The 56,461-nt window shown below is 70.2% G+C and carries 49 protein-coding genes and 3 pseudogenes (1 of these 52 cut by a window edge); 28 read left to right on the top strand and 24 right to left on the bottom strand.

The features are described from left to right. From ACIP79_RS12785 to ACIP79_RS12745, 9 genes and pseudogenes are all read left to right on the top strand, one after another. Positions 1–157, top strand: the final stretch of a protein-coding gene (locus tag ACIP79_RS12785) for an SDR family NAD(P)-dependent oxidoreductase (protein WP_401222536.1). Its footprint begins 608 nt before the window's first position; only the last 157 of its 765 coding nucleotides appear in the window; the start codon falls outside the window, past its left edge; it ends in the stop codon at positions 155–157. A gap of 39 nt (positions 158–196) precedes the next feature. Then, on the top strand, positions 197–1,675 hold the full coding sequence (locus ACIP79_RS12780) for an aldehyde dehydrogenase (protein ID WP_401222534.1): 1,479 nt from the start codon (positions 197–199) through the stop codon (positions 1,673–1,675). Continuing rightward, positions 1,672–2,106, top strand: coding sequence for a Zn-ribbon domain-containing OB-fold protein (locus tag ACIP79_RS12775; protein WP_401222532.1), 435 nt, complete (start codon positions 1,672–1,674; stop codon positions 2,104–2,106). Before ACIP79_RS12780 ends, ACIP79_RS12775 begins: the two co-directional genes overlap by 4 nt. Positions 2,107–2,351: 245 nt before the next feature. Then, on the top strand, positions 2,352–3,812 hold the full coding sequence (locus ACIP79_RS12770; RefSeq protein ID WP_401222530.1) for an aldehyde dehydrogenase family protein: 1,461 nt from the start codon (positions 2,352–2,354) through the stop codon (positions 3,810–3,812). 64 nt (positions 3,813–3,876) lie between these two features. Continuing rightward, positions 3,877–4,392, top strand: a complete 516-nt coding sequence (locus ACIP79_RS12765) for a cupin domain-containing protein (RefSeq protein WP_401222528.1) — start codon at positions 3,877–3,879, stop codon at positions 4,390–4,392. Beyond that, entirely contained in the window at positions 4,389–5,381 is a 993-nt protein-coding gene (locus ACIP79_RS12760; protein ID WP_401222526.1) for a dihydrodipicolinate synthase family protein, read from the top strand. The genes ACIP79_RS12765 and ACIP79_RS12760 overlap by 4 nt, the downstream gene beginning before the upstream one ends. Next, positions 5,378–6,019 carry a nuclear transport factor 2 family protein gene (locus ACIP79_RS12755; protein ID WP_401222525.1) on the top strand — a complete coding sequence of 214 codons (642 nt, stop codon included), beginning with the start codon at positions 5,378–5,380 and terminating at the stop codon, positions 6,017–6,019. The genes ACIP79_RS12760 and ACIP79_RS12755 overlap by 4 nt, the downstream gene beginning before the upstream one ends. Positions 6,020–6,045: 26 nt before the next feature. Beyond that, a pseudogene (locus ACIP79_RS12750) lies at positions 6,046–6,312 on the top strand (ferredoxin); the annotation flags it as partial. A 35-nt stretch (positions 6,313–6,347) separates the two neighbouring features. After that, positions 6,348–7,628, top strand: coding sequence for a cytochrome P450 (locus tag ACIP79_RS12745; protein ID WP_401222524.1), 1,281 nt, complete (start codon positions 6,348–6,350; stop codon positions 7,626–7,628). A 63-nt stretch (positions 7,629–7,691) separates the two neighbouring features. On the opposite strand, the gene ACIP79_RS12740 is transcribed toward ACIP79_RS12745, so the two are convergent. From ACIP79_RS12740 to ACIP79_RS12720, 5 genes are all read right to left on the bottom strand, one after another. Next, a complete protein-coding gene (locus ACIP79_RS12740) occupies positions 7,692–8,510 on the bottom strand; it encodes an IclR family transcriptional regulator C-terminal domain-containing protein (RefSeq protein ID WP_401222522.1) in 819 nt (272 codons plus the stop codon). A gap of 240 nt (positions 8,511–8,750) precedes the next feature. After that, complete coding sequence (locus ACIP79_RS12735; RefSeq protein WP_401222520.1) at positions 8,751–10,016, bottom strand: ABC transporter substrate-binding protein; 1,266 nt, start codon at positions 10,014–10,016, stop codon at positions 8,751–8,753. A 41-nt stretch (positions 10,017–10,057) separates the two neighbouring features. Next, positions 10,058–11,200 (bottom strand): branched-chain amino acid ABC transporter permease, encoded by a 1,143-nt coding sequence (locus tag ACIP79_RS12730; protein ID WP_401222518.1) that lies wholly within the window; start codon positions 11,198–11,200, stop codon positions 10,058–10,060. Further along, positions 11,200–12,114 (bottom strand): branched-chain amino acid ABC transporter permease, encoded by a 915-nt coding sequence (locus ACIP79_RS12725; protein WP_401222517.1) that lies wholly within the window; start codon positions 12,112–12,114, stop codon positions 11,200–11,202. Before ACIP79_RS12725 ends, ACIP79_RS12730 begins: the two co-directional genes overlap by 1 nt. Further along, complete coding sequence (locus ACIP79_RS12720) at positions 12,111–13,841, bottom strand: ATP-binding cassette domain-containing protein (protein ID WP_401222515.1); 1,731 nt, start codon at positions 13,839–13,841, stop codon at positions 12,111–12,113. Before ACIP79_RS12720 ends, ACIP79_RS12725 begins: the two co-directional genes overlap by 4 nt. 406 nt (positions 13,842–14,247) lie before the next feature. On the opposite strand from ACIP79_RS12720, the gene ACIP79_RS12715 reads away from it, so the two are divergent. Then, complete coding sequence (locus ACIP79_RS12715; protein ID WP_401222514.1) at positions 14,248–15,429, top strand: FAD-dependent monooxygenase; 1,182 nt, start codon at positions 14,248–14,250, stop codon at positions 15,427–15,429. 43 nt (positions 15,430–15,472) lie between these two features. Beyond that, a complete protein-coding gene (locus ACIP79_RS12710) occupies positions 15,473–16,357 on the top strand; it encodes a hypothetical protein (protein WP_401222512.1) in 885 nt (294 codons plus the stop codon). Between the two features lie 239 nt (positions 16,358–16,596). Here the strand turns inward: ACIP79_RS12710 and ACIP79_RS12705 are convergent, their stop codons facing one another. The 3 genes from ACIP79_RS12705 to ACIP79_RS12695 all read right to left on the bottom strand — a co-directional run bounded on the left by ACIP79_RS12705 (position 16,597) and on the right by ACIP79_RS12695 (position 19,163). Further along, positions 16,597–17,049 (bottom strand): pyridoxamine 5'-phosphate oxidase family protein, encoded by a 453-nt coding sequence (locus tag ACIP79_RS12705; protein WP_401222510.1) that lies wholly within the window; start codon positions 17,047–17,049, stop codon positions 16,597–16,599. Beyond that, the gene (locus tag ACIP79_RS12700; protein WP_401222508.1) at positions 17,049–18,188 is read right to left on the bottom strand and encodes a CaiB/BaiF CoA transferase family protein; all 1,140 of its coding nucleotides are present in this window, start codon (positions 18,186–18,188) and stop codon (positions 17,049–17,051) included. The genes ACIP79_RS12705 and ACIP79_RS12700 overlap by 1 nt, the downstream gene beginning before the upstream one ends. Before the next feature lie 321 nt (positions 18,189–18,509). Further along, on the bottom strand, positions 18,510–19,163 hold the full coding sequence (locus tag ACIP79_RS12695; protein ID WP_401222506.1) for a CatB-related O-acetyltransferase: 654 nt from the start codon (positions 19,161–19,163) through the stop codon (positions 18,510–18,512). Between the two features lie 99 nt (positions 19,164–19,262). Here ACIP79_RS12695 and ACIP79_RS12690 point away from each other — a divergent pair, with 99 nt between their 5' ends. Next, on the top strand, positions 19,263–19,895 hold the full coding sequence (locus tag ACIP79_RS12690) for a TetR/AcrR family transcriptional regulator (RefSeq protein WP_401222504.1): 633 nt from the start codon (positions 19,263–19,265) through the stop codon (positions 19,893–19,895). A gap of 100 nt (positions 19,896–19,995) precedes the next feature. Further along, entirely contained in the window at positions 19,996–20,253 is a 258-nt protein-coding gene (locus ACIP79_RS12685) for a hypothetical protein (RefSeq protein WP_401222503.1), read from the top strand. A 186-nt stretch (positions 20,254–20,439) separates the two neighbouring features. On the opposite strand, the gene ACIP79_RS12680 is transcribed toward ACIP79_RS12685, so the two are convergent. Next, a complete protein-coding gene (locus tag ACIP79_RS12680) occupies positions 20,440–21,696 on the bottom strand; it encodes a cytochrome P450 (protein ID WP_401222502.1) in 1,257 nt (418 codons plus the stop codon). Between the two features lie 453 nt (positions 21,697–22,149). Between ACIP79_RS12680 and ACIP79_RS12675 the strand changes: the two genes are divergently transcribed. Together ACIP79_RS12675 and ACIP79_RS12670 are read left to right on the top strand one after the other, a co-directional pair. Next, positions 22,150–22,356, top strand: a complete 207-nt coding sequence (locus ACIP79_RS12675) for a hypothetical protein (RefSeq protein WP_401222500.1) — start codon at positions 22,150–22,152, stop codon at positions 22,354–22,356. Continuing rightward, positions 22,353–22,736 carry a hypothetical protein gene (locus tag ACIP79_RS12670; protein ID WP_401222498.1) on the top strand — a complete coding sequence of 128 codons (384 nt, stop codon included), beginning with the start codon at positions 22,353–22,355 and terminating at the stop codon, positions 22,734–22,736. The genes ACIP79_RS12675 and ACIP79_RS12670 overlap by 4 nt, the downstream gene beginning before the upstream one ends. Positions 22,737–22,845: 109 nt before the next feature. On the opposite strand, the gene ACIP79_RS12665 is transcribed toward ACIP79_RS12670, so the two are convergent. The 7 genes from ACIP79_RS12665 to ACIP79_RS12635 all read right to left on the bottom strand — a co-directional run bounded on the left by ACIP79_RS12665 (position 22,846) and on the right by ACIP79_RS12635 (position 28,333). Continuing rightward, positions 22,846–23,529 (bottom strand): S1 family peptidase, encoded by a 684-nt coding sequence (locus ACIP79_RS12665; protein WP_401222497.1) that lies wholly within the window; start codon positions 23,527–23,529, stop codon positions 22,846–22,848. Positions 23,530–23,811: 282 nt separating this feature from the next. Continuing rightward, positions 23,812–24,717, bottom strand: a complete 906-nt coding sequence (locus tag ACIP79_RS12660) for a pyridoxamine 5'-phosphate oxidase family protein (protein ID WP_401222495.1) — start codon at positions 24,715–24,717, stop codon at positions 23,812–23,814. A 15-nt stretch (positions 24,718–24,732) separates the two neighbouring features. After that, the gene (locus ACIP79_RS12655) at positions 24,733–25,290 is read right to left on the bottom strand and encodes a TetR/AcrR family transcriptional regulator (protein WP_401222493.1); all 558 of its coding nucleotides are present in this window, start codon (positions 25,288–25,290) and stop codon (positions 24,733–24,735) included. Positions 25,291–26,058: 768 nt separating this feature from the next. After that, positions 26,059–26,670: a class I SAM-dependent methyltransferase gene (locus tag ACIP79_RS12650; RefSeq protein ID WP_401222492.1), complete on the bottom strand. Its 612-nt coding sequence runs from the start codon at positions 26,668–26,670 to the stop codon at positions 26,059–26,061. Between the two features lie 491 nt (positions 26,671–27,161). After that, complete coding sequence (locus tag ACIP79_RS12645; RefSeq protein ID WP_401222490.1) at positions 27,162–27,686, bottom strand: hypothetical protein; 525 nt, start codon at positions 27,684–27,686, stop codon at positions 27,162–27,164. Beyond that, positions 27,679–27,969 carry a hypothetical protein gene (locus ACIP79_RS12640; protein WP_401222488.1) on the bottom strand — a complete coding sequence of 97 codons (291 nt, stop codon included), beginning with the start codon at positions 27,967–27,969 and terminating at the stop codon, positions 27,679–27,681. The genes ACIP79_RS12645 and ACIP79_RS12640 overlap by 8 nt, the downstream gene beginning before the upstream one ends. Next, positions 27,890–28,333: a hypothetical protein gene (locus tag ACIP79_RS12635; RefSeq protein ID WP_401222738.1), complete on the bottom strand. Its 444-nt coding sequence runs from the start codon at positions 28,331–28,333 to the stop codon at positions 27,890–27,892. Before ACIP79_RS12635 ends, ACIP79_RS12640 begins: the two co-directional genes overlap by 80 nt. 1,245 nt (positions 28,334–29,578) lie before the next feature. Between ACIP79_RS12635 and ACIP79_RS12630 the strand changes: the two genes are divergently transcribed. Both ACIP79_RS12630 and ACIP79_RS12625 read left to right on the top strand, forming a co-directional pair. Continuing rightward, positions 29,579–33,709, top strand: coding sequence for a GH92 family glycosyl hydrolase (locus ACIP79_RS12630; RefSeq protein ID WP_401222487.1), 4,131 nt, complete (start codon positions 29,579–29,581; stop codon positions 33,707–33,709). Between the two features lie 150 nt (positions 33,710–33,859). Beyond that, positions 33,860–37,558 (top strand): discoidin domain-containing protein, encoded by a 3,699-nt coding sequence (locus ACIP79_RS12625; RefSeq protein WP_401222485.1) that lies wholly within the window; start codon positions 33,860–33,862, stop codon positions 37,556–37,558. A gap of 988 nt (positions 37,559–38,546) precedes the next feature. Here the strand turns inward: ACIP79_RS12625 and ACIP79_RS12620 are convergent. Continuing rightward, the gene (locus ACIP79_RS12620) at positions 38,547–39,512 is read right to left on the bottom strand and encodes a pirin family protein (protein ID WP_401222484.1); all 966 of its coding nucleotides are present in this window, start codon (positions 39,510–39,512) and stop codon (positions 38,547–38,549) included. 135 nt (positions 39,513–39,647) lie between these two features. Between ACIP79_RS12620 and ACIP79_RS12615 the strand changes: the two are divergent. Beyond that, a pseudogene (locus tag ACIP79_RS12615) lies at positions 39,648–39,808 on the top strand (transposase); the annotation flags it as partial. 193 nt (positions 39,809–40,001) lie between these two features. On the opposite strand, the gene ACIP79_RS12610 reads toward ACIP79_RS12615, so the two are convergent. Further along, positions 40,002–40,835, bottom strand: a complete 834-nt coding sequence (locus tag ACIP79_RS12610) for an alpha/beta fold hydrolase (protein WP_401222483.1) — start codon at positions 40,833–40,835, stop codon at positions 40,002–40,004. 335 nt (positions 40,836–41,170) lie between these two features. On the opposite strand from ACIP79_RS12610, the gene ACIP79_RS12605 reads away from it, so the two are divergent. The 3 genes from ACIP79_RS12605 to ACIP79_RS12595 all read left to right on the top strand — a co-directional run bounded on the left by ACIP79_RS12605 (position 41,171) and on the right by ACIP79_RS12595 (position 42,565). After that, on the top strand, positions 41,171–41,692 hold the full coding sequence (locus ACIP79_RS12605) for a MarR family winged helix-turn-helix transcriptional regulator (protein WP_401222482.1): 522 nt from the start codon (positions 41,171–41,173) through the stop codon (positions 41,690–41,692). Beyond that, on the top strand, positions 41,689–42,126 hold the full coding sequence (locus tag ACIP79_RS12600; RefSeq protein ID WP_401222480.1) for a MarR family winged helix-turn-helix transcriptional regulator: 438 nt from the start codon (positions 41,689–41,691) through the stop codon (positions 42,124–42,126). The genes ACIP79_RS12605 and ACIP79_RS12600 overlap by 4 nt, the downstream gene beginning before the upstream one ends. A gap of 82 nt (positions 42,127–42,208) precedes the next feature. Then, positions 42,209–42,565, top strand: coding sequence for a tetratricopeptide repeat protein (locus ACIP79_RS12595; protein ID WP_383688675.1), 357 nt, complete (start codon positions 42,209–42,211; stop codon positions 42,563–42,565). A gap of 297 nt (positions 42,566–42,862) precedes the next feature. Here ACIP79_RS12595 and ACIP79_RS12590 read toward each other — a convergent pair whose 3' ends face one another. Beyond that, complete coding sequence (locus tag ACIP79_RS12590; protein WP_401222478.1) at positions 42,863–43,699, bottom strand: SDR family oxidoreductase; 837 nt, start codon at positions 43,697–43,699, stop codon at positions 42,863–42,865. A gap of 218 nt (positions 43,700–43,917) precedes the next feature. Here ACIP79_RS12590 and ACIP79_RS12585 point away from each other — a divergent pair, with 218 nt between their 5' ends. Continuing rightward, the gene (locus ACIP79_RS12585) at positions 43,918–44,817 is read left to right on the top strand and encodes a helix-turn-helix transcriptional regulator (RefSeq protein WP_401222476.1); all 900 of its coding nucleotides are present in this window, start codon (positions 43,918–43,920) and stop codon (positions 44,815–44,817) included. A 39-nt stretch (positions 44,818–44,856) separates the two neighbouring features. Here ACIP79_RS12585 and ACIP79_RS12580 read toward each other — a convergent pair whose 3' ends face one another. Further along, positions 44,857–46,257 (bottom strand): PepSY-associated TM helix domain-containing protein, encoded by a 1,401-nt coding sequence (locus ACIP79_RS12580; protein WP_401222474.1) that lies wholly within the window; start codon positions 46,255–46,257, stop codon positions 44,857–44,859. A 203-nt stretch (positions 46,258–46,460) separates the two neighbouring features. On the opposite strand from ACIP79_RS12580, the gene ACIP79_RS12575 reads away from it, so the two are divergent. Beyond that, positions 46,461–47,117 carry a peptide deformylase gene (locus ACIP79_RS12575; RefSeq protein ID WP_401222472.1) on the top strand — a complete coding sequence of 219 codons (657 nt, stop codon included), beginning with the start codon at positions 46,461–46,463 and terminating at the stop codon, positions 47,115–47,117. Between the two features lie 195 nt (positions 47,118–47,312). Here the strand turns inward: ACIP79_RS12575 and ACIP79_RS12570 are convergent, their stop codons facing one another. Next, positions 47,313–48,746 carry a dihydrolipoyl dehydrogenase family protein gene (locus ACIP79_RS12570; protein ID WP_401222470.1) on the bottom strand — a complete coding sequence of 478 codons (1,434 nt, stop codon included), beginning with the start codon at positions 48,744–48,746 and terminating at the stop codon, positions 47,313–47,315. 149 nt (positions 48,747–48,895) lie between these two features. Between ACIP79_RS12570 and trxA the strand changes: the two are divergent. Continuing rightward, positions 48,896–49,282: pseudogene (trxA, locus tag ACIP79_RS12565) on the top strand (thioredoxin); the annotation flags it as partial. A 107-nt stretch (positions 49,283–49,389) separates the two neighbouring features. Here the strand turns inward: trxA and ACIP79_RS12560 are convergent. Continuing rightward, entirely contained in the window at positions 49,390–50,568 is a 1,179-nt protein-coding gene (locus ACIP79_RS12560) for a 4-hydroxybenzoate 3-monooxygenase (protein ID WP_401222468.1), read from the bottom strand. 48 nt (positions 50,569–50,616) lie between these two features. Beyond that, positions 50,617–51,651 carry a LacI family DNA-binding transcriptional regulator gene (locus ACIP79_RS12555; RefSeq protein ID WP_401222466.1) on the bottom strand — a complete coding sequence of 345 codons (1,035 nt, stop codon included), beginning with the start codon at positions 51,649–51,651 and terminating at the stop codon, positions 50,617–50,619. A gap of 183 nt (positions 51,652–51,834) precedes the next feature. Between ACIP79_RS12555 and ACIP79_RS12550 the strand changes: the two genes are divergently transcribed. The 4 genes from ACIP79_RS12550 to ACIP79_RS12535 all read left to right on the top strand — a co-directional run bounded on the left by ACIP79_RS12550 (position 51,835) and on the right by ACIP79_RS12535 (position 55,677). Beyond that, a complete protein-coding gene (locus ACIP79_RS12550; RefSeq protein WP_401222736.1) occupies positions 51,835–53,259 on the top strand; it encodes an amidase in 1,425 nt (474 codons plus the stop codon). Between the two features lie 53 nt (positions 53,260–53,312). Then, a complete protein-coding gene (locus ACIP79_RS12545; RefSeq protein WP_383688863.1) occupies positions 53,313–53,531 on the top strand; it encodes a hypothetical protein in 219 nt (72 codons plus the stop codon). A 154-nt stretch (positions 53,532–53,685) separates the two neighbouring features. Next, positions 53,686–55,170, top strand: a complete 1,485-nt coding sequence (locus tag ACIP79_RS12540) for a flotillin family protein (RefSeq protein WP_401222463.1) — start codon at positions 53,686–53,688, stop codon at positions 55,168–55,170. Between the two features lie 60 nt (positions 55,171–55,230). Beyond that, positions 55,231–55,677, top strand: a complete 447-nt coding sequence (locus ACIP79_RS12535; RefSeq protein WP_401222461.1) for a type II toxin-antitoxin system PemK/MazF family toxin — start codon at positions 55,231–55,233, stop codon at positions 55,675–55,677. Between the two features lie 185 nt (positions 55,678–55,862). Here the strand turns inward: ACIP79_RS12535 and ACIP79_RS12530 are convergent, their stop codons facing one another. Beyond that, entirely contained in the window at positions 55,863–56,360 is a 498-nt protein-coding gene (locus ACIP79_RS12530; protein WP_401222459.1) for a beta-class carbonic anhydrase, read from the bottom strand. Between the last annotated feature and the right edge of the window lie 101 nt (positions 56,361–56,461).

Below are 56,461 nucleotides of genomic sequence, written 5' to 3'. Positions count from 1 at the left end.
CCTGTTCACCGAGTCCAGCATCGCCCAGCAGTGCGTCAAGCGGGCCGGGCAGCCGTCCGACCTCATAGGTCCGCTCATGTTTCTGGCCAGCGGGGCCTCGGGATACATGTCCGGTCAGGTGCTGGTCGTCGACGGCGGCAAGACCATGCCCGCCTGACGGGCACCCCGAAAACCACCAGGCCAGGAAAGGATCGACGTGGACATAACGAGCGGTGACGAGGCCGCCGTGGACGACACGGACCGAAGCGATCAGCTCTACCTGGGCGGCCGTTGGGTGAAGGCCGAGTCCGCCGAGCGGATCTCCGTCGTCTCCCCGTTCACCGAGGAGGTCATCGGCTCCGTCCCCGCCCCCACCGGGCGGGAGGCAGACGCGGCCGTGGCGGCGGCGCGGGCCGCATTCGACTCGGGCGAATGGCGGCGCACCCCCGTCGAGCGGCGGATCGAGGTGCTGCTGCGCCTCGCCGACCGTTACGAGGCGGTGGTGGAGACCATGGGCCGCACGCTCACCGCGGAGATGGGCGCGCCCATCGGCTGGACCGTCCGCGCCCAGGCCGGCGGCTCGGTGGCGATCATCCGTGCCATGGCGGAGGAGGCCCGGCGCTATCCCTGGGAGGAGGACCGTCTCGACGGCCGGGCGGCGGTGCTACGGGAGCCGGTGGGTGTGGTCGTCGCCATCCCGCCGTGGAACGTCCCGCAGACGACCGCCCTCTCGAAGGTGGTCCCGGCGCTGCTGGCGGGCTGCTCGGTGGTGGTGAAACCGTCGCCGGAGACACCGCTGGACGCGCTGCTCCTGGCGAAGCTGTTCGACGACGTGGGACTGCCGGACGGCACTCTCAGCATCCTTCCGGGCGGCCGGGAGATCGGCGAGCGGCTCGTCGCGCATCCCGGCGTGGACCATGTGGCCTTCACCGGGTCCACCGCCGCGGGACGTTCCATCGCCTCGGTCTGCGGCCGTGACCTCAAGCGCTGCACGCTCGAACTCGGCGGCAAGTCGGCCGCGATCGTCTGTGACGACGCCGACCTGGACCAGGTGACGGCCGGACTGCGTACCGCGTCCTTCAACATCAGCGGCCAGGCGTGCATCGCGCAGACCCGCGTCCTGGCGCCACGCGGCCGCTACTCGGAGGTGGTGGACGCGCTGGCCGGCCTCGCCCGCGGGCTCACCCTGGGCGACCCGGCGGACCCGGCCACCGATCTGGGGCCCCTCGTGACCAGTGCGCACCGCGACCGGGTGCTGTCCTACATCGACCTCGGGGAACGCGAGGGGGCCCGGGTGGTCGCCGGGGGCAGCAAGCCTCCGGCGGGGCTCACCCGCGGATGGTTCGTGGCTCCGACCGTCTTCGCCGACGTCGGCAACGACATGCGGATCGCCCGCGAGGAGATCTTCGGACCGGTGCTCTGCGTGATCCCGTACGAGGACACCGACGAGGCCGTCGCCCTCGCCAACGACTCGGACTTCGGCCTCGCGGGGTCGGTCTGGACGCAGGACCCCGAGCGCGCGGACGCCCTGGCGCGGGAGGTACGCACCGGGATGATCGGCGTCAACGGGTTCCGTCCCGACTTCTCTCTGCCGTTCGGTGGCGTCAAGGCGTCCGGTATCGGGCGCGAGTTCGGCCGCGAGGGTCTGGACGCCTATGTGGAGAGCAAGGCGTACTACCGGACGGCGCCGCGGTGACGGGCACGCTGCGGGCACGACCGGTGCCCGCGACGCACGACCGGCCCTTCTGGGACGGGTTGCGCGAGCACCGGCTGATGCTGCCCCGGTGCGACCGGTGCGAGTTGTTCGCGTACCCGCCGGCGCCGCGCTGCCGGCGTTGTCTGCGGCCCACGCGGACCTGGAGGCAGTGTGCCGGTACCGGCACACTGCACGCCTGGGCCACCGCCCGCCGCCCGTTCGCCCCGGGGTTCACCGCCCCGTACACGGTCGCGCAGGTTGCGCTGGACGTCCAGGACGGCCTGCTGATCGACGCCCTCCTGCTGCCGGCCGACAAGGACACACCCCGCATCGGGTCCCCGGTGACCGCGGTCCACCTCGACGACCGGCGCGGTTTCAGCGTGCTCGCCTTCCGGTGCGTGCGCCGGACGCCGCGTCCGCCGACCGATTGACACTCCGTTCAGCCTCCGATTACGCTCGCATAGCGACCACATGTTCGCTGGATGACCGAACGTCGACCCGTGGGACCGCCGGTACGCCGGTCGGTCCCGGGCCGCAGCCGCCGGCACCGGACGCTCAGTCCGCAGGCCGTGCCCCCGATCCGACCGCCGCCGAGCGAGAACACAGCCGGGCGCCGGCCCCGAGGAGTCCCCATGGTCACCACCACCCGTACCCGCGTCGAAGCCGGCGGCACGTCATGAGTCCTGTCGGTCGGGCCGCCCCCGCCGTCCGTGTTCCGCTGCTCATCGGCGGAAAGCCGACCGAGGGACGCGGCACCTTCGAAGTACGCGACCCCGGCCGGTTCACCGATGTCGTCGCGCTCGTCGAGGAGGCGGGCCCCGAGCACGTGGACGCCGCCGTACGGGCCGCCGCGGGGGCCGCCGCGGACTGGCGGGACCGGTCCGTCGCGGAACGGGTCGCGCTGCTCGGCGCGGCGGTGAGCGCCGTCGAGTCGGCGATCGGGGAACTCTCCCCGCTGCTGACCCGGGAGAACGGGGGCACGCTCGTCGAGTCCCGGATGGACCTGACCCGCGGGGCAGCGCTGTTCCGCGATCTCCTCGGCCTCGCGCCGCAGTTCCTGGCCCCCCGCACGACCGAGACCGCGACCCACCGGCTCTCCGTCGAGCGGGTCCCGGTGGGGGTCGTCGCGCTGATCGTGCCGTGGAACTCGCCGATCGTGCTCACCCTGTCCAAGCTCGCCCCGGCCCTGGTGAGCGGTAACACCGCGGTGGTCAAGCCGTCGGTGCTGGCTCCGGTCACCCTCACCGAGGTACTGCGGACGATCGCGGACGGCCTGCCGCCCGGCGTACTGAACGTGGTGCACGGGGACGCGGAGGCCGGCAGCACCCTGGTGGCCCATCCGTCCGTGCGCAAGGTGTCCTTCACCGGCAGCGTCCCGGTCGGCCGGCAGATCATGGCCGACGCCGCCGGCGGCGTGAAGAGGGTGAGCCTGGAACTCGGCGGGAACGACGCGGCCGTCGTCCTGGACGACGCCGACTTCGCCGCGGCGGTCCCCGCGCTCGCCAAGGGGGCCTTCACCCGGGCGGGCCAGATCTGCTTCGCCGTCAAGCGGGTGTACGTGCCCGCTGGGCGCATCGACGCGTTCCATGAGCAGATGTGTGCCGAGGTCGACGGCTACCGCGTGGGTCACGGCACGGACGAGCGGACCACCTTCGGCCCGCTGATCAGCGCCCGCGAACGCGACCGGGTACGGGGACTGGTCCGGCGGGCCCGGGAAGCCGGAGCCGAGGTGCGGGAACTCGGCCGCCCCACCGACTCGGTGGACTGGGAGGGCGGCAACTACCTGCTCCCCACCGTGGTCAGCGGCCTGGACCCGCGGGCGGAGCTGGTCACGGTCGAACAGTTCGGTCCGGTTCTGCCACTGGTGCCCTACCAGGACGAGGACGAGGCGGTGGCGCTCGCCAACGACAGCGAGTACGGCCTCGCGTCCTCGGTGTGGAGCACCGACACCGACCGGGCGCTGCGGGTGGCCCGCCGGATCGAGGCCGGGGCAACCTTCGTCAACAGCCACAACCTGTGGTCGCTCTCCTTCGACATGCCCTTCGGCGGAGTGAAGCAGAGCGGTCTCGGCCGCGAGCGCACCGCCCTCGGGCTCCAGGAGTACGTCGAGGAACACGCGATCCGCCTGACCAAGTGACCGGGTGCCCCGGATGCCGGCGTGTGCGCCGGACCACCGGGCCGTTCGACGGGAGCAGTGAAGCATGGACGATCCGAAGGACGCGCTGGCGGAGTTCCGCGCGCGTATCAAGGCGCAGCGGACCCCGCTGCCCCGTCCGCTCGAGACGGACGACCTCGTCGTCCGCGAGGAGGATCTGGCCTGGTACGAACCGGCGGACAACCCCACCCGGCTGGCCCCCGTGCTCGGCACGGCGGTCGCTTCGTTCGAGATGTTCCTCCAGGACTTCGCCCCCGGCGGCTCCACCGACATGCAGCGCCATCATCACGAGGCTGTGCACTACGTCCTGTCCGGCAGCGGCTACAGCGAGATCGGCGACGGGCGCCACACCTGGGAGCGGGGCGACTTCGTGAGCGTCCCCCCGATGATGTGGCACCGCCACTACAACGGCAGCGACACCGAGCCCGTCCGCATGTTGATCATCGAGAACTCGAAGCTGCTGGACCATCTGGGACTCAACTACCGCACGTCGGTGGGTCTGCGGACCTGGGCCGAACTGGCCGGGACCGACGACCGGCGACATGAGCAGGAGCAGGGATGACGACACCACGACTCTCCGTCGAGCAGGTCCGCGGGGTCTTCGCGATCATGCCGACCCCCGCGGTCGAGGGCGCCGAGGACCCCTCGGTCACCGACACCGTCGACCACGAGGAGACCGCCCGCGCGGTGCGGGCCCTCATCGACGACGGCGTCGACGCGGTACTGACGACCGGCACCTTCGGCGAGTGCGCCACCCTCACCTGGGACGAGCTGCGGGGCTTCGCCGGGACCGCGGTGGACGCCGCCGAGGGGCGCGCCCCTGTCTTCGTCGGTGCCACCACGCTCAACACCCGGGACACCATCGCCCGTGCCCGGGTACTGCGGGATCTCGGCGTGACCGGTCTGCTGCTGGGGCGTCCGATGTGGTGCCATCTCGATGACACCGACATCGTCCGCTACTACACGGCGGTCGCAGCGGCCGTACCCGAGCTGGCGATCATCGTCTACGACAACCCCGAGGCGTTCAAGGGGAAGATCAGCAGTGCGGCGTACCGCCGGCTCGCGGCCCTGCCGCAGGTGGTGGCCGCCAAGTACCCGACACTCGGACCCACTTTCACCGACGACCTGGCCGCCATGGCCGGCCGGATGCGCGCCCTCCCCGTGGACCGCGACTGGTTCACCGCGTGGGAGAAGGCGCCCGGTGAGCTCACCGCGTGCTGGAGCGGCAGCGCCTCGTGCGGGCCGCGCCCGCACGTGGAACTGGCCCGCCGGATCGCCGCGGGGGACGCCGAGGGGGCCCGCCGGCTCACCGACGAGTTCCAGGCGGCGGCGCAGGGCTTCCTTCCGCAGGGGCAGTTCGCGCTGTTCGCGCAGTACAACATCCAACTGGAGAAGATCCGCATCGACGAGGCGGGTTATGTGAAGGCCGGCCCCTCACGCCCGCCGTACCTCAACTGCCCCGAGGAGTATGCGGCCGGTGCCCGGGCATCGGGCCGCCGCTTCGCCGAACTCCAGAGCGCGTACGGCACGAAGGCGGGGAGCGCTCGATGACCGACACGACTCTCGCGGCCGGGTTCACCGACAAGCTGGTGATCACCGGACTCGCGCAGACCGAGCGCAGGGCGCGGGACGACAAGGAGTGGCAAGTGCTGCTGGACAGCTACCACGAGGACGCCCGGATCTTCCTCTCCTGGTTCGACGGGAGCCCGTCGGAGTTCGTCACGTCCTCGCAGCGCATGGCGGACCGTCCGGGCGGCCATGCCCTCCATGAACTCGGCCCTACGCTCGTCCGGGTCGACGGGGACCGGGCGCTCGCGGACACCTCCTGCGCCATCCTGATGCGCCGCGTGTTCGAGGGCGTCGAGTGCGACCTGACCGCCTACTGCCGGCACCGCTCACGGGTCGAGCGCCGGGCCGGCCGCTGGCGGCTGTGTTCGTTCGTCGGGATCTACGCGAAGAACACCCTGGTTCCGGTGGTGCCCGGCACCGCGCCGAAGCTCGACGAGGCGCGGCTCGGCACGTACCGCTCCAGCTACGACTTCCAGTGCTACCACCGCGAGCAGGAGGGCAACACGCCCTTCTCGAACAGGCCGGGCCTGGACCGCCCGGACCTCGTGGCGGCCCTGGAGGAGGCCGACCGCGCCTGGCTGGCGGGCGCGGATCTGCCCCTGGGCGTGGGCGGCGAGTAGCGTCGCGCCGCTGAGCGGACGAGGACATGGCGTACGTGATCGGTGGCGGATGCCTCGACGTGTTGGACAGCTCCCGCGTGGACACCTGTCCCGTCGACTGCGTCCGCCAGGGCACCCGCAAGCTCTACGTCCATCCCGACGAGTACATCGACTGCGGGACCCGCGAACCGGCCTGTCCGGTGGAGGCGCTCTTCCAGGACGTGCGGGTCCCCGAGGACCGACGCGGTCATGTCGAGGCCAGCCGGGCGTTCTTCGACGAGATCGGTTCGCCCGGCGACGCGGTCGCGCGAGGGACCGAACCACAGCAATCGGGAAGGGATGAATCGACATGCACGCCGATGCACAGGACCAGGGCCGCTGCCCGTTCGCTCATGGCTCCGAAGAGGTGGTGGACCAGCTCGACCCGTTCGGAGCGCCGTACCTGGCCGATCCCTACGCGGTGTTCGCCCGCGCCCGTGCGGAAGGCAGGGTCTTCCACAGCGAGGAGCTGGGTCACTGGATCCTGACCCGGCACGAGGACATCAAGGCGGTGCTCCGCGACACCAAGCGATATTCGGCGGACATCGCCAACCAGCCGCTCGTGCCGTTCTCGGACGAGGTCCGCAAGCAACTGGCGGACCTCGGTTTCCGCCCCAGGCGCGTGCTGGTGGACAACGACCCGCCGAACCATCTGCGGATCCGGCGCCATGTCAACAAGGCGTTCAACGCCCGGCGGCTGCGGCTGCTGGAGCCCGACATCCGTGAACTGGCCGAGCAGCACATCGACACCTTCGCGGACCAGGACGAGATCGACTTCGTCGCCGCGCTGGCCTGGCCGCTGCCCGCACTGGTGATCTTCCGTCTGTTCGGTGTGCCCGCGGACCGCCTGGAGATCATCAAGGACGGCTCCCGGGACCGGGTCACGCTGACGGACGCGCGGCCCACCCCGGACGAACAGCGGCGGGCGGCACAGGGGCTCGGCGCCTTCTTCGCCTACTGCCGGGAGATCGTCGCCGACCGCACGGAGAACCTCGCCGACGACTTTCCCAGTGATCTCATCCGCTCCGGGCAGGGTGACGAGACGGCGCCGGACTTCGACGAGCTCGTGACCATCATGTACTCGATCCTCTTCGCAGGGCACGAGACGACGACGGGTTTCCTCACCCATCTGCTCCGCCGCTGCCTGGCGCAGCCGGACCTGTGGCAGCGGCTGCGCGAGAACCGGGAGCTGGTGCCCGCGATGGTCGAGGAGGTGCTGCGTCTGGACCCGCCCGTCATCAACTGGCGCCGGCGCGCCAAGGAGGAAGTGACGATCGGCGGTACGGTGATCCCCGCCGACGCCTCTCTGCTGCTGCTTCTCGGTTCCGCCAACCACGACGAGAGCGTGTACGACCATCCCGACGAGGTCGATCTGGGCCGCGAGGCGGCTCAGCCCCATCTGTCGTTCGGCGCGGGCCCCCACATGTGCCTCGGCGCGCCGCTGGCACGGCTCGAGGGGCAGCTCGTACTGGAGGCGCTCCTCGACCGGTTTCCGCGTCTGTCGCTGCCCGAGCAGGAGTTGCGGTTCCGCGCGAACCTGCGCTTCCGCAGTCCGGAGCGGCTGCTGGTCCAGCTGCACCAAGGAGGGTGAGCAACGACGCGACGGCGCCGTCCCCCTCAGGGGCGGCGCCGTCGCGTCGACGGCTCGGGCGGGTCAGTTGCGCAGGGTCAGCACATGCTCTATCCCTGCTGCCGTCTCCAGGAGGGCGGGCAGGTAGTCCCGTTCGATGGCCTCGACAGAGGTGCGGCTCGCGTGCACGGCCACGCTGATGCCGATGGTGGGGCGGTTCGGCTGACGTACAGGGACGGAGACCGCGCAGACGCCCACCTCTATCTCCTGGTCCATGAGGCAGTAGCCCCGGTCGCGTACGCCCATGACCACCTCGCGCAGTTGGCCGGGGTCGGTGATGGTCCGCTCCGTCTCGCGTTGGAACGCCGCGGTGCGCAGGTACGCGTCCAGCCCCTCGTCGTCGAGTTCGGCGAGGAGCACCCGGCCGATGGCCGTGAGGTAGGCGGGTACGCGCGAGCCCACCGACAGGGCGAGCGTCATGATGCGCGGGAACGACGTCCGGGCTCTGGCCACGAAGACGACGTCGTGGTTGTCGAGCACGCCGGCCGAGCACGACTCGTGCAAGGTCTCGGCGAGGTCGTGGAGTTGGACCTGGAAGATGCTGTCCACCGACATCGTGGACAGGTACGAGTAGCCGAGTTCCAGAATGGAAGGGCTCAGCGTGTAGCGCCCGTTCTCGCACCTCGCGTATCCGTCGATCTCCAGGGTGTGGAGGAAGCGGCGCGCGGTGGACCGGTTCAGCCCGGTCTCGCGCGCGACCTCCGCGATCGTGAGACTCGGTCTGCTCCGGGAAAAGGTACGGATGACGGCGAGGCCCCGTCCGAAAGCTGTGACGTAGGCGAGCTGCGCCTGGTCCTCCGCCGGCTCCGGGCCGCTGTCGGTCTCCTGCGTGTTCTGGCTCATGGCGTCTTGGGTCCGGTCTCAGGGGGGGCGGCCGGGACGTGGAGTCTGGCTCGGCTGATGTTCGGAGAGGCAGATGCTACCGCAATGCGCGACCACCTGGGCGCCAGGCGAACATCGGGCGGAGCGGCGGGAGTTGGGCGGTACCCGCTCCCCCGCAAACCCGGTGCGGTGCCGTCGGCCGCCGGTTCGGTACCCCTCCCGGACGGCCGGCGCGACACTCGTGCTCCTCGGTGTGCCCTGTCAGGAGACCTTGTCCTGGGCGTACTCCTTCGCCAAGGGCGATGTGTAGGTCGTGTCCACGGGGGCCAGGCCCATGGGAACCTTCGGGTCGATCCTGTAGATGCCCGTGACCAGCGGCGGCTTGCGGTCGGCGGGCTCTCCGTAGAGATAGGTCGGGAGCATGCCCTGGTAGTCGAAAGATCCGAGGGACCGGGACGCCTTCAGGATGCCGGCGCGGCTGACGTCGTTGTTCTTCACGGCCTTCTGGAGGATGGCCTCGGTGAGCATGGCGTGCGCGTACCCCAGTTCTGTGTACGAACTGGGCTTCGTTCCCTTGCCGTGCGCGGTGATTCCCTCCCGGAGCGCCTTCTGTCCCGGTGCGCTGCTGTTCCAGTCCACGCCGATCGCCGTGGTCAGGAAGTGCTTCTGGAGATACGGTGCGATGGGCGACTTGGCGAAGCTCGGGTCGTACACGTTGTTCTGGCCCAGGAACTGGGCGTCGAAGCCGAGTTGCACCGAGGCCGAGATGACTCCGGGTGTGTGGCCCGTCGTCGCGCCGAACAGGACGACCTGGCAGCCGCCGCGCTGAAGCTGCTGCACCTGTGACGTGAAGTCCGTCTGGCCCTGCTGCACCCGGACGTCCGCCTTGAACGTGACGCCGAGCTTGTCGACGGCGTATTTGATGCCGTCCCGGTTCTCCGCGCCCAGATCGTCACCGCTCGTCACGGAGCAGAAAGTCGCCTTCTTCTTGTCGAGCTTGTCGGCGGCGTAGGCCACGAGGTTGACCATGTTGATCTGGGTCGGGGTTCCCCACGGGAGCAGGTGCTCCGACTTGGTGTAGATCGCGCTGCTGGAATCGACCAGCGCGGTGACGTCATCGGCGGTGATCTGCGGTTCGAGCGTCTTCACGATGGTGGTGCCCAGGACACCCGAGAACAGGACGGAGTCGCTCTTGACGCGGTTGTAGAGCGGAACCGCCACCTGGGGGTTGAACTGGGTGTTCTCGGGGCTGAACTTGATCTTGTACTTTCCGTCCACGCCGCCCTTGGCGTTGAGCTGGTCGTAGTAGATCTTCATCCCCTTGACCAGCGCGAGACCGGCCGGGGACAGCGGACCGCTGAGCGGTTGCATGGCCGACACCGTGAACGTCCCGCTGTCCGCGTCGAACCCCGGCGCGCTCCGCAGGGCTCCGCCGGCCGAGCCCGCGCCGCTGTCCTCGCCTTTGGTCGAACCGGCGCATCCCGAGAGGGCGAGCGCTGCGACGGTGAGGGTCACCAGACCCGTCACACGGACGTGGCGAAGGGGTATGGGTCGCCCCAGGATCTCGTTCATTTCGATGTCGCTTTCGCCGTACGGTCACGTCGCCGGGAGGTGACGCGATGGAGCAACTGCCGAAGGCGCGCGCCCAGACCCGAGAGTCCGCCGGGCGCGACGAGAAGGGTCACGATGATCAACACGGCGTAGACGAGCAGCCCGGCGTTGTCCTTGGTGATGCCGAAGCCGCTGCTCGTCGTGGATTTCACGAAGGGGATCTGGTCCGCGTACCGGTTGATGAGCTGAGGGAAGGCGGTGACGAAGGCCGCGCCGAGGAGCGGGCCGTACGTCGTCCCCATGCCACCGATGACGATCATGGCGACGTACTGGATCGACATGTTGAGGTCGAAACCACTGGGCAGCGCGTAGCGCAGCTCGTTGACCAGGAGTGCGCCCGCTACGCCGCCCATCGCGCTGCCCGCGGCGAGGGCGGCCACCTTGGTGCGGAACAGCCGTACGCCGAGGACTTCGGCGGCGATGTCCTGTTCGCGTACGGCGAGCATGGCTCGGCCGAATCCACTGCGGACGATGTTGTGCGCGAGCAGCAGGCACAGGGCCGCGACGATCCAGTACAGGACACCCAGGCTCTGCTCACGGGTGTAGACCTGGGAACCGATGGCGAGGCCCGTGAAGTCGACGGATCCGATCGAGACGGGCAGGTCGAACGATCTGCCGTTGACCCCGCCGCTGAGGGACGTCCAGTTGTTGAACAGATAGATACCGAAGAAGACCAGCCCGAGCGACACGATGGCGAGATAGGTGCCGCGCAGCCGGAGTGCGAACAGGCCGATGACCATGCCGACCAGGCCGCTGACCGCCGCCGCGGCGATCAGCCAGACCGGGAGCGGCAGGCCCCAGTCACCGCCGACCTTCGCCGCAGTGTAGGCGCCGACCGCCAGGAAGAAGCCGTGGCCGAGGGAGATCTGACCCGCGTATCCCATGGACAGGTTGAGGCCGATCGCGCCCACCGTGCCGATGGCCACCAGGGTGATGAGTGTCGACAGGAACGGGCTGCCGACACTGAGCGGAACGGCGACGACAGCGATCAGGAGAAGGGTGAGACCGACCCGCTGTGCCGGGGTGCGGCAGAGTCTGAGTTCGCGTTCGACCGTCGCGCTGCGCAGGTCGCGCGAGGTTGTTTCCATCGTGAAGGCCATCAGATCCTCCTGACTTCCGCGGTGCCGAACAGCCCGGTCGGCCGGACCATGAGGATGATGAGCATGACCAGGTAGGGCAGTACGCTCGCCACGTCCTGTCCCGCCCAGGCGGGTGCGTAGGCCGCCGCGTACTGCTGGCACACTCCGATGACGATGCCGCCGACGACCGCTCCGCCGGCCGAGTCGATGCCGCCGACGATGATCGCGGACAGGGCGACCAGGGCGGAGCTCGCGATCCCCGGTTGCAGCCCGCCGCCGACGGTGGTGCCGAGCATGATGCCGGCGAGTCCGCCCAGGGCGCCCGCGATCGCCCAGGCCACGGCGCCGATCCGGCTCGGGGCGATGCCCTGGGCCAGTGCGGCCTCCCGGTGGAAGGCGGTGGCACGCATCGCCGTTCCGAGCAGCGAGTATCTGAAGAAGAGGAAGAACAGCAGCAGGACGGCGGCTGCCAGTCCCAGCACCCAGAGGTCGCGGACGGTGAGCGAGAGCCCTGCGAGGCGAAGGGTGCTCAGCTTCCACGGGTCGTCGGCGTTGAGCTGGTCGGTTCCCCAGATGGACGCGCTGACGGCTTCGAGGGCGATCAGGATGCCCAGGGTGACCATGAGGGTCGAGTGGACGTCCCGTCCGAGCAGGGGGTTGACCAGGACCCGCCCGGCGAGGGCGGAGACGACGGCACAGAGGAGGACGGCGAGCACGGCCGAGAGCCAGAACGGCAGCCCCCAGGTGACGTGCGCGTTGTAGGTCAGATAGGCACCGAGCAGCGCGATGCCCCCGTGTGCGAGGTTGATGACGCGGGTGGCCTTGTAGACGATGACGAATCCGAGGGCGATGACGCCGTACAGGGCGCCGAGCGCCAGTCCGGAGATGCCGACCTGCGTGAGCTGTGTGCCGGTGGCCAGTGTTTCCGGTGTCATGGGCGGGCCTCAGGGGTGAAGTTCGTTCTTTCCGCACGGCGGGTGATCTCGGAGTCCGGTGCCGTGACGCCGGCCTCGGGACCGGCCTCCGTGCCGGCCGTCCCCAGATACGCGGTGATGACAGCGGGATCGGCCCGGACGACATCGGGGACGTCGACCACGAGCGGATGTCCGAAGTCGAGGGCCAGGACCCGGTCGGCGAGGTCCATCACCAGGTGCAGGTCGTGCTCCACGAGCAGGACGGTCAGTCCGAACTCCGACCGGGCGCGGACGACGTGCGACATGAGTTCCGCGGTCTCGTCGAAGTTCATGCCCGCGACCGGCTCGTCGAGAAGGAGCAGCTCGGGTTCGAGCGCGAGGGCACGGGCGAGTTCCACGCGCTTGCGCAGGCCGTACGGGAGCACACCCGCTTGGCGGTCGCGCCATTTCGACAGCCCGACCATGTCGATCAGTTCGCTGCAGAACTCGCGGGCCTTCTTCTCCTCACCGCGGGCCCGGCCGCGCCACAGGGCGCTGGCCAACGCACCGCTGCGCCGGAACCGCTCCCGGCCGACCATGACGTTGTCGATCACCGGCAGGTGGTCGAACAACGCCAGGTTCTGAAAGGTGCGGGCGCAGCCGAGGCGGGCTATGTCGGCCGGTGACCTGCCGGTCAGTGATGTTCCGCCGAAGCGGACGGCGCCCTCCTGCGGGCGGTAGAAGCCGCTCAGGGAGTTCAGCAAGGACGTCTTGCCGGCGCCGTTCGGGCCGATGACCGCGAAGAGCTCGCCCTTGCGCACGGTGAAGGAGACGTCGTCGAGCGCGGTGACCCCGCCGATGCGCAGCGTGAGACCGTCCACGGCGAGATGTGGCTCTCCGTCCTCCTCGCTGCGTATCGGCGGGTGTTCGTGGACGCGGGCGGAGGCTCGGTAGGAGCGGCCCGATTCGCCGCCGCCCAGGTAGGCGCCCTGCACGTGATCGTTGCTGAGCAGCTCGGCCGACCTGCCCTCCAGCGCTGTCTCACCGGATTCGAGGAGATAGGCGTAGCTGCTCAGTTCGAGCGCGGCCGACGCGTTCTGCTCGATCAGCAGGATGCTGGTGCCGTCGGCGTTGATACGCCGGATGAGCGAGTTAATCTCGCCGGCCATCTTGGGCGACAGGCCGAGGCTCGGCTCGTCGAGCAGCAGCACCTTCGGCTGCTGCATGAGCGCGCGGCCGATGACGAGCATCTGCTGTTCGCCGCCGGAGAGATAACCGGCCTGATCCCGGTATCGCTTGCGCAGTACCGGAAAGAGATCGAGGACATGGTCCAGGACGGCCGCGAGTTCTTTGCGCCGGTCGCCCGCAGAGTAGCCCCCGATACGCAGGTTCTCCTCGACGGTCAGTTCGGCGACCGTCTGCCGGCCCTCCAGCACCTGGCTCACTCCGGCGCGTACGAGTCGGCTCGCCGAGTGGTCGCGTACCTTCTCGCCGTTCAGCAGGATGTCGCCGGAGACGATCGATCCACCGTGGAAGCCGAGCAGACCGGTGATCGAGCGGGCCATGGTGGTCTTGCCCGCGCCGTTGGGTCCGAGCAGGGCGACGATCTCGCCCCGGCCGAGGCGGAGGTTCGCGCCCCGGAGGGCGCCCACGCCGACGCCGTAGCGGACGTGCAGGTCGCGGACTTCGAGAACCGCGTCGCTCGGATCGCGGTGCGCCGGTGCCCCGGGGCCGCGCGGGAGAGTCGTGAGTTCCGCCGGTTCAGGCAAGTCCGCCTCCCTGGCCGAAACCCGCTGGTCGATTGGCATACATCGGCATCGCTCCAAACCCGTTTCCGTCAGCTTCAGGTGCGGTCGGGGGGTCCGTCCGGCCAGAGACACGAGCGGTCCGCACAGACGATCAGTAGGTGAGAAAGCCCCGTAGGCCGGGAGTGTTCGCCTGGCGCTCACGTGTTCGCTCAACAGTGGAGCCGAGTGTCAGCGGTGTCAAGCGTGCGTTGCGACCAAATAAACGTTCAGGTCCGGCATGCCGAGATGGCCGAAAGTCGGCAGCCGCTCCCGGCTGTTGACATGCAGGCAGAGGGACTGGATCCTGAAACCAAAAGTGACCACATGTTCGTCCAGCGAACGTACGTCGACGTGGGGAAGTGTCGGTCATGGGAATCAGGAGATGACAGTGGCAGGAGAATCACTCCGCGTAGCCGTGATCGGCGGCGGCATCGGCGGACTGGCGACGGCCAACGCGCTGCTGCGTCGCGGCATGGACGTGCACGTGTACGAGCAGGCTCCCGCGCTGGGAGAGATCGGCGCCGGTGTGCTGATCACTCCCAACAGCCTGCGCCTGCTGGACCGGTTCGGGGTCGGCGAGGCCGTCGCCCGGGTGGGCGCGCGGGTGGGTGAGGGCTCGCGCTACTACCGGTCGGACGGTGAGACCGTCGCCCCGATCCTGACCGCCGACTCCAACGGCTGGAACGGCATGTTCGGCGTCCACCGCGCCGACCTGGTCGGCGTCCTCGCGGACGCGCTCCCCGCGGACCGGGTCCACCCGGGTCACCGGGCCACCGGCGTCTCGCAGGACGAGCGGTCCGTGGCCGTCGCCTTCGAGAACGGCGAGGAGGTACGGGCGGACGCGGTCGTCGCGGCCGACGGCATCCACTCGGTGCTGCAGCGGTACGTGGCCGAGCCCTCGGCCCCCGTCGACTCGGGCTCGGTCGCCTACCGCGGGCTGGTTCCCGCCGAGCGGGTGCCGTGGTGGCCCAAGGGCATCTCCCAGTTGTGGATGGGCGAGCAGCGCCACTTCCTGGTCTACCCGGTGCGCGGTGGCACCCTGATCAACTACGTCGGCTTCGTCCCGTCGCACGAGAAGACGGTCGAGTCGTGGACCGCCGAGGGCGACGTCGAGGCGCTCCGCAAGGAGTTCGCGACCTGGGACAGCCCGGTCCCACGGCTGCTGGCCGAGGTCGAGAGGACCAACTGGTGGGGTCTGTACGACCGTGACCCGCTCACCACCTGGACACGTGGCAGGCTCAGTCTGCTCGGCGACGCCGCCCATCCGATGCTGCCGCACCTCGGGCAGGGCGCGAACCAGTCCATCGAGGACGCCGTCGCGCTCTCCGTCTTCCTCGCCGACGCCACCGCGGACGACGTGCCCGACGCCCTGCGGCGCTATGAGGACCTGCGCCGTCGGCGCACCACCGAGGTCCAGGTGGGCGCACGTGCGAACGGCCGCCGCTACGACTCCCACTACGACAATCTCTCGGAGCGCGACGCCGAGATCGCCGGCTCGGTGCGGTTCCGTTCGTGGCTCTACGACTACGACGCCGAGTCCGCGGCCAGGGGTGCGCTCGCGGCCGGCTGATCAGCCCGCCCGAGACCCCGAGACCCCGACACGAGGAGGGTTCATGACATCGCCATCGCACAGGCCGGATCGGGCGTTCGTGTGTCTGTCGCACAGTCCGTTCATGACGCTGCCGGACCGGAGCGACACCGGCTACGAGTACCGGGCCGCGGTCGAGGAGGCGAAGAAGTTCATCGGTGACTTCGGGCCCGACGTGGTCGTCCTCCTCGCTCCCGATCACATGAATCTGCTGAACCGGGTCAGGCCGCCGTTCACGGGGATCATCTCGGGCGAGACGCTGCCCGAGTTCGGGATCCCGAGACTCGAACTGAACGTCCACCCCGTCGCGAAGGACCTGTTCCAGGACCTCGTGACGAGGGATGTCGACCTCGCGGTCGGCGAAGGGGTCGACGTCGACCACGGCCTCGGGCTCACCCTGACCCAGCTCTTCGACGATCCCGGGCTCGTTCCGCTCGTGCCGGTCGTCGTCAACGCCATCGGCTTCCCGCTCTTCCCGGTCGCCCGCGCCCGCCGGGTGGGAGAACACATCGGCGGCGCCCTGCGGGCGTACGACGGAAAGGTGATGTTCGTCGGGACCGGGGGCCTCAGCCACAACCCACCGTTCCCGGAGCCTGCCCCCGGCGCCCGGCGGTTCACCCCGGAGGAACGCGCGCAGTCCTTGTCCGGGGCGCTGGACTATGTCGACCCGGCGTGGGACAGGGCGCTGCTCGCCGGTATGGCGGACGGCGACGCCGGCTGCTTCAGCCGCCTCACCCAGGCCGACATCGACGCCCGCGGCGGCGGCGCGAACGAGGTACGCACCTGGGCCGCGGCCTGGGCAGCCGCCGGTTCCCCTGCGGCGACGTTCACGAGCTACGAGGTCGTCGAGCCGTGGATCACCGGCATGGGCGTGGCGTTCGGCACCCACGCGCGCTCACCGCGCGGGTGACCCGCGGGCGGACCGGGTGAAGGACCCACAGGCCCGTTGGGCCGGCCCGGCGCGTGGCGCGGACACCGCCCGGCGCTCGCGTCACGCGCCGGGCGGAGGCGGGACCGGGCGCGGATCTGCCGGCTCTGCGTAGGCGCGCGATGTTGCGCGAGTCACGTGATGTCGCGCGATGCTCGGGCGCGCAGTGCGTACGACTGGCCGGGCCTGATCCGGACGTACGCACCGGGGATCACCGATGGTCAGCGGGAGTCCGCCGTCTTCCGGTGATCCCACGAGAGGATCTCCTCGGGCTCCACGATCACCGCCAAACGCCTGCCCATGACCCGTTCGGGACTCGACGAGGGCTTGGTCGGATAGCGCGCGGCGACGCTGGCGTGAATCTCGAGCTTCGTCGACAGCCTGTCGTCCAGGACCGCTCGCCCGGTGATCTGTACGCCCCGCAGGTCGCCGTGCCGGGTCCCGGCCTCGACCAGCAGCGTCACTCTCGGGTCCCGCGCCAGGTTCCGCGCCTTCCGTGAGTCGGCCGGCACGGTGAACCCGAGCCGCCCGTCCTCGGTGAAGCCGTACCAGACGACGGTCAGGTGCGGTCGGCCGTCGGGGAGCACTGTCGCCACCACCATGTGCTGACCGGCCTCGGCGAGCGTTCGCCGCACCTCGGCCTCGGTCATCCGCAGCTCGGGCCGACCTGCCATCAGAACACCACCTTCTCGTCTCGCAGGGTGGCTGTCTCGCCGGCGGAGAGGCCCAGTTCGGCCAGGATCGCGTCGGTGTGTTCACCGGTGACGGGCGCCGACGCGGGGACCCCCGCGGGTCGCGCGCCGAAGCGTGGTGCCGGAGCGGGCTGGACCACACCGTCCTCGTCCGTGAGGAACGTGGCGCGCGCGGCCAGGTGCTCGTCGTAGGGCGCCTCTTCGGGGGTCAGGACAGGAGTGACGCAGGCGTCGACGCCGGTGAACCGCCGGGCCCACTCGTCCCGGCTCCGGGAGGCGAACGCGGCGGCGAAGTGGCGCCGTTGGCCGTCCCAGGTCGACGGGTCCGTCTGGCGGGCGACCTCGATGGCCTCGCCCAGACCGAGTCCCTCGACCAGGGCACGGAAGAAGTGCGGTTCACTGGCCCCCACCGCGACGTGACGCCCGTCGGCGCAGGTGTACGTCGTGTAGTAGGGGCGCACACCGCTGAACATGCTGGTACCGCGTGCGGCCGGCCAGTGGCCGTGTGCGATCTGCCCGTGGACCATGGCCATCAGCAGGGCGGCGCCGTCGACCATCGCGGCGTCGACGACCTGGCCGACGCCGTCCGCGCGGGCCTGGAGCAGGGCGGCGAGCACCCCCACCGCCAGCAGCATTCCGCCGCCGCCGAAGTCTCCGAGCAGGTTCAGCGGAGGCAGCGGAGGACTGTCGGCCGTGCCCAGGGCGCCCAGGACGCCGGAGGCCGCCAGGTAGTTGATGTCGTGACCGCCGAGGTGGGCCGCCGGTCCGCTCTGGCCGTAACCGGTCATACGGCCGATCACCAGGCGCGGTTGCGTCCGGAGCAGGTCCTCGGGGTCGAAGCCGAGCCGTTCGGCGGTTCCGGGCCGGAACCCTTCGACGACCGCGTCGGAGCGCGCGATGAGACGCCGGACGAGAGCCGCTCCCCCGGGCCGCTTCAGATCGACCACCAGGGATCTGCGGCCCCGGGCGAGCACCGGATTGGGACGGGCGCCCAGCTCGGACGGCCGATGGATCCGAACGACGTCGGCACCCAGGTCGGACAGCATCATGCCGCAGAAGGGCACCGGTCCGATGCCACCCAGTTCGACGACACGGAGCCCGCTGAGAGGGCCCCCGCTCATCTGCGACGCCCCGAGAGGAGAGAGAAACTGCTCGCTGAGCGAACATGTGGTCGCATAGGAAGATTATGGGTCTGCTCGTGTGATCCGGTCAAGGCGACGCGGGACCGGCCCAGGCGGCGAGCGCGGGACGCCGCCTCAATTCCCAGGACGCCGAGGACGTCACAGGACGTCACAGGACGTCACAGGACGTCACAGGTTCGACAGGCCAGTCCCTCCGGCAGTCCGGCAGTCCGGCAGCCCGGCACAGGACGCGAGGTCGAACAGCGCGTCGGCCGGGTGATCACTCGTGTCCGGCGCGGGTGGTGGGGTGGGGACGCGGTGTCAGGGCTGGTCGATCTGTGCGGCGGCCTCCTCCAGGTCGGCGACGGTCCTTGACATGATCGTCCGCACGTGTCTGGTGATGTGCTGTATAGGCCAGTCCCACCACGCGACGGCGAGGAGCCGGGCGATGTCCGCGGCGTCGTAGCGGGTGCGGATGAGCCGAGCGGGGTTGCCGCCGACGATGCCGTAGTCGGGGACGTCGTCGGTGACCACGGCGCCGGCGGCGATGATCGCGCCGTGACCGATGCGTACACCGGGCATGATCGTGGCGCCGTGGCCGAACCACACGTCGTTGCCGACGACCGTGTCACCCCGGCCGGGCAGGTCGGTGATCAGGTCGAAGTGCTCCGCCCAGGAGCCCCCCATGGTGGGGAACGGGAAGGTGGAGGGACCGTCCATGCGGTGATTGGCACCGTTCATGATGAACCGGGTACCCGCTCCCAGCGCGCAGTACTTGCCGAGGACAAGCCGCTCGGGACCGTAGTGGTACAGGACGTTGCGCGTCTCGAACGCGGTCGGGTCGTCAGGATCGTCGTAGTAGGTGAAGTCACCGACCTCGATCAGCGGCGACTGCACCAACGGCTTGAGCAGAACCACACGCGGGTGCTCGGGCATCGGGTGGAGCACGGTGGGGTCAGCAGGAACTGGCGGCATCGCGGGGGTGGTTCCCTTCCAGGCGACTTAGAGCGACAAATGTCGCGTTAAGATGCTGACACACCACTGCCGCCTTGACCAACCGGATACTGATCGCCGATGAAAGACTCACTGGACACCACGTCGGACCGCCGCCCGGGCGGTCGCACCGCCCGCATCCGCGCCCAGGTTCTAGATGCGGTACGCGCCGAACTCACCGAAGGCGGTCACGAAGGACTCACGATGGAGGGTGTCGCGGCGCGGGCCGGAGTGCACCGCGCCACGGTCTACCGGCGCTGGCGCGATGTCGGCGGCCTGCTCGTCGACGTCATCGACGCCGCCGGCGAGATCGACTGGCAACCGCCGGACACCGGCTCCCTGAAGGGCGATCTGACGGCCCTCAACCACGAGATCCAGGAGTCTCTGGTCGTACAGCCGTCGTATGCCATCGCCTTGATGGCCGCCTCGTTCCACTCCGAGCAGGCCGCGCGGGCCCAGACGCAGCTGTGGACGGACCGGTACGCCCAGTGCGAGATCCTCGTCGAGCGTGCCGTCGAACGCGGCGAACTCCCCGCACAGCACACGGACGCGCGGAGCCTGCTGATCGCCGCCACGGCACCGCTCTACCACCAGCTGGTGCTCCTGCGTGCCGAACCTGACCCGCACCTCCCGGAACGGGCCGCGGAGGCGGCAGTCCTGGCGGCTGCCGCGGGTGCCTTCTCCGGCCCTGGGACCGGCGGGCTCGCAGGTTGACGCGTCGCATATCCCTCGCAGTCAGTCGGGACACCACCGTGGTTGTTGGCACAAGGACCCGGTCGTCCGCCGCCGGTGGGCCGTTCCGTACCATCCGCTGGTGATATCCCGTCTGCTCTCCACGCCGCGCCGGCGAGTCGCAGCCGTGCTCGCAGCGGCGGCCGCCGTCGTCGCGTCCGGGTCGTGGGTGCTGTGGCCGGTCCACGACTCGTCGTGCGTCGTCTACTCCGGGGCCTACGTCCCCATGAATGCGCCGAAGGCCGAGGCCGACGCCGCCGTGCAGCGGCGTTACGACAAGGCCCTCGCCGACGGCGTGTGCGGTCCCGAGCGGGCGCGCTTCCACAACTGGACTCGGTGAGGTCGATTCCGACGTCACCGTAAGTGATCGCCGGGGCGTGTCGTGCCCAGGGTCCTCCGGCTTCGGTGATCGGGCGGCTGGCGGTCTCGTCGTGGTAGCCGAGTGCTGGCTGGTCGATCGCCACGCACGTGCACACGAAACAGGGTCGTCGTAGGGGCACAGCCGCGTGGCGGGGTCGCCGAAGCCTCAGGCAGATGCCGGCCGGAGGACGACCGGGAGGGCGGCGAGGCCGTTTATCGCCGTGGAGATCACGGGCACCAGTTCCGACTCGGGCACGGCCAACCGCATCGCGGGGAAGCGGGTGAAGAGCTGGGAGAGCCCGATCGCGCTTTCCAGGCGGGCCAGGGCGGCGCCGAGGCAGTAGTGCGGGCCCGCGCCGAAGGCGAGCTGGCGTTCGTAGTGGCGGGAGTCGCGGATGTCGAAGCGCGCCGGAACCGCTCCGCGCAGTTCGCGGTTGGCGGCGGCCAGACCGACGACGATCGGCTCGCCGCAGCGCACGGTCACTCCGTGCAGGACGGTGTCCCGCAGCGCGTAGCGTATGAACAAGTTGCGCAGCGGGCCGTTCCAGTGCAGGCCCGCTTCTACGGCGGCCGGCCAATCCAGTTCGCCGTCGAGAAGCGCGGTGAGCTGCTCGGGGTGGGTGAGCAGGGCTAGGACGGTGCTGGTCAGCGAGTTGACGGTGGTCTCGTGGCCGGCCAACAGGATGATCTCCAGGGTGTCGATCAGTTCCTTCTCCGTCAGCCTGCCGTCCTCGTCGTCCAACGCCTCGATCAGTGCGCTGGTCAGATCGCCGAGCGGGGCCGCGCGCCGGTCGGCGACCAGACGTGCCAGAACCTCACGCTGCCCGACCGCGGCCTCCTGCCGCTCGGCGCCGCTCACCTCGACACTCAGCATCGTCCGGAAGTAACCGCGCAACCGGCGCTGCTGATCGGGGTCGGTGAGACCGAACAGCTCACAGATGATCAGCAGCGGGAGCGGATAGGCGAAGGTCTCCTTGAGACCGGTCACCGCTCCTGGCTCTCTGGTTTCCAGGCCGTCCAGCAGTTCCCGGGTGATCTCACGGATCCGGGGCGCGAACGCGTCGATACGCCGGGGAGTGAAAGCGTGACTCACCAGGCGGCGAAGCCTGCGGTGGTCGGCTCCGTCCGCGTTGAGCATCGACTCCCCGACGATCAGGTTGAGCAGCGGCCACCCGGCGGGTATCTCCCCGCGTGTGTAGGCACCCCAGTGCCGCGGATCGCTGGAGAGGTCGGGGTGAGCGTCCAGTACCGTCTGGGCCGCCTCGGCCGACACGGCCGCCCAGGCACGGACGTCGTCCGGCAGTGCCACCGGCACCACGGGGCCGTACCGCAGCCACTCGGCTGCTTCCTCGTGGGTCCCACGGTTCGGATCGAGCGAGGACACGGGCTGGTCGAGTAATAGCTTCGAACGGTCGATGCGCATAGACAGCTCCAACTACACGTGGGATACGTTGCCTTGCGTCCGCCTACCGTGTGCGGCCGTACCGCGAAGGAAGCTGTACCGGGTCCGGGCCGACCGCCGGACAGGGCCGGAACCGCTGCCAGGCACGAATTCCCGGAGCCGACCCCACCACAGTCATCGTAACGACCCGACCCTGCGCGTACGTACGAAGCAGCCGAAGCCCTGCCCGCAGAACTCAAGTCGTCTCATTCCCCCGGTACGTTGGCCGGTTCGACCGGTGCCCTATCCCCAGCTGGCGGCGGCCGGCGTCGAGCCGTTGGCTGGACCGGTGGTCGCGTCGGCGCCGATATGGTGCGCGGGCGGCGCTGGCCTGCCGCCCCCCCCTGAGTCCGATTCGGTGGCTGCCAGGCGGTTCGAGCGGGTCTTACCCTGTCCGGTGCCCGGAGTGGTACCGAACGGGGTACCTTTGATTCCATGCCTGCACTCAATGTGGAATTCAGCGAAGAAGAGATGGCGCGGCTGCGTGATCGAGCGGCTCTGGCGGGTCGGAGTCTGAAGCAGCATGTGCACGATGTGACGGTGGAAGAAGCCGACAGACTGGCCTTCGTGGAAGGAGCCGTCGCGGAAGCTGCCCGCGTACTGCCTGGCATCGAGGCCCGCTTCCCCGTAGGGCAGCGGTGAGCCCGATCATCCGCGTCGACGTCGGCTGGGTCCTGCAGATCCAGTCCGCGATCTCCCCGCTGAACGTGCCCATCGCCGACTGGGGCGCGCTGGGATTCATGGCCGACCGGCACACCTTCGAACGCGAACGCGGCGTCCTGTACTACGAAGAACCCACCTCCCGGGCCGCGACCTTCCTGCACACCTCGCTGCTGCTGCGCCCCTTCACCGACTACAACCTCGTCATCGGCTGGGCCTGCACCAGCCAGTACATGCACCTCTCCGGCCAGCCCTTGCAGGCCAAGGACGACGACCTGTACGAACTCGCTCAGGCAGTCCGCACACAGGAAGCCGACCTACGGGCCGTCGCGCAGCGCCTGGAAGCTTGGCGGATCCAGTGACACTCGCCCGGGCGGAAGCAGAAGGCAGCGAGGTGGGCGTTCGCAGGCGTCTTCCTCTGGTCCGCCCGATGATCCAGACCAAGCCGCCTGGACAAGCGCCCACAGACCTTCAGTACACGGTGAGGCCGAACTGCGACACGACCTCCGCGACGGGCTGGTGGTAGGAGACCCCGCCCGAGGTGCAGTTGCCGCTGGCTCCGACCAGGAAGCCGACGGCCAGGGTGCCGGAGTACGCCGGGGCCCCCGTGTCGCCGGCCTCCGCACACGTGGTGGACCGGACCAGGCCATAGACAGTGCCCTCGGAGTAGTTGACCGTGGCATTGATCGCGGTCACCCTCCCGCAGTGGACCCCACTGGTACGGCCGACGTGGCAGAGCGACTGCCCGACCGCCGGGCTCGCCACCCCGGTGATGTCCTGGTAGACGCCCCCGCCCAGCGCGATGTCACCGGGCAGGTTCAGCGTGTTCGAGGTGTAACGGACCACCCCGTAGTCGTCGATCGGGAAAGAGGCGCCGGCGGTGACCCCGACCTGCACGGTGCGGGCCGCGTCGGCATACCAGGTGGTGGTGTAAGTGCCCGAGCAGTGGCCGACCATCACACCGTAGTAGACGCCGTTGCTCCTCGCGTTGAAGCCGACAACGCACTGCGCGCCGGTGGCCGCGTAGAGCACGGTGCCGCCCCGGATGGTCGTCACTTGCAGAGCGGCGGCGGACGGAACGGTGCCGAAGAGCAGAGCGACCACAGCCGTCACGGCTGTGGTCAGCATCGCCAGGCAGGTGTGCAGACGTCTCACGACCCTCCCAGGGTCATCGGTGGTCCGGTACCGACCAGTTCCCCCATGGTGCAGGTGCGACGGACGCGGCGACAGACGTACTCCGGCCTGACTACGCACGTGAGAAGCGACAGGCTCGGCTCACGTGTTCCGTGAGGTGAGCGACTGGGCTATCGTCTGCCTGCTCGATATATCATCCCTGTCGGTGCGAGCGGGTCCCTGGCCACGAACACGGGCTCGATCGGCATGCATCAGGCATCGGAGGCCTTCTCGGCCTCGACGTGACGTCTGTGGCTGGACCGGTCACGCGCCGGGCGGGTTCGACCGGGAGTAGTTCAGCAGTTCCCATTGCAGCGGGCTGGCGTTGTCGATCTGCACCACGGTGTCGATGTCGAACTCCACGACGCGCAGAGCCCCGGGGTACGCGGCGGCACTGCGGGGATCCCAGTCGATCCGGCCGGTGCCGGTGAGTTGCAGGGTGTGGCCGCGCTCCCAGTCGAGAAACAGCAGGCCGCACGCGGGGGCGAGGTGCAGATTGCCCAGCGTCATATAGAACTGGTTACCGGTGTAGTCCGGCCAGCGCAGGGTGCGAGGCCCCGCGACGGTGACGAACCCCGGCATGCCGCCGCGGTGTGACGAGTCGGCGCCGTGCTCGGGGCTGTAGCTGGCGATGAAGAAGGTGTCGGCCTGCTCGATCCAGCGCCTCTGGACGTCACTGAGTTCCTTGCCGGTGCGGGCTTCCCCGGGGGGCGTGGCATCGACGGACTCGGTGATGACGCGCTTTTGCAGGTACTTCGGGCAGTTGCCGAGCACTTGCCCGGTGGTCATCCGCAGGCCGTCGCCGTCGCGTCCGGCCACGCCGTTCGCGCGGATACGGCGCTGGGTCTGTGGATGCAGGGCAAGCACACCGACAGCACGTTCCACATCGAAGGCATGGTGGAGCGGATCACCGAGGGCGGGCAACCCGCGGATCTCGAGGGTTCGGCCGTCCACCGGCCGGGCGAAACCGGGAGGTCCCGTCACGATCGTCGACCAGACGGCGCCGGCGTCGTCGGCGGCTCCGACGATCAGCATCTGCTGGGCGCGAATGAAAGGGTGGAAGCCGTGCGGGATCTCCGGACCGAACATCGGCGATCCCCATCCCGGGCCGCCCTCCTGAGCCCTTTGCTGGACCGCTTGCTCACCGGGGTGTTCTACGCGCAGTGCCATGAGGTGTCTCCTTGATCAGCGTGCGAGCAGGTCGGGCAACTCCCCGAGGACCTGCTCGAAAACGGAAGGGTCGTCCAGGACGCGCGCCACCACCAGGGCGCCCTCGATACGGACGAGTGCAGCAAGTGCCCGACGCTCCGCGTCCTGCTCGGCCGCACCGGCCCTCACAGCGGCACCGGCCATGGCCTGGAGCCAGGCACGGGCGAGCCGGGCGGCGTGGGCCTTGACGTCCTGCGGCGCACCGATCAGTGTCATGGTGTCGAGGACGCAGGCCATCCGGCCGTCCCTGTACACGAGCGCCATACGCCGTGCCATCTCGGCAACGCCTTCGGCGACATCCGGCTCCGAAGCGAGCAGCTCGAAGATCTCTCCGAAATGGGACTCCATGCTCGTGAGAACGGCCGCCGCCATGGCGGGCTTGCCGTCCGGGAAGCGGTGATAAAGGCTCGCGCGTTGCAACCCTGTTGCCCGGGACAGGTCGGAGAGTGACGCTCCGGCGTACCCGTTGGCCCGGAAGACCTCGGCAAGCCGAGCATGCATCAGCTCATCGTCGACGCTCACTGTCCGTCCCATGGTGTTACTTTACCGAACGTTCGGTAAACGACAAAGCCCGGGGTTCCACAGGAGCACGCGTCATGATCGAGGGCTTGCACAGCCGGGTGATGGATGTGGTCGAGCTGCCCATGCACGTGGCGTGGTCACGCCGTGCCAGGCTGACGGTGCCCGGCGGCACCCATCACGTCGAAGCCGATGCTGCCGCCGGGCATCCTCGTCTCGGTCGAAACGGGGGGAGACAGACTGCGGTGGCGGCGGGGGCCTCGAAACCCGGCGGTACGGCTCGCCCCCTCCCCCGGTGGCTTCGCTCACCTTGTACCACCCGCGCAACTGCGGGTGCGTGAGCGGTCGATGGAGCGCTGTCAGCAGACCTGACGCGACAGCGGGGTGGCCGCTCCGGCTTCCGTGGGACCAGCCGAGGCTGCGCGCTTCAGTGCTGAGCCGAAGCTGCCCGGTTCGCCGGACCGGAGACTGGAGAAGGAGCTGGCCCGGGGGCCTGCCGTGCAAGAGCCAGGAGCAGTAGCGAGGGGACCCTGGCAGGCGCTGCCCGCGCGCGGCATCAGGCACCGCACCGCACCGCACCGCACCGCACCGCACCGCACCGCACCGCACCGCGGGAGTATCAACTCCTCGACCCTTGTAACCGTGGCTGCTGGGCTACATCGGAACCTGGCACGGAGCGTACTTGTACGCGCTGATGACCAGTTCGCTGACGACCGGCCGGCGCAGGTCATTGTGCTCGTGACGGACCGAAGGCGCCCTCACGGATGGCTGACCGAGCAGAGGTCACACATCGAGGCGATGGACGCTGACCGCGTAACCGCAGTCGTCATAGGCGGCGCCGTCCCAGGTGGCGAAGCGGTCGACGAGGACAAGGCCGACCGCGGCGCAGCAGGTGTCGTACTCCGGCAGTGTAGTAGTGGGCGGCACGGGCAGGTGGGCTGCGTCCAACCCGAAGCCCGCGACCAGCAGGCCGCCCGGACGCAGGGTCGCTGCCAAGCGGTCGACCACCGTGGCCTCCGTCCCGGGTGCCAGCAGCGGCAGGACGTTACCGGCGGCGACTACGAGGTCGAAGTCCGCGGCGACACCGAACCTCGCCGGATCGAACTCCGCGAGATCGGCCTGAATCCAGGGCAGCTCAGGGGCCCGCGCCTGCGCCACTTCCAGCATCGAGGCATCCAGGTCGACGCCGACGCAGTCGTACCCGAGCTCCGACAATCGGATCATGACCCTCCCGGTGCCGCAGCCCGCGTCAAGCACACGGGCCGCCGAGGGCACCAGAGCAGCGCAGAACGCCGCCTCTCCGTGCATGTCCTTCCCACTCCGGGCCAACGCCTCGAAACGCGCGGCATACTTGCCCCCGGACACTCCACCGGTCAGGTCCCGCCAACGACTCATGAGATCGACTATAGGTGGCTGCACCGACCCGCCACCGGCCCAGCATCGTCGTCGCCGTTGGCGGTGGGCGGTGCAGGTGCTCCGCCGCTGTCTGGCCCGCGAAGACCAGTCCGGCCGCCGTGCCGGCCGCTCCTCCGCACAGACGGAGGAAGTTCCTACGACTGAGTGGCCCGGCCCGGCCCAGCACGGCGGGGCCGGCGAGGGGCAGGGGCTCCGGTCGTCCGTCGGTGACCGCGGCGAGCGCCGTCGAGTGCGCGGTCGGCGAGGAGTAATGACGGGCGGCGACGAATGGCGGCAGAGCACTCTTCTCGGACGTTCCCGAGACAGGTTGACCACCAAGAGGGACTAGGCCTACGACTCCCGCAGGACCAGCCGGGCCGACCACCAGCGGTCTGTGGCTGCGAGGTATGACAGACCTGCCGTCCGCTACGACGCGACCGCGCTGGTCACAGTCTCAACGAGTGGCTGTGACCAGCGCGTCAGCACAGACCCTAGAAGGGACCCGTCCGCTCGACCTCCCAGTCGGAGTTCCGGGAGACGGCGTCCGCCTCGGCCGTCGAAGCGTTCACGACGTACGAGGCGTAGAAGTCGATTTTGCTGTGGAAGCGGAACGGAGTGATCCACCCCAGGCAGGTCTCCAGGTCGGTCTCGGCCTTGAACCGGTAGAGGGCGGGGCTCCCCTCCTCGACGCGAGGCCCGGAGTGGTTGAGCGACGCTCCCCACAGCACGTTGCCGGCCGTAGTGACTTCACCGTCCAGCGTGGCCTCGGAGTCGGGCGTCAGCCCCTCGTCGTCCTGGCAGTGGCGGACGGCCAACTTGACCTTGGCCGCGGTGATGTTGCTGAGACTGGCGTGCGACAGCAGTGGCAGTACTCCGGCCTGCCCGTACGCATGTGCCGTCAGCGACGCCAACAGCGCGCTCTCGACGATCAGTCCGGCCTGCTGGGCGGCCCTCACCACCGCCTGGCGCAAATCGTCCAGGCCCATCGGGCCGACCGGCACCTGCGCGTCATGCATCGCCTCGCATCGCCTCCACCAGCAGTGGATGGTGGGTGCAGTGCGCGTAGGAGTCGGCGCGCACTTCCAGGACCACTCGGCATGGGACGCTCTCGTCGGAAGTGGCGGCGACCAGCGCCCTGATGAAGCAGTCGCGCTCGGCGTCGTCCTGGCACAGCGTGAAGATCTCCTCGAACTGGTCCACGATCAGGACCAGTTCGTCGTCACGGTTCTCGGACCGGGCGGCTGCCTGACGCACCACCCTGCCGAGGTTCGCGGGATCCTTGCTCAGCTCCTCGTACAACCCGCCCGGCGTGACTCCCGCCGGCGGCGCCCAGACGGACCGCGCACTCTTCCAGGGAGCGTGGTCCCGGAGTCAGCACCACAGTCGTCGCCGCGGCCCGCAGACCCGGGACCAGACCTGCTCGCAGCAGCGACGACTTGCCCGACCCCGAGGCCCCGATGACCGCCACGAACCGCTGTCGCTTCAGTCGCCCGGCAAGTTCCTCCACCAGCCGCTCCCGGCCGAAAAACCACTCCGCGTGCTGCTCCTGGAACGAGCACAGACCGGCGTACGGCGCAGGCGTGCCGGAGTCCTCCGCCGGACCGGTGTGTTCCTCGCCGAGGTGCGTTGCCGTCTCCCGCCAGCGGCGCTCCCACTCCTCCACATCGCCGCCACACTCGCGCACGTACGCGAGTGTCACCGCCAGCGTGGGCAGGCGCTGCCCGGACGCCGCTGAGGACAGGGTGGAGATCGAGTAGTGCGCCAGTCGGCCAGCTCCCGATAGGGCAGGTTACCGGCCTTCCGCCGCAACAGCCTCAACTCGGCGGCCAGTCCCCGTAACGGGCCGTCCCCCGAGTCCAGCGGTCGTTCTCTGCGCGACATCACCGCACCCCCTTGGCGTTTTCCACTCTCGTGTCGCTGTGGTCGCTGCGTCGTCGATTTTTCAGGACTTGTTTCTTCGACACCAGTGACCGAACCTGAACACCACCCGTGCCGGTGCACCTGGAGGTCGCACGGGACGACAAGACCAGGAAATGACGAACGCGATGGAGTCGAACGGGCGGGTACGTGCGGCAGTGGGCGGTGGGCAGCCCGCTCGCGCTGAGTGGCGCGTCGACCGCACACGCCGCGGCAGCGCCACCTGCTTGCCCGGAACTGTCCGTGATCGAGGGTTTGAAGCCCCGCTGGACGCAGTTGACATGCGTGTTCCTGTCGGCGACGTGGCTGCTCCGGCGACGGACGCTACGCCGCGGTCCGGTGTACCTGCGCCGGCAGGACACCCTCGCCCAACTCGCTGCCGGCCTCGGCGCCCGGGTCGGCACCGCCTACTCTTACAGGGCAGCTAACGTCAGCCTGCTCGCCTATCGCGCGCCCGGCGTGCTCCGCACGAGGCCGGTCCAGACGTCCGCACGGCATCCTGTCCGGCGACACAGCACCCTGACGCAGTGCCACCGGGTCGGCGACAGCGGGATCGCACGGCTGAGATCCTGGCGGATCTTACCGACGCCTCGGCCCTCACTACGAGCGCAACCCCCGCAACCACCTGGCCTTCCTCGGACTCGCCGCCCTGCGCTGCACACACGACTCGTCCGCCGCACCACGGAGGACATGGTCTTGATCCCTTACGAAATCGACCCCCAACTCCGGACCACACCAGGCGTATAGCTTCACCTCACAAACCGTCGCACGCCTCTTGACTACCTTCCGGGAGTGCGTCAAGACTGATGCACCTAACCAATGACAACGTTGTCAGGCGTACCTGTGGGTATACGCCGGCCGGTGGGGGCATCACATGCAATCGCGTTCCGTGCGGAAACGTCACTGCCGCATTCATTCCAGATTCACGGTCGGCCTGCTCGGGCTGGTTCTTGCCGCCGGCCCAGCCGTGGGCAGCGCGCACGCCGAATCGATGTCCTCGGCCGCGTCGGCCACGTCGGCGAAGAAGACCACCGGCTGGCAGACGTCGTTCGAGGCAGGCGACTCGTCGGTGGACGGAAGTCCCGCCACCGGACCCGGCGGTGGACCCGACGTCTCTGGAGTCTTCCACCCCGGATCGAACGAGCCCGGACTGAGTGCCGTCGTGGACGACGGGCCCGACCGGGCCTATGCGGCCAAGACCGACGTCGGGTTCACCGGCCGAAAGGCACTGCACTACTCCGCACGGCACACAGCCGACGGCGCCGCCCACGCAAGCACCGTGATGGCCGACGTGAACGTTCGCCTCAGCGCGCACAGCCAGCTGTCGTATCTGCTCTTCCCTGACTTCGACGAGAAGAAGGCCGACTACGCCGGCACCTACGTGGCCGTGGACCTGGAGTTCACCGACGGCTCGCGGCTCAGCGCTCTCGACACCCGTGACCAGAACGGCGACCGACTGACCGCACGGGCCCAGGGCGACGCCAAGACCGTGTCACCGCTGCAGTGGAACCGTCGCGTGGCGGCCGTCGGCGAAGCGGCGGCCGGCCGGACCGTGGACCGGATCCTGATCTCCTACGACGGCCCGGACGGGCCGGTGGACGTCGGGGGCTGGATCGACGACATCGCCCTGGACGGCAGCCCGGCACAGCCCCACCGCACCTCCCCCGCGGACCAGGTCGTCACCACCCGCGGAACGCAGTCGAGCGGCGACTACTCGCGCGGCAACAACTTCCCCGCGACCGCCGTCCCCAACGGCTTCAACTTCTGGACCCCGATGACCGACGCCGGGTCCCTCGGGACGCTGTACAGCTACCACCAGCAGAACAACGCGCAGAACCTTCCCGAGATCCAGGCGTTCGCCGCCAGCCACGAGACCAGCATCTGGATGGGCGACCGACAGACCTTCCAGGTGATGCCGTCGACCGCCGAGGGCACCCCGGACGCCCGGCGCGCGGCCAGGGCCCTGGCGTTCCGGCACGAGGACGAGACCGCCCTGCCCCACCACTACGGCGTCACCTTCACCAACGGGCTGCGCGCCGACATGGCGCCCGCCGATCACGCCGCGATCCTGCGCTTCACGTTCCCCGAGAAGGGCGGGCGCAAGCTGGTCTTCAACAACGTCGACGACCGGGCGGACCTGACGATCGACGCGGAGGCGGGCACCGTCTCCGGCTGGTCCGAGACGCGTACGATCTCGGCAGGCATGAGCCGTATGTACATGTACGGCACGTTCGACCAGCCGGTGACCGGCAGCGGCATGCTGACGGAAGGGAACCGCCCCTCGACCGGCTACGTGGCCTTCGACGGCGGCGGGAAGAGCAGCCGTACCGTCACCCTGCGGATCGCCACGTCCCTCATCGGCGTGGACCAGGCCGAGAAGAACCTGGGGCTGGAGATCGGAGTCCGGGACTCCCTGGAGAGGGTGGCCGCGCGAGCCGAGGCAGCCTGGAACGAGCGGCTCGGCGTCGTGAGCGTCGAGGGCGCGAGCCAGGACCAGCTGACGACGCTCTACTCGAACCTCTACCGGATGAGCTTGTATCCGAATTCCGGTTACGAGAACACCGGCTCGAAGTCCAGGCCCCGTTACCGGCACGCCGTTCAGTCCTCCGGCTCCTGGACACCCCCTGCCAGCGGCCCGACGCAGACCGGCGCGAAGATCGCCGACGGCAAGGTGTACATCAACACCGGCTTCTGGGACACCTTCCGGGCCGCCTGGCCCGCCTATTCCCTCCTGTGGCCGGACGTCGCGGGCGAACTGGTGGACGGCTTCGTCCAGCAGTACCGGGACGGTGGCTGGATCTCACCCTGGTCCTCTCCCGGCTACGCCCGCGTGATGACCGGGACCAACTCCGACGCTGCCTTCGCCGACGCCTACACCAAGGGCGTGCCGGGCATCGACGTCGAGGACACCTACGCCGCCGCGCTCAAGAACGCCACGGTCCGGCCGCCCGACAGCAGCGTCGGACGGGACAGTCTGGACCGCTCGACGTTCCTCGGGTACGTCCCCAACGACGTCGGCGCCAGCTTCTCATGGTCCCTGGACGGCTACGTCAACGACGCCGCCATCGCCGAGATGGCCGAGAAGATGGCCAAGAGCTCCAAAACCCCGGCGAAGGAACGCAAGCGCCTGCGCGAGGAAGCGGAATACTTCCGCGACCGCTCGGCCGGCTACGCCGACCTGTACGACCCGTCGATCAACTTCTTCCAGGGCAAGTCGACCGACGGCGCATGGACCACAGCCGAGAACCAGTACGACCCACTCATCTGGGGCAACAACCACGACTACACCGAGGCCGACGGCTGGAACGAGGCGTTCCCCGCACCGCACGACGGCCAGGGTCTGGCCGAGCTGTACGGCGGCAGGAAGGGGCTGGCGGACAAGCTCGACGCCTTCTTCGCCACTCCGGAGAAGGCCGACCGTCCAGGTTCCTACGGTTCCACCATCCATGAGATGCGCGAGACCAGGGATCTGAGACTGGGTCAGTGGAGCATTCCCAACCAGGTCTCCCACCACATTCCGTGGATGTACTCCTATACGCAGCAGCCCTGGAAGGGGCAGCGACTCGTCCGGCAGGCCCTGGACCGCGGCTGGCTCGGCTCCGACATAGGGCAGGGCTACCCCGGCGACGAGGACAACGGCGCCACCTCGGCCTGGTGGGTGCTCAGCGCCCTGGGTCTCTATCCGCTCCAGTCGTCGAGTGGCGAGTACGCCCTCGGCTCCCCCCTGTTCGAAAAGGCGACCCTGCACCTCCCCGGCGGCAGGCTCGTGATCGACGCCCCCGGCACCAGCAAGGGCAACATCTATGTGCGGGACCTGAGCGTCGACGGGAAGCACCACAGTTCCACGACGATTTCGCACCGCGAGATCGCCGACGGCGGCCGGCTGCGCTTCAGCATGGCGGCGAAGCCGTCCTCCTGGGGCACCGGCAGGAATGACGTCCCTGAGTCACCGACCCCGGCCGGAGAGCGGCCTCGCCCGCTGCACGACGTGACAGGAGCGGACCGCGGCACGGCATCGTCGTCCACGGGCGACGACGTCACCGCCCTGTTCGACGACACCTCGCAGACGGCCGCCGTCCTCACCGGCGACGATCCCCAGATCGGCTACCGCGTCAGCGCGGGCAAAGACACCCGCGTCACCTCCTACACACTGACGTCCTCCGCGGCCACCGCCGACCAGGATCCGCGCCAATGGGTGCTGGAAGGTTCCGATGACGGGAAACGCTGGACGGAGCTGGACCGCCGCAGCGGGGAGGAGTTCCGGTGGCGCAACCAGACCCGGCCGTTCAGCGCCGCGCACCCGGCGAACATGCGGGAGTACCGGCTGCGGATCGTGACGGACCAGGGACAGCAGAAGGTGTCGCTCGCCGAGCTGGAACTGCTGACGCAGGACCCCGTCCCGAAGGCGCCGGTCAAGGTGAGCGTCGGTGATGTCGCACTGCGCGCCGGGGCGACGGCGTCCCTCGACGTGAAGCTGACCAACAGCGGGACCGGCCCGGTGACACCCGAGGTCGCCGTCACCGTGCCGACCGGATGGACCGTCGACCCCGACCATACCCAGGTAGGTGAGCTGGCCGCCGGCAGTTCGGCCACGGTCACCGTCCGCGTCACCACCGCGGACGACGTCGCCCCGGGGACACAGCGGATCCGGGCCACGGCAAGCTGGGACGACTGGTCGGTGACCGGACAGGGCACCGCACGGGTGGTCGGCGACATCACCGAGATCGAACCCGGAACCGACTCCGAGCACGACGTCCTGGTCACGGACGACGGCTCACAGACCACCGGGGACGGCTCCGACGGGCGGGCCCGCTACGCCGACGAGAACCACTCGTTCACGTACCGCCTGCCCGTGCCCGAGAACAGCCGCGGCACCGTGACACTCGACATCGCCAACCAGTTCCTCGTCGAGGTGTCCGCCGACAACTCCACGTGGAAGACCGTGCTGCGCGAGCCGAACGCGGTGATCTTCCAGGCCAACCGGGAGCAGCGCACCCTTGATCTGGCCGAGCTACGGGAGATGGCAGGCGGCGACGGCCTCTACCTGCGCTTCTCCGACAGCCGTCCCGAGGACGGCTGGGGCAGCTGGCTGGCCGGCGTACGCGTGGAGACCTCCAGCTGATCGGCGCGGTGGCCGGCTGTTCCACGAAGGCCGGCCACCGCGATCTGCTCCATCCCGGCCCCCTTCACCTGGGTTTCCTTCTCCTCCGCCCCACGTGTCCCGTCTCCTCCGTTCCTCACCCGAAACTGAACCGTCTCCCAGGGAGTACGCATGCGCGACGACCAAGCAGGTGCCGCTACACCACAGTCGGAACCGCAGTCGGAGCACTCGCGCCGCACGTTCCTCACCGCATCGGCCACCGTGCTCGCCAGTGTGAGCCTGCCGGCCCTGCTGCCGGACCTCGCCGTCGCCGCACCGGCCGTCCCTGTGACGGCCGGTGCGGCGGCCACTGATCTCGCGCTTCACCGGCCCGTGCGGGCGTCCTCGACCGCGTACGCCCCCACTCCCGCCCGCTTCGTCACGGACCGCCTGGGGCGGGCCGGTGTCACGGGCAGCGGCTGGCGAGCGGCCGACACCGACGGCCCTCAGTGGATCGCGGTCGATCTGGAGGCCACCTGCCGGGTCACCGCCGTCGTGCTCGTCTTCGAGGCGATCGAAGGCGACACCGTCTTCAAACCGTCGGACGGCATCAACCCCCGTACCGGCACCACCGGTTGGGAGGTCCTGTCCAGCTACGCCGCCGCTTTTCGTATCGAGGTGTCACCGGACGGGAAGACCTGGAAGGAGGTGTACGAGGGCTCCACGGACCAGGGCGGCACCGTCACGGTGACCCTGGCCGAGCCGGTGGACACCCGCTGGGTCCGCATGGTCGGCACCGGCCTGTCCAACGACAACCCGCTCGGCCTGAACTCGCTCCAGGTGCACGGCATCGCGCCGTCCCGGCGTCCGAAGGCGACCGGCTGGACCGAGTGGACCAGCGGCGCCCGCCCGGTGCCCCTGCTGAAGATCGCCGACGACGGAACCGTACCGATCGAGTCGGGCTGGAACGTGACGCTCGACGAGTTCGCCGGCACCGACAGCGGGGCAAGACTGTCCTCGCCCGGAGTCGACACCGACCGCTGGCTGCGCGCCCGGGTCCCGGGCACGATCCTCGCCTCGCTGGTCGCCGAGGGCCACCTGCCCGACCCGGTGAAGGGCATGGACAACCTCCAGGTTCCCGAAGCGCTCGGCAAGTCCACCTGGTGGTACCGGCGTACGTTCTCCGTGCCGCGCGGGCTGGTCTCCCGTGGACGGGACCGCCTCTGGCTGGAGCTGGACGGGATCAACCACGCGGCCGAGATCTGGCTCGACGGCACGAAGGTGGGCGAGATGTCCCACCCCACCGCCCGCGCCGCCCTCGACGTGACCGAACAACTCGGCAAGGGCGGCGAGCATGTGCTGGCCGTGCGGATCGACCACATGCCCTACCCCGGCAGCCCGGGTGACCGGGGATCGAACGGCGTGTCCTACGCCGACGCGGGCTCGGACATGATGATGCGCAACGGCCCCGCCTACCTCGCGGTGTCCGGCTGGGACTGGATGCCCGCCGTACGCGACCGGGTCATGGGCATCTGGAACCACGTCCGGCTGCGTGCCACCGGTGACGTCGTCGTAGGTGACGCGCGCGTGGACACCGTGCTGCCGGACCTGCCGGACCGCTCGCGCGCCGAGGTCACCGTCACCGTTCCGGTCCGCAACGCGGCATCGGGAGCCCGAAGCGTGACGGTGCGAGCCCTGCTGGGCGGCGTACGCGTCACCAAGGACGTCCGGATCGACGGCGGCGCCAGCACCGAAGCGGTGTTCACTCCCGAGGACCACCCCGCCCTGCGCCTGAGGAATCCGGAACTGTGGTGGCCCAACGGCTACGGTGAGCCCGCCCTGCACGACCTGCGGCTCACCGCGTCCGTCGGGAGACAGGAGAGCGACGCGCGCACGATCCGCGTGGGACTGCGCCAGTTCGACTACGCGTCCGAGAACCCGGTCGTCTTCCCGCCCGGCGCGAACCGCTACGAACAGACCGTCGACATCGAACGGCAGCACGCCCGCTGGGTCCGTGTACTCGCCGGCCGCCGCGCCACCGGTTACGGGGCCTCGTTGTGGCGCCTGTCGGTCACCGACACCCGGACTCCGGGCACCGACCTCGCGCTGCACGCCACCGCTTCCGCCTCCTCCACCGACAACGCGACCAACACCGCGGCGGCGGCCGTCGACGGCGACGACAACACGCGCTGGTCTTCCGCCTACTCCGACGACCAGTGGATCCGCGTCGACCTCGGCGCGGAGAAGGACTTCGACCGGATCACCCTCCTGTGGGAGTCGGCGTACGCCCTCACCTTCACTGTGCAGGTTTCCGGCGACGGCGAGAGCTGGACGGACGTGACGTCCGTCGACAACCGGCCCCACCAGCTCCAGATCAGCGTCAACGGCGTCAGGGTGTTCTGCCGCGGCGGCAACTGGGGCTGGGACGAGCTGCTGCGTCGCATGGGCGACGGGCGCATGGAGGCCGCCGTCGAGATGCACCGCGACATGAACTTCACGATGATCCGCAACTGGCTCGGCAGCAGTAACCGCGAGGAGTTCTACGCCCGCTGCGACGAGAACGGGCTGCTGGTGTGGAACGACTTCTGGAACGCGTGGTTCCTCGACCCGCCGAACCATTCCCTCTATCTCGACCACGTGCGGGACACGGTCCGCCGCTACCGCTCGCACCCCTGCATCGTCGTGTGGTGCGGCTCCAACGAGGGAACCCCCTCCGGGGAGATCGACGAGGGCACGCGCAAGGCGGTCGCCGAGGAGCACCCCGGCGTCGAGTACATCAGCAACTCGGCGTCGGGCGTGGTCAGCGGCAGCGGCCCGTACGCCTGGGTCGACCCGAAGCGGTACTACTCCCCGGACCTCTACGCGCACGGCACCTTCGGTTTCCACACGGAGATCGGCATCCCGACGGTGTCGGTGGCCGAGAGCATGCGCAACCTCGTGGGGGACGAGACGGAGTGGCCCATCGGCCTGGTGTGGAACCACCACGACTGGCTGGAGCGCGGCGGACAGAACCCGCAGAGCTACCGGGCCGCCGTCGACGAACGGCTCGGCGGGTCCTCCTCGCTGGACGAGTTCAGCGCGAAGGCCCAGTTCGTCAACTTCGAGTCGATGCGAGCCATCTTCGAGGCGTGGAACGCCAACCTGTGGAACGACGCCGGCGGCCTGCTGCTGTGGATGTCCAACCCGGCGTGGCACAGCACCGTGTGGCAGACCTACGACTACGACCTGGACGTGAACGGCGCCTACTACGGGGCCCGGACCGGCTGCGAGGCCCATCACGTGCAGGCCGACCTGGAGGACTGGAAGGTCCTCGCGGTCAACCACACCGGAGAGATGCTGCACGGTGCGGAGATCCGTGCCGAGGTACTGGATCTGCTCGGACGCCGGCTGACCGATCCGCAGCGGCAGAAGGTCGACATCACCGCCTCCGCGACGACGCAGGCGTTCACCGTGCCCCGGCCCGACGGCGATCACCCCCTGCACCTGGTACGCCTGCGTCTGACACACGCCGACGGGCGGACGCTGTCGCAGAACACGTACTGGCGCTACGACCGGCCCGAGGACATGCGGGCCCTCAACGGCCTCACCGGCGCCCGGCTGGAGATCTCCGAAGGCCGGACGGTCCGGCGCGACGGCCGGCTCAGGCTCTCCGTCACGGTACGCAACAGGGGCCGTGCCGTCGCGCCCATGGTGCGCCTCGCGCTGCGCGACCACCGCTCGGGCAACCGGGTGCTGCCCGCACGCTACTCCGACAACTACCTGTGGCTGTTGCCCGGTGAGGAACGTGACATCACTGTGTCTTGCCCCGTAGGCGGCCACAGCCCCGGCGACCTGGAGGTGACCGCACAGGGCTACCGCACGTCCCTGGTCTCCACCCACGGCCGACGCTGAGTCACCGTTGGCATCCGGCGGCCCACGGCCGCCGCCGCGTCTTCCGTCCCCGTGCCTGTGTATATGGAGCGAGTGCGCATCACGGGCCATGATTCGCACAGGTCTGTCCTACGGATCACGAGTTGGTGCGTGATAGCGGGTGAGGCGTGTGGCCTGGTCGTGGCCTGTTCTCAGGCGGTGATGGTGCGGTCGGAGACGAGGCCGCCGACGGCGCGGTAGGTGTCGGGCAGGCGAGCACGGCGGTGGGTCCAGCGGATCAGTTGCTTCCCGCGTTAATGATCGGCGAGCGCGTGGAACATCCCTCCGCCGCAGGCAGCGTGTTTCCGCGGGACTCCCCGGGCGCCTGACCAGATCAACTGACCACGAGGGCGCCCTGGTGCTACGCGCTGCACAGCACTTCGCCAGGACACCGACGCCTTCACGTTCCGGCATCGCCGCGCGCATGCCGCGTTCAGCCAGAGGACCTGTTCGACGAGCCACGGCGCGACTCCTTGCAAAGCCCTCAAGAGACGTCCGACCGTCTACAGACCGATGTGTCCCGCCGATCGAAAGGACGCGCACTCGCGGGCAGACGATGACACGCATCATAAGGTCGCCGTTCGCCACCCCCTTGTCGCTGTTGTCGGCTCCCGACTAACAGCCGCGACACCCACGCGCAGCAGAACGGGATCCCACGCGGCCGCGCGTTGTCTTGCGAGCCCCGCACGGTCCGACGTCGGCGACGCCTACCGGAAGGGGCCGAGGTAGTCCTGAGCACGTCCGCGGCACTCAGCCGCGAGCTCATCTGATTACGCGTCAGTAGAGTCAGCATTGGGTCAGCATTCGGTTTGCCAGACCTTGCTGCAGACGGCTAGACCCGCGAATTGGTGCGCGCCCCCAAGCCCTCCGGGCCGAGCATGATCGCTCGCCCAGGGTTACCCGCATTCGATGCGCTCAGGAGCTCCCCGGGCCGCGCCCCCGCCGACAGCAACCGCAGCATCCGTACTGGTCAGCGTACCCGTCCCCGCGATTTCAGCGCCCCTGGCGGCAAGTTTGGGGCGGGGAGCCGGTCGCCGTCATAGCCCTTCACCTCACCGAACCGCGCCCCCGTCATCCAGTCCGAACGGGCCTGGGCGATGTCCTCGTTGGTCCGTCCGATGAAGTTCCACCACATGACCAGCTCCTCCTCGAACGGCTCGCCGCCGAGGAGCATGAGGGTCGCGTCGGACTCGGCGCGCAGGGGGAGTTCGGTGCGGCCGCAGCCCAGGTAGAGCATCGAACCGGGGAGTACCGGTACGCCGTCGACGTGGGCCTCGCCGGACATGGACAGTACGGCGTACTCGAAGTCGGGCTCCAGCGGCAGGCGTACGTCTGTGCCGCTCGCGAGGGCCAGGTCGGCGCCGACGATCGGGGTGTACGCCGTGCCCGGTGAGGCGGTGCCGTCGACGGTGCCCAGGATGATCGTGGCGCGCAGGCCCGGCGCCGTGACCAGGGGCAGTTCGGCGTGGTGCTCGAAGTGCGGGTCGGTGTGCCGGTGACTGTCCGGGAGGGCGACCCAGAGCTGCGCGCCGTGCAGGAGCCGGGCGTGCGCCTTGGGGCTCTCCTCGGAGTGGCTGATGGCCCGGCCGGAGGTCATGAGGCCCAGTTCGCGCGGGCGGATGGTCTGGAGGCTGCCCGTGGAGTCGCGGTGCAGCACCTCGCCCTCGTGCAGCCAGCTCACGGTCTGCAGACCCATGTGCGGGTGCGGCGGGACCTGCATGCCGGGCTCGTCGGCGATGTCGTCGGGCCCGTAGTGATCGACGAAGCACCACGCGCCGACCATGCGCCGCCCCAGGTTGGGGAGCAGGCGGCGGACTTCGGTGGACTCGCCGAGCTTGACCCGACGGGGACTGAGGAGTTCACGCACCGGCTCGGCCACCACGAACCCGCGGCCACCGCACAGGGCGGGAACCGCCTCGCGATCAAGATTGCTCATGGCCCACAACCTAGCCCCGCCGGGGACCCGCCGTCAGGTCGTCGACCCGCCCATTGAGGGGCACTTGGTGCAGAACCGGCGGAGGACCTACGCCGTGTGTGGAAAGTGGATTTTGAGCTTGGGTAATCACGGTTCATGGGGCGGGGAGATCTCACGGATGAACAGTGGGCGGCGTTGGAGCCGTTGTTGCCGAAGGGGACGAGGACGGGGTGGCGCCGACCGTCTGGCCTCGGCGGCGGCTGATCGACGGCATACGATTTCGGGTCCGTATCGGTGTTCCATGGCGGGACGTGCCCGTTCCGCTATGAAGCCACTGTCCTCGTAGCAACCATCAACGAGTGACTGTGACAGCACGCGGCGACACCGCGGCGAGGCAGGGCCAGGCTGGCGGGGCGAAGCTGTGGCAGCCTTCCTCGAAGACGACGACCGTGGCGTGATCACGCTGCGTCGTATGGGCGCGCTCAGCGGTGTATTCCGTATCGCGACTGCTTACCCGGTGATGCCTGGTGACACTCGCTCAACGCTGCGGCAGTACGGCAGTCCGTGCAGCGGCTCCCCGGCAAGGAACCGGGTGATCAAGTCGGCGACTTCCGCTGTCCGTTCCAGGATGACCATGTGATCGGCGTCGCGGACCTCCGCGTGCCAGCTGTCGGCACACGCCGCCGCCATCTGGCGGCACAGCTCCGGCGTGGTGAACGAGTCGTACTCGCCGGCCACGGTCAGAACCGGCGCACGAGGCGGCTGGCGGGTATCGAGAGCCTGATGGGTGAGCAGGCGCAGGGTGTTGGCACGCATCTGGTTCGCCTCCGCCTCGGTGAGGTTGGTGATGCGGCGCAGCAGCAGTCTGCGGATGCGGGCGCCGTTGGGGATGTCTGCGAGGCGTTCGGGCGTCATGAGCAGGTCGAGCATGACGTGCGCGTAAGTCTCCATGTCTCCGGCGGCCAGGTGTTCCAGAGTGCGGCGCATCGCGGCCTGTGCGTGGTCGGGGATGGCGATCATCGTGCCGACCAGGACCATGCGTCCCACCCGGTCCGGGTACCTTCGGGCAATCTCGTAGGCGATGGCGCTTCCGTAGGAGCCGGCGAGCACGTTGACCTGACCCGCATCCCACTCATCGAGCATGTGGCAGACCGCGTCGGCGAGGAAGTCGACGCGGTAGGTCTCGGGCAGCAGGTCGGCCGCCCCCCAGCCCGGGGGGTCGACGGTGAACACGTCCATGCTATTGAGGAACACCTGTTCACAGCGCCCCCAGGACTCCTTGCGCTGGAACGCCCCGCCGATGATCAGTACGGGCGGAAAACGAGGGGCGGATGCGCGGATCACACGTGATTCGCAGGAGAAGCCACGCCAACGATGTGCTCGCACAAGTGGCTCGCCCGGTGGCGAACCAGTCCCGGCGGGGAGATGCGGCGTCTCGAGCGGCGTGCCGGAGTAGATCACGCACGGTAAACGATCTTCGAGGGCTGGCGTCACGGCGGCACGCCGGACCGTGCTGAGTATCCGTCAGGTCTCTACATGCCACAGATCGAGATCAACCTCCGATCGAGAACCACGTTCGGTACAGGACCTAGGACCGTGGTCGCGGGCGTGTCAGCCGTTCGTCGGAAGGGTCGCGGAAATAGTAGCCATGGACATAGTAGCTATGTACTTTATCTCGCATGAGCATGAGTTCGAAGAGTTCGGCACCGGAGAACGCGACTCCCGGGTTCCTCGTCTGGCGCCTGTCGACGAAGTGGCGGGTGGCCGTCGACCGGGCGGTCGAACCGCTCGGCCTGACCCACGCGCAGTACTCACTGGTGGCGTCGTTGTACGGGATGCACAGGGACGGCCGCCGGCCCAGTCAGCGCGCGCTCGCCGACCACACCGGGCTCGAACCGCTCTACGTCTCGAAGCTGGCCCGTGCCCTGGAGACGGCCGGACTCCTCGACCGGACCCGGGATCCGGCCGACCCCCGGGCGGTCCAGCTGTCGCTCACGGAGGAGGGACGCGAGGTCGCACGCCGCGCGATCAAGGTGGTGCGAGGACTGCTTGACCAGCTCCTCGAACCCCTCGGCGGCTTGGACGGCGAGCGCACGAAGACGTTCAGGCGCGAGTTGGTGACCCTGCTCGACGTACCGCTCGATCCACGGTCCGAGAAGGACCACTCCCAGCAGGAAACTTCCGAGAAGGAGCAGTCATGACCACCTCCATTCCCCGCGCGGGCGGCCGGACGATAGGCCTCGCGCACTACGCGAGCCGCGCCCTCCTGGAGCAGGCGCTGGCCCGCACCGGCACCACGTTCAACGAGTCGGTGGCCCTCCGGGCCGTCTCCGACCACGGCGGCACGGCCGCACGGGTCTGGCTCGTGGACCGGCTGACCGGCGCGTTGAAGATCGACGAGTCGGTGGCGGACCGAACGGTCACCGCGATGACGGACGCCGGGCTGCTGGAGCCCGCGGGCGGGCAGCTCGCCCTCACGGAGAGCGGCCGGGAGCTGTTCGAGGGTGTCCGCAAGGCCGGCGACGAGATCGCGGCCCGGCTGTACGCGGGCATCGCGGACGAGGACCTGGAGACCGCCGGCCGGGTACTGACCCTGGTCACGGAGCGGGCCGACGCGGAGCTGGCCGCGATGTAGCGCCTCCCTCGCACGTGGACCGCGGAAGGTTGTGGAATATTCAACTAACCCCCTCCGTTGTGCCCGTCGAAGGAGGTCAGCAGTGGACACGAAGTACTACGACCACGGAACGGCCGCGGAGCGCTGGGAGCGGGCGCGGATGTTCTTCGACGCGAGGGACTACGCCGCCGCGGCGCGCGTGCTGGGTGGGCTGGTCGAGGAGGTGCCGGAGCAGGTCGGACCCCGGCTGCTGCTGGCCCGCTCGTACTACCACTCGGCTCAACTGCGGCGCGCCGAGACCGAGTTGCGGACGCTCGTGGAGCTCGACCCCGTCGAGCACTACGCCCGGCTGATGCTGGGGCGCACCCTGGAACGCCAGGGTCGGCCCGAGGAGGCGGAGCGGCACCTGCGCATCGCCTCGGCCCTCGCGGGCGACTTCGAGCAGTTCGAGCAGGTGTAGCCACCGCGCGGGTCCTGGCGGACGGTGCCGTGCGGGTCCTGGCGGATTCCCCCGAGTCGATCGGGGCGGATCCCCCCGCGTCGGTCGCGGCGAACGATGCCGCGTCGATCACGCCGGACGGCGCCACGACAGTCGTGCCAGGCGTGCGGCACGTCAGTCACGCCAGCCGGCGCCACGCCGAACGGCGTTACGAAAGAAGGCCGGTCACCACGGTGACCGGCCTTCCCGCGTATGCCCTCGGTGGGTTCCGCTCCCCTGGTCGGCCCGGCCCGCGTCGGAGCGGATCCCCCTCGCGACTCACCCGACGGTGACCGCCGCCACCGAGTGGGCGACCTCGCGATGAGCCTCGTGCTCGGCGAGCCGGTCGGTGAGGGCGGTGTGGACGTCCGCGTAGGTATCGGGGCCGAGCGGCAGGCGGAGCGGGGTCGCGTCGGAGTCGACGAGGTCGATCATCGCGGTCGCGATCTTCTCCGCGCTGTTGGGCACCGGGAAGGCCCCGTCCGCGAAGGCCCGCCGGGTGTCACCCGCCGGGGTGTCGGCGTAGGCGGGCATGGGCGGCGCGGTGTCGAGCGAGCTGCCGAAACCGGTGGGGGTCGCGCCCGGCTCGACGATGGTCAGGGTCGTGCCGAACGGCGCGATCTCCCGGGCGATGGTCTCGCAGAACCCCTCGATGCCCCACTTGGAGGCGTGGTAGTAGCCCAGGCTCGGATAGGTCGTCTGGCCGCCCGCGGTGGAGACCTGGAGGATGCGGCCCCGGCCCTGGGCGCGCAGGTGCGGCAGCGCGGCGCGGATGACATGGATCGAGCCGAGCAGGTTGGTGTCGACGACCCGCCGGATCTGCTCGTCGGACGCCTCCTCGACGGAGGCGAGCAGGCCGTAGCCGGCGTTGTTCACGACGACGTCGATCGTGCCGAGTGCCGCGAAGGCCTCGTCGACGACACGGCGTACCCGCTCGGCGTCGGTGACGTCGAGCCGGGCGGTCCAGAGCCGGTCACCGTGCTCGGCGCGGAGGTCGTCGAGAACCTCGGGCCGGCGGAGGGTGGCGGCGACACGGTCACCGCGGGCCAGGAGCTGTTCGGTGAGCAGCCGTCCGAACCCTGAGGAGGTGCCCGTGATGAACCAGGTGGTGGTCATGGTGTTTCCTTCACTCGGTCACTGTCCGGTGCGAGCCCGTTCGCGGGCTCGGTACCGGAGGGACCGGTTGGGGCGCCCGTGTTCTCGCGCCGGCCGGGCCCCGGAGTTCTCCGGGGCAGGCACCATGCAACGGGAGGCGGCCAGGAGAGGGGAGTCCCCGCTGTGAGGGGTACTGGCAGAGTCCCCCACGCGGCGCGCGGCCTGCCTACCCTGTCCTCATGGACAACCGGGATGCCGTCAGCGCCTTCCTCCGTTCCCGACGCGACAGGATCAGCCCCGAGCAGGCGGGGCTGCCCGTGTACGGCCGGCGCCGGGTGGCCGGGCTGCGCCGGGGCGAGGTCGCCACGCTCGCCGGGGTCAGCGTCGAGTACTACACACGTCTGGAGCGCGGAAGCCTCAGAGGGGTCTCCGACAGCGTCCTCGACGCACTCGCCCAGGCCCTGCGGCTGGACGAGACCGAGCGCATGTACCTGTACGACCTCGCTCGCGCCGCCGGACCGGCGCCCGAGGCACGGACCCGGAAGCGGGCGGCCCGCGCGACGGTGCGGCCGAGCGTGGCGCGGATCGTCGAGGGGATGCCGGGACTGCCCGCGTGCGTGATGAACAGCCGCCTCGACGCGCTGACCTCCAACCCGCTGGGCCGGGCGCTGTATTCGGAGATGTACGCCGACCCGACCTGCGGGGGGAACGTCGCCCGGTTCTCCTTTCTCACCCCCGCGGCCAGGCGGTTCTACGCCGACTGGGAGCACATGGCCCGCTTCGCCGTGGGCGCGCTGCGTATCGAGGCCGGGAAGAACCCCTACGACCGGGACCTGTCGAACCTGATCGGTGAACTATCCACCCGCAGCGAGGCCTTCCGGGTGATGTGGGGCTCCCAGGACGTGCATGTCTTCCGCCAGACCACGAAGCGCTTCAACCACCCGGTCGTCGGCGCCCTGGAGCTCGACCAGGAGACCCTGAACCTGCCGGACGAGAGCGGCCTCAGCGTGCTCGTCTACAGCGCCCCTCCCGGGTCGGCCGCCGCGGACGGCCTGAAGCTGCTGGCCAGTTGGTCCGCGACGGCCGGACAGGAGCAGGCCGCGCTGCCCGGGGACGAACCGTCGCCCCGGCAGCCCTGACGGACGGCCCTTCCGCCCGTGCCCGATCCCTTCGGGGTCTCACGCCGCCCGTCCGCCGTACGTGCGCTTGCCCCTCCGGTGCGCGATCTCGCCGAGCAGGACGTCGATGCCGATGAACACCGCCAGCGGGATGCCGAGCAGCGGGACGAAGTAGCCGAGCACGGCGATGGTCGCCATGGCCGGGACCAGGATCTGCGGCGGGACCTGCTGCCAGGCGCCGCGCGGGATGGGACGGCCGAAGCCGGAGGCCCGGCCGCGCAGCCACCACATGCGGTAGCCGAGGACGATCAGCAGGATCAGTGACGCCGCGAGGGCCATCAGCGCGAGCTGGTTGGCGAGGCCGAAGAGAGCGCCGGTGTGCAGGTCGATGCCCCAGCGGGTCAGCTTGGCGAGGAACGGGTAGTCGGCGAACCGGAGTTCGTCGGTGACCTCGGCGGTCGTCGGGTCGACGGCCACCGAGTCCTGCTTCTCGGGCCAGCTGCGCTGGATCTGCTTGACGACGTACGCGGACTCGGCGTCGGCGGGCGGGGTGATCTCGACCGGGTCGCCGAGTCCCTTGGCGCGGGCGGCGGCGAGGACCGGGTCGATGCCCGCTCCGTCCGAGGTGTCGCCCGTACCGTCCGCGCCGCCGTGCTCCGCGTGCTCCCCGCCGGCCGCCGCCGACACCGAGGGGGTGGAGTGGCCGAGTTCGGTCCTGAGGACGTCGATGTTGGCGCCTGCGTACGTCGACCAGGTCAGGCCGGTCGCCGAGAGGAAGATGAAGCCGATCGCCGCCCAGACGCCGACCGTGCCGTGCAGTCCCAGGGTGCGGCGGCGTCCGCTCGTCCCGCGCACCTTGCGCTGCGCGCGCCGGCGTACGAACCACAGCACCAGCCCGCCGCTCGCGATCACCCACAGCCAGCTGGCGGCGAGTTCGCTGTAGAGACGGCCGTTCTCACCGAGGTGCAGGTCGCGGTGGAACTCGTCGATCCAGGTGCGGACCGGGAGCGCGCCGGAGGAGCCGTACTGCTCCAGGGACCCGCGCACCTTCGCGGTGTACGGGTCGACGAACACGGCGAGGGTGTGGGTGTCCCCGATGCCGGGGACCCCCGAGAGCATCACCCGGGTGCTCGCGTCGGCCTCCGGAGAAGGACGTACGGCCGAGACGGTGCCCTCGGGATGGGCCTTGCGGGCGGCGGCGATCTGGTCGGAGAGCGGCAGCTTCTCGTCGCCGGCCGGGACGGTCAGCTCATGCGAGTAGATGATCTTCTCGGCCTGGTACGAGGCGGCGTACAGGAAGCCGGTGGCCGCGGCGACCAGCAGGAACGGGGCGACGAGCACGCCCGCGTAGAAGTGCAGGCGCAGCACCAGGGGCCGCAGTGAGGACCAGGCTCTCGGGGTGGGAGCCGGGGCGGCGGACCGCGGGGACTCGTCCGTCGTGATCGGGGGAGCGGTGGACATCGGCGGGGTTCTCCGGTCGGGCAGGGGACGGGATCGGGCCGCGGGCCGGGAGTGAGGCTCCCTTCACCGGTGGCGGTCCACTAGTCGGGGCGCGGGGCCGCCGAGTTCCCGCGCCCGCGAGTGGCGTGCGTCATATCAGGTAGGGCGGGGGACTCGCCCTGCGCCGCCTCGCACCCCGCCCGCGCGCTTGACATCCTGGAGGGATGGCATTCGAACGTGATCCCAGCGCCGCCCGCTCCCTCAGTGACCAGGTCGAGGAACTCCTCTCGTACGAGGGTCCCTTGCCGATCGTGGCCGCCGGCGACCCGGTGCTGCGCCGCGCCGCCGAACCGTTCGACGGTCAGCTCGACGCGGGGCTGCTGGCCCGTTTCGTCGCCGCCCTGCGCGCGACGATGCACGCTGCACCGGGTGTCGGCCTCGCGGCGCCGCAGGTCGGGGTGGCGCTGCGGATCGCGGTCGTCGAGGACCCGGCGCCGGTGTCCGAGGAGGTACGGGTGGCACGCGGCCGGGTGCCACAGCCCTTCCGGGTGCTCGTCAATCCGTCGTACGAGGGGATCGGCGCCGACCGGGCGGTGTTCTTCGAGGGCTGCCTGAGCGTGCCGGGCTGGCAGGCCGTGGTGCCCCGGCACGCGGCGGTGCGGCTGCGGGCGCTGGACGAGGAAGGGCGGGCCCTCGACGAGGAGTTCACGGGCTGGCCCGCGCGGATCGTCCAGCACGAGACCGACCACCTGGACGGCGTGCTCTATCTCGACCGTGCCGAGACCCGGTCCCTCTCCTCCAACCAGGCGATGGCGGAACGCTGGGCGCAACCGACCCCCGCCGAGGCGGCGGCAGCCCTCGGCTTCACGCTACCGGGCTGAGTACTCCGGCGGCCTCCGCGGAAGGCCGCCTGCCAGGAGGGGCGCCCTCCTGGATGGGCCGCCCTCCAAGAGAGGGCATCTGCCAGGGGGCACCTCCCCGAAGAGGCTGCCTCCCCGAAGGGGGGCGCCTGCTGGCGTCCCCCCGGTCACCCCGGCAGGGGGCCCGCCCCGGGCACCCTGCCGGCCGCCCGGGGACTACGCGTCCCGGTACGCCTCCAGCAGCCGCAGCCACACCTCGCTCACCGTCGGGTAGGACGGGACCGCGTGCCACAGGCGGCCGATGGGAACCTCGCCGACGACGGCGACGGTCGCCGAGTGGATCAGTTCGCCCACGCCGGGGCCGACGAAGGTGACACCGAGGACGATCTCCCGGTTGATGTCGACGATCATCCGCGCCTTGCCGCGGTAGTCGTCCCCGTACAGGCCCGCGCCCGACACCGAGGACATGTCGACGTCCACGGCCCGGACCCGGTGGCCCGCCCGCTCGGCCTCGGCGAGGGAGAGGCCCACCGCGGCGGCCTCCGGGTCGGTGAAGACGACCTGGGGGACGGCCGCCAGGTCGGCGGTCGCGGCGTGGGCGCCCCAGGGGTCGCTCTCCAGGAGAGGTACGCCCGCCGCGCGGGCGGCGATGGCGGCGCCCGCGATCCGCGCCTGGTACTTGCCCTGGTGGGTGAGGAGGGCGCGGTGGTTGACGTCGCCGACCGCGTACAGCCACTCGCTGCCGACCGCCCGAAGGCTGTCGTCGACCTCGATCCAGGAGCCCGCTTCCAGGCCCACCGTGTCGAGGCCGAGGTCGTCGGTGCGGGGCGCGCGGCCGGTCGCGAAGAGGATCTCGTCGGCCTCCAGGCGCTCCCCGGTGTCCGTCAGGACGACGACGGTCGAGCCCTCGCGGCTGACCGCGGACACCGAGACGCCGGTGCGCAGGTCCGCGCCGGCCTCTCGCAGGCCCTCGGCCACCAGTTCGCCCGCGAAGGGCTCCATCCTGGGCAGCAGGCCCTCGCCGCGGACCAGCACTGTGACCTGCGAGCCGAGGGCCTGCCAGGCCGTGGCCATCTCGACGGCGACCACGCCGCCGCCGACCACGATGAGCCGGCCCGGCGCGGCCTGCGCGCTGGTGGCCTCGCGGCTGGTCCAGGGCTTGACCTGGGCGAGTCCCGGCAGGTCGGGGAGGAGGGCGCGGGTGCCGGTGCACACGGCGACCGCGTGCCGGGCGGTCAGCACCTTCCGCCCGCCGTCGGGTCCCTCAACCGTGACCGTGCGCGGCCCGTCGAGCCGCCCGTGCCCGCGGTAGAGGTCGGCACCGATGCCGTCCAGCCAGCCGATCTGGCCGTCGTCCTTCCAGTTCGAGGTGAAGTAGTCGCGGCGTGCGAGGACCGCGGGGGTGTCGAGGGGGCCTTGTACGTACTGGCTCAGTCCAGGCAGGCGTCGGGCGTCGGCGCGGGCGAGGGCCGGGCGCAGCAGAGCCTTGCTGGGCATGCAGGCCCAGTAGGAACACTCGCCGCCGACCAGTTCGCTTTCCACGATCGCGGTGGAGAGGCCGGCCGCGCGGGTGCGGTCTGCGACGTTCTCCCCCACGGGCCCGGCACCGAGCACCACGACGTCGTACACGATGGATTCCGTTTCCGTCATGGGGTCAGTCTGGTTCCTGTTGTGCTCGGAGGCCACACGGGGTACGCGCGCGGAATACGGCACCGGTATGCGGCGTTGTGCGAACCGGCACGATCCGACGCGAGAACTCGATCTGACCCGAGACAGGCCGAGACACCCCGAGACACAGGGAGACACGCATGAGCAGCACCGTGGAGCTCACCAAGGAGAACTTCGACCAGACGGTCAAGGACAACGAGTTCGTCCTGATCGACTTCTGGGCGTCCTGGTGCGGGCCGTGCCGTTCGTTCGCCCCGGTCTACGAGAAGGCCGCCGAGGCCAACCCGGACCTGGTTTTCGCCAAGGTCGACACGGAGGCGCAGCCGGAACTGGCCGCCGCCTTCGACATCCAGTCGATCCCGACGCTGATGATCGTCCGGGACCAGGTCGCGATCTTCGCCCAGCCGGGGGCGCTCCCCCAGGCCGCTCTGGAGGACGTCATCGGGCAGGCCCGCAAGCTGGACATGGACGAGGTCCGCAAGTCCGTCGCCGAGCAGCAGGCGCAGGCCGGCCAGTAGGTCACGCGCGACCTCGGATCGGGTTCGCGACGCCGCGGTGGGGGGTTCGACGGCCACGTCGTCGGCCCTCTGGCCGTTCGCGGACCGTCGGTGCCGCGTCGACCGCGTCACAGGCCCAGAGGTAACCCCGTGTAGTTCGCCGCCAGTTCGGCCGCCGCGGAGGGTGAGGTGGCGATCCGGCGGAGCCGCGCCAGCTGCACCTGGTGGTCGAAGGGATCCCCGTCCGGCCGGACGTGCAGCATCCTGGTCATGTCGTACGAGAAGCGGGTCGCCTGCCAGACCCTCGCGAGGCTCAACTCCGAGTAGCGGTCCAGGAGTTCGGTCGATCCCGTGCCGTGCAGCGCGACGAGGCCGCGGGCCAGCACCCGGATGTCGGACACCGCGAGGTTGAGCCCCTTGGCACCGGTCGGCGGCACGATGTGAGCGGCGTCCCCGGCGAGGAAGAGCCGGCCGTGGCGCATCGGCTCGTGGACGGAACTGCGCATCGAGGAAACGGACTTGGACGTGATGGGGCCACGCTCCAGCCGCCAGTCGCCGTCGATCGCGAACCGCGCGGCGAGCTCGTCCCAGACCCGTTCGTCGGGCCAGTCCTGGATGTCGGTGTCGTTCGGGACCTGGAGGTACAGCCGCGAGACCGACGGTGATCGCATGCTGTGCAGCGCGAAGCCCCCGTCACCGCGCGCGTAGATCAACTCCTCGCAGGAGGGCGGCACCTCGGCGAGGATCCCCAGCCAGGAGTAGGGATAGTCGTGCTCGAAGGTGCGGCTCTTGCCGGCCGGGAACGCCTGGCGCGCGATGCCGTGCGAGCCGTCGCAGCCCACCACGTAGTCGCACTCCAGGGTCTCCTCACGCCCCTCGCGCACGAACCGCACGAGGGGCGCCGCGCTGTCCGGGTTCTCCACGGCGATCGCCTCGGCGCCGAACAACAGCGGTGACCCGTCGGCGAGTTGAAGGGCGATGAGGTCCTTCACGATTTCCGTCTGGGCGTAGATCGTCACGGTGCGGCCACCGGTGAGGGCGGGGAAGTCGAGGTGGTGGCGTTCGCGGTCGAAGCGCAGCTCGATTCCCTGGTGGATCAGGCCCTCGGCGTCCAGCCGGCCGGCCGCACCGCACTCGCGCAGCGCGTCGACGGTGCCCTGCTCCAGCATTCCGGCGCGCTGGCGCCGTTCGGCGTACTCCCGCGTCCTGCTCTCCAGGACGACACAGTCGACGCCCGCCAGGTGCAGCATCCGGGCCAGCAGCAGCCCGGCGGGTCCGCCGCCGATGATGCCGACCGTGGTCCGCATGACGTGCCTCCGTGTCCGATCCAGCCGGGGAACAGTCTCCAGCCTCTCTCAGCTCGACTCGCGGTGCACAACCCTCGCGCCCAGCACCTCGTGCGTCTCGGGTACGAGACCGGGCTCGCGGACCACGCGGTCCACCAGCTCGGCGAGGTCGCGTCCGGACGGCAGCTCGATGTGCACGGTGCTCAGCCGGGGCCGCAGCAGCCGTCCGAGCATCAGGTCGTCGGCGCCGATGACGGCCGTCTCGTCCGGGACGGCGATGCCCTCGTCCTGGAGGGCGCGGGTCAGCAGCATCGCGTACTCGTCGTTGTACGCGAACACCGCGTCGAGATCGAGGGAGCGCCAGCGGGCCGCGAGGAGGGCGGCGGCCTGCTCCTCGTACGCGAGCGGCAGCTCGGTCACGGTCGCGGCGGTGCCGTGCAGGGCGCGCCGTACGCCTTCCAGGCGGGGTCCGGAGAAGATGTCCAGCCCGGATTCGCGGGGCACCACTACGCCGATACGGCGGCGGCCACGGGCCACCAGGTGGGCGCCGGCGCAGTGGCCGACCCGTTCGTGGTCCATGAGCAGCGCGTGGGCGCCCTCGATGCGCTCGGGGCCCATCGTGACGACGGCGCGGGCGCCGGAGCGCTTGAGGACGGCCACGCCCTCCGGGCCGAGCCTGCTGCCGGGCACGAGTACGGCCACCGGCCGCAGCTCCGCCCAGGCCCGGGCCGCCTCGTCACCGTGCAGCCCGGTGCTGCCGTGCTGCACGACGGTGTAGTCGAGGCGTCCCAGGGCCCACTGGAACTCGCTGAGGAACTGGCCGTAGAGCGGACCGACCGGTACGGACGGAGCGGGCATCAGGACCATGCGGCTGTGGCCGGCGCGCAGGCTGCGGGCGGCGGCGTGCGGGACGTACCCGAGCTCCTTGGCCGCCTCGTGGACACGGCGCCGGGTGGGCTCGCTGATCCGGACGGCGCTGGTGTTGTTCAGGACGTACGAGACGGTCGCGCGGGAGACGCCCGCCAGGCGCGCCACATCCGCACTCGTCGGCACGGGTCGTTGTGCGGGCGATGACAAGGCGGACTGCTTCGGTATCTGCACCATGACGTGACGCATCCTTGCAGAAGCACGGCGCGCCGCTTTGCGCCGGGGCGGTCATGGCGGCTCACACCGTCTGGAACTCCCGCTTCCGTAAAGGGAGTTCACCATCCCGTACCGGATGACCGGCCCGGCGGCTACCGTGCGGTGGACGACGTCCTTCGGAGGTGTCCCGCGTTGGCTCCCGCCATGGTTCCGGACCGCGCCCCGGGTCTCGCGGAGTGCGCCCGGGCCCTCGCCGACGGCACGGTGACCGCGCGCGAGACGGTCGAGCGGGCGCTGGCCCGGATCGAGGCGACCCAGCCGTCCCTGAACGCCTTCCGCCTGGTGCGCGCCGAGGCGGCGCTCGCCGAGGCCGACGTGGCGGACGAGGAGCTGGCCGCGGGGGTGCGACGGCCGCTGCTCGGGGTGCCGGTGGCGGTGAAGGACGACATGGACGTGGCGGGCGAACCGACCGCGTTCGGCTGTCCGGGCGACTTCCCGGCCAGCGCGGCGGACGGGGAGGCCGTACGCCGGCTGCGCGCGGCCGGCGCGATAGTCATCGGCAAGACCAACACCTGCGAACTCGGGCAGTGGCCCTTCACGGAGGGGCCCGCGTTCGGCGCCACCCGTAACCCCTGGCACACCGGCCACACGCCCGGCGGTTCCTCCGGCGGCTCCGCGGCGGCCGTCGCGGCGGGTCTCGTCCCCGCCGCGCTGGGCTCGGACGGCGCGGGCTCGGTCCGCATCCCGGCCGCCTGGACCCATCTGGTCGGGATCAAACCGCAGCGTGGCCGGATCTCGACCTGGCCGCGCCCGGAGTCGTTCCAGGGCATCACGGTCAACGGCACGCTCGCCCGTACGGTGGCCGACGCGGCCCTCCTGCTGGACGCGGCGAGCGGTCAGCACGACGGTGACCTGCACCGGCCGCCCGCGCTGCGCGTGTCGGACGCGGTGGGCCGTGACCCGGGCCGGCTGCGCGTCGCGCTGTCCCTGAAGCCGCCGTTCACCGCGCTGCCCGCGCGGCTGGATCCCGCCGTACGCGAGCGGGTCCTCGCGCTGGCGGAACGGCTGACGGCCCTCGGGCACGTGGTGGAGGAGGCCGAGCCGAGGTACGGGCGGATCGGGCTGTCGTTCGTTCCCCGCGCCACCGTCGGCCTCGCCGAACGGGTACGCGAGGCGCCGCGGCCCGAGCTACTGGACCGGCGCACCCTCGACGCCGCCCGCCTGGGACGGCTCCTGGACGGCACCCCCCTGCGGCTGGCCCGCCGCGCCGAGGCCGCCCTGCACCGGCGTGTCGGCGCGCTCTTCGCGTCGTACGACGTACTGCTCGCGCCGACGACCGCCGCTCCCCCGCCGCGTGTCGGCTCGATGGTGAACCTGAAAGGGCTGGGCACCGACCGCGCGATGATCGCCGCGTGCCCGTACGCGTGGCCGTGGAACGTGCTGGGCTGGCCCGGCGTCAACGTACCCGCGGGCTTCGTGGGCGACGGTCTGCCCGTCGGGGCGCAGTTGCTCGGCCCTGCCGGCAGTGAGCCGCTGCTCGTGTCGCTGGCCGCCCAGTTGGAGGCGGACCAGCGGTGGCAGGAACGGTGGCCGCCGCTGCACGACGCGGCGGACTCCCCTGCCGCGTGAAGGAGTTGGTCCGGTCCGCTGTGACCAGCGACGTCCGGCCGTACCCTGTCGCCATGGACGATGCGTCGATGGTCGGGTTGATGGGGCGGGTCACCGGCACGGTCGGACCCGGGCTCGTCGGCGAGGTGATCGTCAAGGTGCGCGGGGGCGCCGAGCACTTCCTGGCGTATGCCGCGACCGGGAAGGACCGCATCGAGCCGGGCACGGTGGTGATGGTGGTGGAGTACCTGCCGCCGCGGACCGTGTACGTGTCCGCCGCATACGACGGCTGACATGTCGAGAGCTCGTGTGTGCGCCTCTCGTCCCAGGTGAGAGCCGTATTCGTCAAGATTGCAACAAGGATCTGCCAGCTTCTGCACCCCGGCCTCGCGCAGGAGCACACTCCCCTTCGTTCGGTGCCGTAAGGGCACCATCAAAAGGGGGCGTATGCCGATGGTCGTCGGCGTCGTGGCGGGGGCGGTTGTCCTCGCGCTGATCTTCATCGTGGTGGTTTTCAAGCTGATGTGGCGGGTCGCGGAGCCCAACGAAGCGCTGATCATCTCCGGTTCGAAGCACCGGACCGAAGGCCTTGAGGAAGGCATGGGGTTCCGCATCGTGACGGGGCGCGGCACGCTGGTGATGCCGGGCGTGCAGGCGGTGCGCAAACTCTCGCTCGATCTCAACGAGACCGAACTGTCCGTGGACTGCGTGACCCACCAGGGCATTCCGCTCAAGGTGCGGGGCGTGGTCATCTTCAAGGTGGGCGACGACTTCGTGTCGATCGCCAACGCGGGCCGCCGCTTCCTCGACCAGCAGAAGCTGATGTCGGAGCGGGTGCACAACGTGTTCGCGGGTCATCTGCGGTCCATCGTCGGCGGGTTGACCGTCGAGGACATGATCCGCGACCGGGAGAAACTGACCGGGCAGACGCGGGCCGCCTGCGGGACGGAGATGGAGAAGCTGGGCCTGATCGTCGACTCGCTGCAGATCCACGAGATCGAGGATCCGACCGGGTACATCAAGAACCTCGCCATGCCGCACGCCGCCGCCGTACAGCGGGACGCGCGGATCGCGCAGGCCGAGGCGAACCGGCTGGCCACCGAGGCCGAGCAGAAGGCCGCGGCCCGGATGTCGGAGGCGACCCGGGACAGCGAGATCCTCCAGGCCGGCTACCAGGCCGAGCGCGACAAGGCGTCGGCCAAGGCCCAGCAGGCCGGACCGCTCGCCGACGCCGCCGCCCGGCAGGACGTCGTCGTCCAGCAGACACGGATCGCCGAACTGGAGGCGCAGCGCCGGGAGCAGCAGCTCCAGGTGGACGTCCGCAAGCCGGCGGACGCGAAGGCGTACGAGACGCGGGCCAAGGCCGAGGCCGACCGTGACGCGCGGATCTCCGCCGCGCAGGCCAAGGCGCGGGAGACGGAGCTGGCGGCGGCGGCCGAGGCGACCCGGGTGAAGGCGGCCGCGGCGGCCGAGGCCGAGGCGACCGAGGCGCGGGGCGCCGCCGCCGCGACGGCGACGCGCGCCACCGGTGAGGCCGAGGCGGCCTCCGCCCAGGCCAAGGGGCTCGCCGCCGCCGAGGCGACGCGCGCCCAGGGTCTCGCGGAGGCCGAGGCCATCAAGGCGCGGGCCGCCGCCCTGGCCGAGAACCAGGAGGCGGTGGTCGCGCAGCAGCTCGCCGAGAACTGGCCGGAGATCGTCCGGGCGGGCGCGAGCGCGTTCGGCAACGTCGAGCACATGGTGCTGCTCAACGGCGCGGACGGGATGTCGGACATGTTCGCCAAGGCGCTCACGATGGGCGGTACGGGGCTGGGTCTGGCACGGCAGTTGCTCGCGTCGATGAACCAGAACGGCACCGACGGCGGGGCAGCGGGGGTGAACGGAGTGGTGCCGCCGCGCTCGGAACGGGTGCCGGTGGAGCAGGACAAGGCGTGAGGCGTTGAGCTTCGGGGGTACGGGAGTTGGTCTCCGTGCCCCCGAAGTAACGTGACCCCCGTGACTGCCTCAACCGAAGAAGACGTCCCGGGCCGCTATGGCCCCACCGCGACCACGGAGGCCGAGCCCCGCGAGGTGGGCCGGGTGCGGACCGAGTACTCCCCCGCGCACGACGGTGACCCCGACCCCGGCGAGATCGTCTGGACGTGGGTGCCCTTCGAGGAGAACGACGGCCGGGGCAAGGACCGCCCGGTGCTGGTCGTCGCCCGGGAGGCCGCGGGGACCTTCCTCGCCGTGCGGTTGTCGAGCAAGCGGCACGACGGCGACCGGGAGTGGGTGCCGATCGGCAGCGGGCCGTGGGACCGCACCGGCCGGGACTCGTGGGTGGCGGTGGACCGTGTGCTGCGACTGCACGAGAACGGCATGCGGCGCGAGGCGTGCGCGCTGGACCGGATGCGGTTCAACTCCGTGGTGCACCGGCTGCGGGAGCGGTACGGGTGGCGCTGAGCGCGTCCGGGTCACTGGCGGGAGCGGCAGCGGTGCGGGTGCGCTGAGCGCGTCCGGGTGACGCGGGACCACGTCCCGGTGACGGGCGGGCGGGATCGGCACCGGCGGGTCCTCCGGGCCTGCCTGCCCGGGGTTCATGGGCAGGCGGAGCGCGGGCGGGAAGCCCGGCGAGGGCCGGACTTCGCTCACGCCGCGGGGGCGACCTCGCGGAGTTCGCCCGTCGCGACGTCGAAGACGAACCCGCGCACGGAGTCGGTGTGCGGTACGAAGGGGCTGCTGGTGATCCGCCTGACGGACTGGCGGACGTCCTGGTCGAGGTCCGAGAAGGCCTCCACCGACCAGGCCGGGCGCAGTCCCGTCTCCTTCTCCAGCTGCTGCTTGAAGTCGGCGTCGGTGAACGTGAGCATGCCGCAGTCGGTGTGGTGGATGAGAACGATCTCCCGCGTTCCCAGCAGGCGCTGGCTGATGGCGAGCGAACGGATCTCGTCGTCCGTGACGGCGCCGCCCGCGTTGCGGATGACGTGCGCCTCGCCTTCGCCGAGTCCGAGGATTCCGTAGACGTTCAGGCGCGCGTCCATGCAGGCCACGACGGCCACCTGCCGGGAGGGCGGCAGTGGGAGAGGGCCCTGGAAAGTGGCGGCGTAGCGGGCGTTGTTCGCGAGCAGTTCGTCGGTCACCGACATGGTGGATCTCGCCTTCCGCAGTGATGTGCTCCCGCACCGTAGGCACGGGCGGACGGCACGCGGAACCATCTCGCCCGCTCCGCCACACACCTGCAATACGG

This window comes from Streptomyces sp. NPDC088747 (assembly GCF_044751025.1).
Classification (GTDB): Bacteria; Actinomycetota; Actinomycetes; order Streptomycetales; family Streptomycetaceae; genus Streptomyces.
Note: the sequence above shows the minus strand (reverse complement) of the source record. Positions and strands in the feature narration are given on the sequence as shown.

Excerpts from the sequence above, each read along its gene's own strand:
- ACIP79_RS12770 (WP_401222530.1), top strand. The coding sequence starts at position 2,352 with ATGAGTCCTGTCGGTCGGGCCGCCCCCGCCGTCCGTGTTCCGCTGCTC.
- ACIP79_RS12765 (WP_401222528.1), top strand. The coding sequence starts at position 3,877 with ATGGACGATCCGAAGGACGCGCTGGCGGAGTTCCGCGCGCGTATCAAG.
- ACIP79_RS12760 (WP_401222526.1), top strand. The coding sequence starts at position 4,389 with ATGACGACACCACGACTCTCCGTCGAGCAGGTCCGCGGGGTCTTCGCG.
- ACIP79_RS12755 (WP_401222525.1), top strand. The coding sequence starts at position 5,378 with ATGACCGACACGACTCTCGCGGCCGGGTTCACCGACAAGCTGGTGATC.
- ACIP79_RS12745 (WP_401222524.1), top strand. The coding sequence starts at position 6,348 with ATGCACGCCGATGCACAGGACCAGGGCCGCTGCCCGTTCGCTCATGGC.
- ACIP79_RS12740 (WP_401222522.1), bottom strand. The coding sequence starts at position 8,510 with ATGAGCCAGAACACGCAGGAGACCGACAGCGGCCCGGAGCCGGCGGAG.
- ACIP79_RS12730 (WP_401222518.1), bottom strand. The coding sequence starts at position 11,200 with ATGGCCTTCACGATGGAAACAACCTCGCGCGACCTGCGCAGCGCGACG.
- ACIP79_RS12725 (WP_401222517.1), bottom strand. The coding sequence starts at position 12,114 with ATGACACCGGAAACACTGGCCACCGGCACACAGCTCACGCAGGTCGGC.
- ACIP79_RS12710 (WP_401222512.1), top strand. The coding sequence starts at position 15,473 with ATGACATCGCCATCGCACAGGCCGGATCGGGCGTTCGTGTGTCTGTCG.
- ACIP79_RS12705 (WP_401222510.1), bottom strand. The coding sequence starts at position 17,049 with ATGGCAGGTCGGCCCGAGCTGCGGATGACCGAGGCCGAGGTGCGGCGA.
- ACIP79_RS12700 (WP_401222508.1), bottom strand. The coding sequence starts at position 18,188 with ATGAGCGGGGGCCCTCTCAGCGGGCTCCGTGTCGTCGAACTGGGTGGC.
- ACIP79_RS12695 (WP_401222506.1), bottom strand. The coding sequence starts at position 19,163 with ATGCCGCCAGTTCCTGCTGACCCCACCGTGCTCCACCCGATGCCCGAG.
- ACIP79_RS12690 (WP_401222504.1), top strand. The coding sequence starts at position 19,263 with ATGAAAGACTCACTGGACACCACGTCGGACCGCCGCCCGGGCGGTCGC.
- ACIP79_RS12680 (WP_401222502.1), bottom strand. The coding sequence starts at position 21,696 with ATGCGCATCGACCGTTCGAAGCTATTACTCGACCAGCCCGTGTCCTCG.
- ACIP79_RS12675 (WP_401222500.1), top strand. The coding sequence starts at position 22,150 with ATGCCTGCACTCAATGTGGAATTCAGCGAAGAAGAGATGGCGCGGCTG.
- ACIP79_RS12660 (WP_401222495.1), bottom strand. The coding sequence starts at position 24,717 with ATGGCACTGCGCGTAGAACACCCCGGTGAGCAAGCGGTCCAGCAAAGG.
- ACIP79_RS12655 (WP_401222493.1), bottom strand. The coding sequence starts at position 25,290 with ATGGGACGGACAGTGAGCGTCGACGATGAGCTGATGCATGCTCGGCTT.
- ACIP79_RS12650 (WP_401222492.1), bottom strand. The coding sequence starts at position 26,670 with ATGAGTCGTTGGCGGGACCTGACCGGTGGAGTGTCCGGGGGCAAGTAT.
- ACIP79_RS12645 (WP_401222490.1), bottom strand. The coding sequence starts at position 27,686 with ATGCATGACGCGCAGGTGCCGGTCGGCCCGATGGGCCTGGACGATTTG.
- ACIP79_RS12630 (WP_401222487.1), top strand. The coding sequence starts at position 29,579 with ATGTCCTCGGCCGCGTCGGCCACGTCGGCGAAGAAGACCACCGGCTGG.
- ACIP79_RS12625 (WP_401222485.1), top strand. The coding sequence starts at position 33,860 with ATGCGCGACGACCAAGCAGGTGCCGCTACACCACAGTCGGAACCGCAG.
- ACIP79_RS12620 (WP_401222484.1), bottom strand. The coding sequence starts at position 39,512 with ATGAGCAATCTTGATCGCGAGGCGGTTCCCGCCCTGTGCGGTGGCCGC.
- ACIP79_RS12605 (WP_401222482.1), top strand. The coding sequence starts at position 41,171 with ATGAGCATGAGTTCGAAGAGTTCGGCACCGGAGAACGCGACTCCCGGG.
- ACIP79_RS12600 (WP_401222480.1), top strand. The coding sequence starts at position 41,689 with ATGACCACCTCCATTCCCCGCGCGGGCGGCCGGACGATAGGCCTCGCG.
- ACIP79_RS12590 (WP_401222478.1), bottom strand. The coding sequence starts at position 43,699 with ATGACCACCACCTGGTTCATCACGGGCACCTCCTCAGGGTTCGGACGG.
- ACIP79_RS12585 (WP_401222476.1), top strand. The coding sequence starts at position 43,918 with ATGGACAACCGGGATGCCGTCAGCGCCTTCCTCCGTTCCCGACGCGAC.
- ACIP79_RS12580 (WP_401222474.1), bottom strand. The coding sequence starts at position 46,257 with ATGTCCACCGCTCCCCCGATCACGACGGACGAGTCCCCGCGGTCCGCC.
- ACIP79_RS12575 (WP_401222472.1), top strand. The coding sequence starts at position 46,461 with ATGGCATTCGAACGTGATCCCAGCGCCGCCCGCTCCCTCAGTGACCAG.
- ACIP79_RS12570 (WP_401222470.1), bottom strand. The coding sequence starts at position 48,746 with ATGACGGAAACGGAATCCATCGTGTACGACGTCGTGGTGCTCGGTGCC.
- ACIP79_RS12560 (WP_401222468.1), bottom strand. The coding sequence starts at position 50,568 with ATGCGGACCACGGTCGGCATCATCGGCGGCGGACCCGCCGGGCTGCTG.
- ACIP79_RS12555 (WP_401222466.1), bottom strand. The coding sequence starts at position 51,651 with ATGGTGCAGATACCGAAGCAGTCCGCCTTGTCATCGCCCGCACAACGA.
- ACIP79_RS12550 (WP_401222736.1), top strand. The coding sequence starts at position 51,835 with ATGGTTCCGGACCGCGCCCCGGGTCTCGCGGAGTGCGCCCGGGCCCTC.
- ACIP79_RS12545 (WP_383688863.1), top strand. The coding sequence starts at position 53,313 with ATGGACGATGCGTCGATGGTCGGGTTGATGGGGCGGGTCACCGGCACG.
- ACIP79_RS12540 (WP_401222463.1), top strand. The coding sequence starts at position 53,686 with ATGCCGATGGTCGTCGGCGTCGTGGCGGGGGCGGTTGTCCTCGCGCTG.
- ACIP79_RS12530 (WP_401222459.1), bottom strand. The coding sequence starts at position 56,360 with ATGTCGGTGACCGACGAACTGCTCGCGAACAACGCCCGCTACGCCGCC.